General features: G+C 39.4%; 43 protein-coding genes and 1 tRNA gene (1 of these 44 only partly in view). 17 read left to right on the top strand and 27 right to left on the bottom strand.

All coding sequences use genetic code 11. The features are described 5' to 3' along the window. Positions 1–82 precede the first annotated feature (82 nt). The 8 genes from sov to SK086_RS03985 form a co-directional block, all read right to left on the bottom strand. Positions 83–7,357, bottom strand: a complete 7,275-nt coding sequence (gene sov, locus SK086_RS04020; RefSeq protein WP_456151910.1) for a T9SS outer membrane translocon Sov/SprA — start codon at positions 7,355–7,357, stop codon at positions 83–85. A gap of 3 nt (positions 7,358–7,360) precedes the next feature. Further along, entirely contained in the window at positions 7,361–7,942 is a 582-nt protein-coding gene (gene ruvA / locus SK086_RS04015; protein WP_290872587.1) for a Holliday junction branch migration protein RuvA, read from the bottom strand. Positions 7,943–8,023: 81 nt separating this feature from the next. Beyond that, positions 8,024–10,315 (bottom strand): NADP-dependent malic enzyme, encoded by a 2,292-nt coding sequence (locus SK086_RS04010; protein ID WP_290872584.1) that lies wholly within the window; start codon positions 10,313–10,315, stop codon positions 8,024–8,026. A gap of 156 nt (positions 10,316–10,471) precedes the next feature. Beyond that, positions 10,472–11,401, bottom strand: coding sequence for a carbohydrate kinase family protein (locus SK086_RS04005; protein ID WP_290872581.1), 930 nt, complete (start codon positions 11,399–11,401; stop codon positions 10,472–10,474). A gap of 1 nt (position 11,402) precedes the next feature. Then, positions 11,403–12,578, bottom strand: a complete 1,176-nt coding sequence (locus SK086_RS04000; protein WP_324689949.1) for a glycoside hydrolase 100 family protein — start codon at positions 12,576–12,578, stop codon at positions 11,403–11,405. After that, complete coding sequence (locus SK086_RS03995; protein WP_324689948.1) at positions 12,571–13,953, bottom strand: MFS transporter; 1,383 nt, start codon at positions 13,951–13,953, stop codon at positions 12,571–12,573. The genes SK086_RS04000 and SK086_RS03995 overlap by 8 nt, the downstream gene beginning before the upstream one ends. Before the next feature lie 3 nt (positions 13,954–13,956). Further along, positions 13,957–14,310: a glutaredoxin family protein gene (locus SK086_RS03990; RefSeq protein ID WP_324689946.1), complete on the bottom strand. Its 354-nt coding sequence runs from the start codon at positions 14,308–14,310 to the stop codon at positions 13,957–13,959. Between the two features lie 111 nt (positions 14,311–14,421). Then, positions 14,422–17,052 (bottom strand): TonB-dependent receptor, encoded by a 2,631-nt coding sequence (locus SK086_RS03985; protein ID WP_324689944.1) that lies wholly within the window; start codon positions 17,050–17,052, stop codon positions 14,422–14,424. 154 nt (positions 17,053–17,206) lie between these two features. Between SK086_RS03985 and SK086_RS03980 the strand changes: the two genes are divergently transcribed. Next, positions 17,207–18,232, top strand: coding sequence for a LacI family DNA-binding transcriptional regulator (locus SK086_RS03980; protein ID WP_324689942.1), 1,026 nt, complete (start codon positions 17,207–17,209; stop codon positions 18,230–18,232). Here SK086_RS03980 and queG read toward each other — a convergent pair. From queG to SK086_RS03930, 10 genes are all read right to left on the bottom strand, one after another. Continuing rightward, positions 18,216–19,139 (bottom strand): tRNA epoxyqueuosine(34) reductase QueG, encoded by a 924-nt coding sequence (gene queG, locus SK086_RS03975; protein WP_324689940.1) that lies wholly within the window; start codon positions 19,137–19,139, stop codon positions 18,216–18,218. The two genes, SK086_RS03980 and queG, sit on opposite strands and share 17 nt — an antisense overlap. Positions 19,140–19,258: 119 nt before the next feature. Continuing rightward, entirely contained in the window at positions 19,259–20,281 is a 1,023-nt protein-coding gene (gene ruvB / locus SK086_RS03970; RefSeq protein WP_290872562.1) for a Holliday junction branch migration DNA helicase RuvB, read from the bottom strand. An 80-nt stretch (positions 20,282–20,361) separates the two neighbouring features. Further along, positions 20,362–22,155: a cytochrome c oxidase subunit I gene (locus tag SK086_RS03965; protein WP_290872559.1), complete on the bottom strand. Its 1,794-nt coding sequence runs from the start codon at positions 22,153–22,155 to the stop codon at positions 20,362–20,364. A gap of 21 nt (positions 22,156–22,176) precedes the next feature. Further along, on the bottom strand, positions 22,177–23,367 hold the full coding sequence (locus SK086_RS03960; protein ID WP_324689936.1) for a cytochrome c oxidase subunit II: 1,191 nt from the start codon (positions 23,365–23,367) through the stop codon (positions 22,177–22,179). A 19-nt stretch (positions 23,368–23,386) separates the two neighbouring features. Continuing rightward, positions 23,387–24,721 (bottom strand): quinol:cytochrome C oxidoreductase, encoded by a 1,335-nt coding sequence (locus SK086_RS03955; RefSeq protein ID WP_324689934.1) that lies wholly within the window; start codon positions 24,719–24,721, stop codon positions 23,387–23,389. Between the two features lie 27 nt (positions 24,722–24,748). Further along, a complete protein-coding gene (locus SK086_RS03950) occupies positions 24,749–25,312 on the bottom strand; it encodes a c-type cytochrome (protein ID WP_324689932.1) in 564 nt (187 codons plus the stop codon). A gap of 9 nt (positions 25,313–25,321) precedes the next feature. Continuing rightward, on the bottom strand, positions 25,322–25,849 hold the full coding sequence (locus SK086_RS03945) for a DUF3341 domain-containing protein (protein ID WP_324689930.1): 528 nt from the start codon (positions 25,847–25,849) through the stop codon (positions 25,322–25,324). 8 nt (positions 25,850–25,857) lie between these two features. Further along, complete coding sequence (gene nrfD, locus SK086_RS03940; protein WP_324689928.1) at positions 25,858–27,267, bottom strand: NrfD/PsrC family molybdoenzyme membrane anchor subunit; 1,410 nt, start codon at positions 27,265–27,267, stop codon at positions 25,858–25,860. A 39-nt stretch (positions 27,268–27,306) separates the two neighbouring features. Beyond that, on the bottom strand, positions 27,307–30,369 hold the full coding sequence (locus SK086_RS03935) for a TAT-variant-translocated molybdopterin oxidoreductase (protein ID WP_324689927.1): 3,063 nt from the start codon (positions 30,367–30,369) through the stop codon (positions 27,307–27,309). 32 nt (positions 30,370–30,401) lie between these two features. Beyond that, positions 30,402–31,739 carry a c-type cytochrome gene (locus SK086_RS03930; protein WP_324689926.1) on the bottom strand — a complete coding sequence of 446 codons (1,338 nt, stop codon included), beginning with the start codon at positions 31,737–31,739 and terminating at the stop codon, positions 30,402–30,404. Positions 31,740–31,957: 218 nt separating this feature from the next. Here SK086_RS03930 and SK086_RS03925 point away from each other — a divergent pair, with 218 nt between their 5' ends. Next, positions 31,958–32,347, top strand: coding sequence for an SPOR domain-containing protein (locus SK086_RS03925; RefSeq protein ID WP_324689925.1), 390 nt, complete (start codon positions 31,958–31,960; stop codon positions 32,345–32,347). A 35-nt stretch (positions 32,348–32,382) separates the two neighbouring features. Here the strand turns inward: SK086_RS03925 and infB are convergent, their stop codons facing one another. From infB to rimP, 3 genes are read right to left on the bottom strand one after another with little or no spacing between them, the layout of a single operon-like run. After that, a complete protein-coding gene (gene infB, locus SK086_RS03920) occupies positions 32,383–35,121 on the bottom strand; it encodes a translation initiation factor IF-2 (protein WP_324689924.1) in 2,739 nt (912 codons plus the stop codon). Positions 35,122–35,163: 42 nt separating this feature from the next. Continuing rightward, the gene (nusA, locus tag SK086_RS03915) at positions 35,164–36,405 is read right to left on the bottom strand and encodes a transcription termination factor NusA (RefSeq protein WP_290875440.1); all 1,242 of its coding nucleotides are present in this window, start codon (positions 36,403–36,405) and stop codon (positions 35,164–35,166) included. 11 nt (positions 36,406–36,416) lie between these two features. Further along, on the bottom strand, positions 36,417–36,884 hold the full coding sequence (gene rimP, locus SK086_RS03910; RefSeq protein ID WP_324689921.1) for a ribosome assembly cofactor RimP: 468 nt from the start codon (positions 36,882–36,884) through the stop codon (positions 36,417–36,419). Between the two features lie 170 nt (positions 36,885–37,054). Between rimP and SK086_RS03905 the strand changes: the two genes are divergently transcribed. Beyond that, positions 37,055–37,879 (top strand): universal stress protein, encoded by an 825-nt coding sequence (locus SK086_RS03905; RefSeq protein ID WP_324689919.1) that lies wholly within the window; start codon positions 37,055–37,057, stop codon positions 37,877–37,879. Between the two features lie 93 nt (positions 37,880–37,972). Here SK086_RS03905 and SK086_RS03900 read toward each other — a convergent pair. Next, a tRNA-Gln gene (locus tag SK086_RS03900) sits at positions 37,973–38,043 on the bottom strand. Between the two features lie 224 nt (positions 38,044–38,267). On the opposite strand from SK086_RS03900, the gene SK086_RS03895 reads away from it, so the two are divergent. After that, positions 38,268–41,546, top strand: coding sequence for a glycosyltransferase family 117 protein (locus tag SK086_RS03895; protein WP_324689917.1), 3,279 nt, complete (start codon positions 38,268–38,270; stop codon positions 41,544–41,546). Between the two features lie 70 nt (positions 41,547–41,616). Further along, on the top strand, positions 41,617–42,258 hold the full coding sequence (locus SK086_RS03890; protein WP_324689915.1) for a polysaccharide deacetylase family protein: 642 nt from the start codon (positions 41,617–41,619) through the stop codon (positions 42,256–42,258). On the opposite strand, the gene SK086_RS03885 is transcribed toward SK086_RS03890, so the two are convergent. Next, positions 42,255–42,551 (bottom strand): thioredoxin family protein, encoded by a 297-nt coding sequence (locus tag SK086_RS03885; protein WP_290875450.1) that lies wholly within the window; start codon positions 42,549–42,551, stop codon positions 42,255–42,257. The two genes, SK086_RS03890 and SK086_RS03885, sit on opposite strands and share 4 nt — an antisense overlap. Before the next feature lie 74 nt (positions 42,552–42,625). Continuing rightward, positions 42,626–43,858, bottom strand: a complete 1,233-nt coding sequence (locus SK086_RS03880) for a metallophosphoesterase (protein ID WP_324689913.1) — start codon at positions 43,856–43,858, stop codon at positions 42,626–42,628. 135 nt (positions 43,859–43,993) lie between these two features. Here SK086_RS03880 and polA point away from each other — a divergent pair, with 135 nt between their 5' ends. Then, positions 43,994–46,852, top strand: coding sequence for a DNA polymerase I (gene polA, locus SK086_RS03875; RefSeq protein ID WP_324689911.1), 2,859 nt, complete (start codon positions 43,994–43,996; stop codon positions 46,850–46,852). Positions 46,853–46,876: 24 nt separating this feature from the next. Continuing rightward, complete coding sequence (locus tag SK086_RS03870) at positions 46,877–48,187, top strand: serine hydrolase domain-containing protein (protein WP_324689909.1); 1,311 nt, start codon at positions 46,877–46,879, stop codon at positions 48,185–48,187. 54 nt (positions 48,188–48,241) lie between these two features. Here the strand turns inward: SK086_RS03870 and SK086_RS03865 are convergent, their stop codons facing one another. Beyond that, the gene (locus tag SK086_RS03865; protein WP_324689907.1) at positions 48,242–49,003 is read right to left on the bottom strand and encodes a T9SS type A sorting domain-containing protein; all 762 of its coding nucleotides are present in this window, start codon (positions 49,001–49,003) and stop codon (positions 48,242–48,244) included. Positions 49,004–49,008: 5 nt separating this feature from the next. Next, on the bottom strand, positions 49,009–49,512 hold the full coding sequence (locus SK086_RS03860; RefSeq protein WP_324689905.1) for an ankyrin repeat domain-containing protein: 504 nt from the start codon (positions 49,510–49,512) through the stop codon (positions 49,009–49,011). A 192-nt stretch (positions 49,513–49,704) separates the two neighbouring features. On the opposite strand from SK086_RS03860, the gene ribA reads away from it, so the two are divergent. Further along, the gene (gene ribA / locus SK086_RS03855) at positions 49,705–50,292 is read left to right on the top strand and encodes a GTP cyclohydrolase II (RefSeq protein ID WP_324689903.1); all 588 of its coding nucleotides are present in this window, start codon (positions 49,705–49,707) and stop codon (positions 50,290–50,292) included. 36 nt (positions 50,293–50,328) lie between these two features. On the opposite strand, the gene SK086_RS03850 is transcribed toward ribA, so the two are convergent. After that, entirely contained in the window at positions 50,329–51,348 is a 1,020-nt protein-coding gene (locus SK086_RS03850) for a LacI family DNA-binding transcriptional regulator (RefSeq protein WP_324689901.1), read from the bottom strand. Between the two features lie 272 nt (positions 51,349–51,620). On the opposite strand from SK086_RS03850, the gene rplM reads away from it, so the two are divergent. The 9 genes from rplM to SK086_RS03805 form a co-directional block, all read left to right on the top strand. Continuing rightward, positions 51,621–52,076, top strand: a complete 456-nt coding sequence (rplM, locus tag SK086_RS03845; protein ID WP_290875465.1) for a 50S ribosomal protein L13 — start codon at positions 51,621–51,623, stop codon at positions 52,074–52,076. Continuing rightward, the gene (rpsI, locus tag SK086_RS03840) at positions 52,076–52,462 is read left to right on the top strand and encodes a 30S ribosomal protein S9 (RefSeq protein WP_290875467.1); all 387 of its coding nucleotides are present in this window, start codon (positions 52,076–52,078) and stop codon (positions 52,460–52,462) included. Before rplM ends, rpsI begins: the two co-directional genes overlap by 1 nt. A gap of 160 nt (positions 52,463–52,622) precedes the next feature. Continuing rightward, the gene (gene rpsB, locus SK086_RS03835) at positions 52,623–53,429 is read left to right on the top strand and encodes a 30S ribosomal protein S2 (RefSeq protein ID WP_324689898.1); all 807 of its coding nucleotides are present in this window, start codon (positions 52,623–52,625) and stop codon (positions 53,427–53,429) included. A 121-nt stretch (positions 53,430–53,550) separates the two neighbouring features. Next, positions 53,551–54,513 carry a translation elongation factor Ts gene (gene tsf / locus SK086_RS03830; protein WP_324689897.1) on the top strand — a complete coding sequence of 321 codons (963 nt, stop codon included), beginning with the start codon at positions 53,551–53,553 and terminating at the stop codon, positions 54,511–54,513. Between the two features lie 205 nt (positions 54,514–54,718). Next, positions 54,719–55,303 (top strand): porin family protein, encoded by a 585-nt coding sequence (locus SK086_RS03825; RefSeq protein ID WP_324689895.1) that lies wholly within the window; start codon positions 54,719–54,721, stop codon positions 55,301–55,303. Between the two features lie 20 nt (positions 55,304–55,323). Further along, a complete protein-coding gene (locus tag SK086_RS03820; RefSeq protein ID WP_324689893.1) occupies positions 55,324–56,541 on the top strand; it encodes a hypothetical protein in 1,218 nt (405 codons plus the stop codon). 19 nt (positions 56,542–56,560) lie between these two features. Next, on the top strand, positions 56,561–57,082 hold the full coding sequence (locus SK086_RS03815; protein ID WP_324689891.1) for a hypothetical protein: 522 nt from the start codon (positions 56,561–56,563) through the stop codon (positions 57,080–57,082). Positions 57,083–57,093: 11 nt separating this feature from the next. Continuing rightward, a complete protein-coding gene (locus SK086_RS03810; RefSeq protein WP_290874804.1) occupies positions 57,094–57,579 on the top strand; it encodes a hypothetical protein in 486 nt (161 codons plus the stop codon). Between the two features lie 2 nt (positions 57,580–57,581). After that, positions 57,582–57,671 carry the beginning of a DUF6175 family protein gene (locus SK086_RS03805; RefSeq protein ID WP_290874801.1) on the top strand. The gene runs 864 nt beyond the window's last position, so only the first 90 of its 954 coding nucleotides appear in the window; its start codon is at positions 57,582–57,584; its stop codon lies off the right edge, out of view.

The raw sequence follows: 57,671 nt of genomic DNA, 5'->3' as shown, positions 1-57,671 counted from the left end.
AGCTTGTTTAGTTGTTGTTTTAAAATTTCTTCAAAAGTATGATTTCTCAGCAGATAATTAAAATCTTTGGTTTAAAAGTTTCTTAATTTCCGAAATTATAACGCATCGTAAATCCGGTTCTGATATTCGTCATCGGGAACGATGTGGAAATTACCGGTTTAGAGAACGAATGATCATAGAAGAAAATAGCCGTCAGGTTTTTGCTGAATGAATAATCGGCGGTGACTTTAGCCGACCAAATGTTTTGACCACCACCCAATTGGTTATTATCGTAATCTAAATATCGTACTATGGTTTTGTTGTTTCGGTAGGAGAAATCGATTTTCACGTTGATATCACTTTTAATGATACCGGTTGGATTATCGGCCAATTGCGACGAAATGATGACATCTTTGAATCGGTATCCCAAACCAATGATATATTCTTTTCCTTGTACTTCAGTCAACAAGTTATTGTCGAAACTCATCGATAAGCTTCGGTCTTTTTTCATTTCGGCCAAAATCTTAAAGGAGTTTTTCATCTCGAAATCGATTCTCACCAAAGGATTGAATTGCTCTACCAAATTAATATTAGCAACAATCGTTTTATTGTAGAAGTTACCAAAACCACCATTGTCTTGTCCGCCCGGGTTTTGATCGTAATCAAAGTTAGAACGGAACGAGTTAATGGTATATGAAGCGCGATAAGCGTGTTGAATAGAGAAACGTTTGAATCGGTCTTTGAAGAATTTGTATCGCATCAAACCACTATATTTCATATTCCAGTTAGGAATAGGGAAACTGCGGAAAGTACTCAACGAAACACCATCAGCCGAAGCACCGGTGTAAGCTGCCAAGAAAGCCGGAATCAAAACCGCTTGGTTATTTCTACCAAAACCTATAGGGAAACCTTGGTTGGAAGTATAGAAATTATATCTCGGGTCGTTCACATCGGTTGGAATCGGGTTATTGGAGTCGCCGTATCTTGGGAAGTCCGTCGTACCATAAAACTGTGTAGCCAATCGGTCGGCAATAATCGAACGGTTATTTCGGAAATCGTCAAAAGCAGCCGAACCGGTCTCATCACTTTTGCTGAACGAAGTAGCCAACATAACAGTAGAAATTGAGAAATTACCAAAACTATAAGGCGAACGGGCGTTATACAAACCTGTAGTTTCATCCACGTCGTATTGTTCGGAGTAATTTTCCGCATAAGTTCGGTTAGCCGTTAAGTCGATTTTAAAATCAGGGAACAAATCCACGTTAGCCGTCATCTCCAAGGTTTTGGTAATGGCTTGGGTATAACTTTGGTTAAAATCAGGATAAGTAGTCAACCAACCTCTTTTGGCAGCTTCAAAACGAACGTCGTCTTGCATACCAAATACAAATCCTAAGGATGGCTTAGACGAACCAAAGAATCCTAAACTCGGCAAGAATCCCGGTAACAAAGTTCCTTCGTTTCGGGTATAGTTGATTTGAACATTTTTCACACTGGTCAATACTCCTTTCAATCCGTCCAAAAACACATTGGTATTACCGGCCGGTTGGGCTTTGGTATTGGTGATTTTTTCACCCGGTTTTGGTAAAGCAGCCGGTTTTGGTGCCGCAGCAGCCGGTTTTTTCCCTAAGCCGATATACTTGTAAAAAGACTCCATGTTAAACGCAGTATTCAATCGATGTGAACCGGCATTTTGAATAGTGTTTCCGAGGTTATAACCGTCCACTTCGGCTAAGGCCAAAGAGGCGCGTTGCCAACTGTAATCTCCGGTATACGAATAGGTCGATTTGACAAATGACAAGAACGGAATTTTGTTCACCGGCAATTCGTAATTCACCACCAACTGTTGGTTGTGTTGGTTAGGCGTACCTATGTTCCAGAAGTCAGTCCAAATGGTGTAGCTATTGTCCGGAATATTGTCTTCATTCAAATAAGAACGAACGATATTGTTGGACGCTGCTGTATAATTCACTTTAAGCGACTTGGTAATGTTGTAGTTGAAACCGTATTGGTAGTTGAACATGTAATTTCTGCGGTACAAAGGATCCAACGGAATACCATCAACATCTACTTGACGGAACTGTTGTCTGTTGTACTGGCGAATAATATTGCTACTAAACGAAATGCTGGCCGGTAAGAAATTAAAGTTGAAATCACTCAACAACTTCCAATAATCGCTTTTTTTGAAGAATTTACTTTTTTTGAACGGCTCAACCGATTTAGGTTTGAACGCATACGTATAATCTACCGAAGTGGTCACTTGTTGGTCGATGAAGTTTTCAATTTCGTAATTGTGTTTCAACACTTCATTATAAGAGTAAGAAAGCGTTAAGTTTTCCGGATCATAGATGCGTTGTTTTTGCTCCGGAGCGCGTTCTTTTTTCACACCGATAAAGTTGATGCTGGTGCGTTTGGTGTAATCAATAGCTCGGCTTTCGATATTCTCTCTTTCGGCAGCATCCGAAGTGTTAGACAACAATTGTTGCAAACGAATATCCTGATTGTACGGATCGTATTCCGGCGTAATGGTTTCTTCTCCAACAGCATAGTTGAAAGGCAAATTAATGCCCCATTTTTTCGGCAATAGTTTTCCTAAACTGAAATTGGTCACCAAGTTGTATTGTTGTACATCCTCGCGGCTTCTTTCATTCGGACCTTCTTCCAAAGCTCCGAAACCAATGGTGCTCATTCTTCCGGTAGCAGATACTGTGGCAAAATCGGCCATATTAGCATCCATATTCACTACAGCTGCCATACCTCCTTTATTGTTCATGTCGGCTATACGCAACTCGTTGAACCAAACTTCCCCACGAATCCTGTCGGTGTGATTATTTTTAATCCCTACCATTAAAGTTCTTACCAAACCGAAGTTTGGATTTCCTTTTATTCCCAAGCGCAATTTGACATCGCCATCACCATCCGGTAATGAAATGTCATCATCCGGATAGTAAATTCCCTCCAACGGTAAAGTTGACGGATCAATACTCATGGCCAGCACTTTCATTTTGGTTAGTAAGGACATGGCCACACTCAACTCGTTTTCTTCCGGCCAAATTTGCTCCGGTAAAGTTGCGCCTTCTGCGGTGACTTTTAACGGAATTTCTACTTGGTAAAAGTTATTGGTAAAGTCGTTTCCAAAACGAATAAAGGCAGTCATTTGATTGTCTAAAAGCGGTGTCGGATCGGTTGGAGCCGGCAAAGCTTCGGCGTGTAAGAACATTTTCAATTTGTTGAATTGACGCATGTCAACATTCACATTTTTGAATACCGCTCTGGAATCACCTACTTCTAAACCGTTTCCGGAAGCTCTTAAGGACAAGGATTGCTCATTTTGACTGATCACCTGATTACCGTTGCCAACTTCTTCACGGATAACGCCCGGAGGCAAAACATAAGGAATAGGCAAACGAGAAGCATTTTCCTGAAGGTTAACCGCCAATACATCAAAATTGGTGTTATCGTCATCAGGATCACTGTCGGTTGACTGGAAAGATTGGTCGTAACGTCGCCATTCACCGCGTACCAAATCTAAAGCTCCGAAACGAAGCGTGATTGGTTCTGAGAATCCGGTCATGAACATTCTCATAAAACGAATCGAACGGAAATCTGAAATACTTCCAACAGTTGTAGTTGGCTGTGTTACCGGAATTTTGAACTGATACCAACGCGCTCTGGTTGAGGAACTGTTAGGTAAATCCGGTATCAATGTTTCTCTAACATCTGTGATAAAGTTTTGTCCAACCTGCATATTAGGTTGGATATCAATTTTGTATTCGTAGTAAGCATTCACCGTGTTCATGGTATTGTCGCGGTTGATGTCTTCTACATCGGGCAAAGTAGTTGATCCCCTATTGGTATCGGTTACGGTAACCGGTGAGTTGCCTTGTAAGCCGTTGTAATTTTTGTAGCGTTCAAACACTGAAGAACCTGGCGCACTTAAGAAATATTGGTAGTTATCTGCCGCAGGGTCATCTAAAGTGGCGAATGCCCCAATGTTTGGCAAACTTCTCTCGGCATCGTCATCAATACCATCCAAACCAACGTCTTGTGAGGCACGGTTAGCGCCATCAACATCGAAGGCATAGATTAACGATTGAGAAGAAGGTACTCTACCCCAAACGGTTGGACTTACCAATGACGTACTGTTACTAGCCGGCAATCCGTTTTCGTATTGTTTGCGTTCGTCTTTTAGCACGTCTTCTGAAATTTCTCCTAAGTTGAAATACAAGCGACCCACATTGGTAGGGTTAGGTACAGCCGTTGGATTGGTTGGATCGTAATATGGATCCATGACCCAAAACTGGATATACTCAACATTACTTTGCTCAAAATTGGTAGAATTAATAGCTCTTGTAATACCTCCAAAGTTTTCTTGTGGCGCACTAAATCCGGACGGATTCAACGCTTCAGGATTATAGTTGTAAGGACCGCGTTCTCTAGGATAATAGGTTAAATCTAAAGTATTGATTACCGTTTGTTGTCCTACTTGTAATTCCAAATCCGGGAATAATTCACGGTTGAAAACACGTCTGGTACTGTTTAAGGAAATACCGTCTTGCCCTATATCACCCGGCGTTTGCACGTAAATGGTCGGATCAATGGTATACCAATTTAACTTGGCTCTTTTGTATCCGTAATCCAAGCCTACTAAAGCAGAACCAAAATCGTTGTAATCTGCACCGGCTTGCCATTTAGGCACACTGGATAAACTCCATGACAATGGCGCACGCATATCAATAGTAGTCTGAGAACCTTCAAAATCATCTACATATACAGTCGCCTCTCCTTGGAACTGATCAGCATTTGGCGTATCCGGTTTTAAGAAGGCTATTTCACCTCTAAGAGATACGTTAGAAGGAACATCAGTATCAATGTTTGGCAATTTATTGGCCAATCGGGTTAAGAAAGGTACTTCTGTTGAATAGTTGGCGTTGAATCCGAAAATAGTATTGTTTACTGATTCCTGTCCGTAATTGGATTTTTGGGTAAACGGTCTTTCCGTCATTTTAATCAACGTTCCGCCAACCACAAACTTATCGGAGAACTTGTGCTCCACATTGAATCCCATAAATCTTCGGGTTTGTTGGCCGAAGGTGGCATTATTCTCGACAGAAACTTGAATTGGCGTATTAGAAGCTTGTAGCGACGGATCCAGAATTTGTACTCTACCGGCTTGGTAATTTACACTATAATCAAGCCCTTCTTGCAACACTCTTCCTCCGGCGGTTACTACAACTGAACCTCTTGGTACGTTGTAAGCACCAATCGGAATTCCGTCGCCACCGGCCGATTTGAATCGTCCTTTTAATTGGAATTTATTTTTATCCGCGTCTTGTAAAGCGCCGGCTTGCGTGCTGGAATACATACTGCGGAAAACATATTTTTGTTGGTTGCCGTTGTAGGTATTGACATCGTTATAATCTTCAGCGCCTAATTTTAATTTGTCGAACATCAATTTCCCGAAAGGTTCAACGGTTGTGAATATGATGCGACCATTTTGTTGGTCAACGGTCAGGCCCGGCATAAAATCGAAGAAACCGTCACCTCCGGCTTGCGGATCGTTGTTAAAATTCAATCGGTCTACATTAAAGACTTTAATCAAAGGTGTTTCCGCAACCACCATATCTGGGTCGGTTGTTGGAGGGAATGGCACACCGTTCACCGGACTGATGTAGTTGATTGGCGATGGATCGGTGTATAAAATATTCAAACGAAAATCCTCTTGCTGCAACTGGAAAGCTCCCGGAATTTGGTAGATGTTTTTCATCATCAAATTCCAAATCGGTTTTTGCACATTGGTCAAGTTGCTTTTCAGCATTTTCAAAATCAAACTTTGAGAGGAAACAGTTGGGTTAGCAGCATCCGTGCCATCATACACCGTAGCATCAACACCGTCGGTTCCAAATTCACCAACTTGGTACACTTGATCACCTATGGTATACTGATAAGCTACTGCCAAAACCTCGTCATTGGCCAAACGTTGTTGCAAGGAGATGTAACCCAATTGCGGGTGAAAAGTATACTCGTTTGTCGCCAATTTTCGGGCATTCTCCAACTTAGAATAATCGGTGCCTTCGTCTACCGGCACTATATTATTAAAACCGGCACTCGACGTTACTATGTCTCTGATGTTGTTATTTAACAAACCTCCACCCGTATTAATTAAATCCGGATCGTACTTGTTGTTGCCGTTATCAGAAGGCGTATCAACCGAAGGATCCGGCGGCACGCTAAAGAAGTTATTACTCACATCTGTTGGGTTCAAAGCTACAATTTGACTATCGGATAAACCGGCCAATCGGGCTTCTCCTAAATCTTGCAAAGCAATAATATTTCTCAAGTTATTATTGGTTTGACTTACACGATTTTGTCGGTTGGTTACCCAAACTTCGATGCGGGTAATTTGCACACGACTATTGATAAACGGGTAATTCTTGAGCGCGTTGTCGTATTTATTTCTGAAGTATTGTGACAGAAAGAAGTGTCTGTCGGCGTCGTAATCCAAACCGAAAATTTCAAAATCTTGTATGGTTCCACCACCTTGCGCTGTAACCGATTTGGTTTGGGATTTTTGTTCCGAAAACACTCCGGTTACGGTAGTCTTACCAAATTGCAATTGGGCTTTAACCCCAAACAAACTTTGAGCACCTCGGATAAGAGAATTGGTCAAAGGCATGCTCACGTTACCAACTTCGATTTTCTGAATGATATCGTCTTCCGTTGGCGTGTATTCTAACTTAATTAAGTTTTGAAAAGCAAAAGTGGACTCGGTATCATAATTAGCCGTTACACTCAAGCGAGTTCCTACTTTTCCCATCAAACTCATGCTGATGCGTTGATCGAAATCGAAGGTAGTTTGCGCACGGTTTCTGGGTGAAAAAGCCGGATTGTCTTGTCTGGTGTATCGCACTCCTAAGTCCATTTCAACCGAACCTGTAGGCTTTACATCAATAGTATTCGAGCCAAAAATGCTTTCAAAGAAACCCGAATTAACGTAGTAACGCGGCAATAAATCTTTTTTGGCGGCTTCACTGCCTTCTTTTTTACCGTCGATGGCATCCGATTTTTTCTTGAAATAGTCGCGCATGGCCTCACGCATTACTAGTTCTTCGTATTCTTTCGGCGTTAAAATAATAGGATAATTGATATTGAAGCCTTCAAAGGTACTGGTATAAATATACCTGTTGGTCGCTGGGTCGTAAGTATAAGCATCCACTATACTTTTAGGATTCTTAATCTTTACCTTACCGGTATTGTAACCAGTACTGTCTTGCGGCGTGGGATTAACCTGTGAGAAAGCCGAAAATCCTGTGAACAACAAGATTCCGAAAAGAAAATTCCTCAAAGTAAAAAAGTTTGTAAATGCGTATATTGTTTTCAAGAATTATAAATTTTTTAAGGCTTGTTTGATGATGAATTCCACTGATGCCTCAGGGTTCTCTTTGAGAATTTTGTCTACCACTTTTTCGGCATTCTTTCTGACATAACCCAATACCTCCAAAGCAGATAACGATTCTTCTCGGTTAATATTGTGTTGGGCTACGGAAATTTCATCTAAGTCGTATATTTTTAACACTTTATCTCTCAAGTCCAAGATGACCCTTTGAGCCGTTTTGTTTCCGATTCCTTTGATAGACTGAACCGTTCCCACATCGCCGTTAGCGATAGCTTGAATGATTTGTTTCGGATCCAAAGAAGACAACATGGTTCGGGCTATTCCGGCACCTATTCCTGATACAGACAAGAGTAATTTAAAAAGTTCCCGTTCTGATTTTTCAACAAATCCGTAAAGCGAATGCGCATCTTCTTTGATTTGCAAATACGTGTACAACTTGATAAAATCTGTCTGCGGCAACAATGAAAAAGTATGCAATGAAATATTAACGTGATAGCCTACTCCGTTGCAATCAATCACCACATCTGTAGGTGTTTTTTCGACTAATTTCCCTTGAATATGTGCAATCATTACCGTTTAAATCTATTCCAAATATAACAAAATTCCTGAACTGACATCATTCAACTGCAATATCTGAACATTATTACCAAACTATTTTACAGTTCCTTTCTTTCTTTTTTCTTTTTCTTGAGCATCTACAACCGCTACGGCTACCATGTTCACCATTTCTTCTACGCTGGCACCCAATTGGAAAATATGAACCGCTTTCTCCATTCCCAACATAATCGGACCTATCGAATCCACTTTGTAAAGCTCTTTCAATAGTTTGTAATTGATGTTAGCCGCTTCTAAATTCGGGAATACCAAAGTATTGACTTTCTTTCCGGCCAACTTTGAAAACGGAAATTTGTTAGCCAGCATTTCCTGATTGAGCGCAAAATCGGTTTGGATTTCACCATCAACAATCAAATCCGGATAGTATTTGTGCAAATAAGCTACAGCCTCTCGTACTTTCGTGGCACTTTCATGGGATGAAGAACCGAAGTTTGAAAAAGAAACCATCGCGATTACCGGTTCCATACCAAACATACGAACGGTTTTGGCAGTCATCAAAGCAATTTTAGCTAACTCATCTGCGGTTGGATTTGGATTGATAGCGGTATCGGATAAAAACATTGGTCCGCGATTGGTCATCATCATATTAGTGGTGGCAATCAAGGTAATTCCCGGTGCTTTTCCTATCAATTGCATTAGGGGTTTTACGGTAGAAGGATAGCTTCTGGAATAACCGGAAACCATAGCATCCGCATCGCCTTCATTTACCATCATTGCTGCAAAATAATTGCGTTCGCGCATCCATTTTTGTGCATCCAACAACGAAATCCCTCGGCGTTGTCTCGACTTCCAATAAGTATCAGCATACTGCATTCGGCGGGCGTCTTCCTCTTTGGTTTTCGGATCAAAAATAGGCACATCGGCATCAAAGCCCAGTTCTTCTTTTAATTCTAAAATCAAATCTTTATTCCCCAACAAAATCGGATGAGCGATACCTTCTTCATAGGCAATTTGTGCTGCTTTCAAGACATCCAAATGATCGGCTTCAGCAAAAACCACGCGTTTCGGATCAGTTTTAGCACGGTTGGTTAACAAACGTACCATTTTGTTATCAGAACCCAATCGTTCTAACAACTCTTCTTCATATTTTTCCCAATCGGTAATCGGATTCAAAGCCACACCGGAATTCATAGCTGCTTTGGCTACGGCTGGTGCAACATGAGTGATTAATCTGGGATCAAAAGGTTTTGGGATAATATAATCTTTACCAAAATTCAAACGGGTTTCTCCGTAGGCAATATTTACTTGTTCCGGCACCGGTTCTTTGGCCAATTCAGCCAAGGCATGTACCGCTGCCATTTTCATTTCTTCATTAATTTTTGTCGCTCTCACATCTAAAGCGCCGCGGAAAATATATGGAAAACCTAAAACGTTATTCACCTGATTAGGATGATCCGAACGTCCGGTAGCCATGATGATGTCTTTGCGTGTGGCAATCGCTAAATCGTAATCGATTTCAGGAATTGGATTCGCCATAGCAAACACTATCGGATTTTTGGCCATGCCTAATAACATTTCAGGAGTCAAGATATTTCCGGCTGACAATCCCAAGAAAACATCGGCACCAACCAAAGCTTCCGCTAAGGTAATTCCGGCTTTACCATGGGTGTATCTTTTTTGCAAATCCGACAAATCGGTTCTTTCCGAAGAAAGCACACCATCTTTATCAAACATGATAATATTTTCGGGTTTTACGCCCAACAAAATGTATAAATTGGCACAAGCCAAAGCGGCAGAACCTGCTCCTGAAACCACTATTTTTACTTCGGTAGTTTTCTTTTTAGCCAACTCTAAAGCGTTCAATAAAGCGGCTGATGAAATAATGGCCGTTCCGTGTTGGTCGTCGTGCATCACCGGAATGTTGAGCTCTTCTACCAGGCGTCTTTCAATTTCAAAAGATTCCGGTGCTTTAATATCTTCAAGGTTGATTCCACCAAAAGTTGGCGCAATATTTTTAACGGTTTCGATAAAAGCATCGATGTCTTTGGTACCAACTTCAATATCGAACACATCGATTCCGGCAAAAATTTTGAACAACAATGCCTTGCCTTCCATAACCGGTTTTGAAGCTTCAGGACCAATATCTCCCAATCCTAAAACAGCGGTTCCATTACTGATTACGGCTACTAAATTTCCTTTGGCAGTATATTTATAAACGTTGTTTACGTCTTTGGCTATTTCCAAACAAGGCTCCGCTACTCCCGGAGAATAGGCTAACGATAAATCTCTTTGGGTGGCGTATTTTTTGGTAGGTACAACTTGAATTTTACCCGGCGTAGGTTTAGCATGGTACAATAGTGCTTCTCTTCGCTTGCTGTATTTGTTCATTGTAGAATCTTTTTATTCAGACTTACAAAGGTAGAAGTATCGGTGTAAAATGGAAATTTTTGACCATTTCTTTTTGCACAAACTCAAAAAGCAAAAAGCCGTATAAATACTACACGGCTTTTCCTCAGCATAACTAACTAAATTTGTGGTTGGCGTTTATTCTTCTATCAGTGCTTTGATGTTGATATTTTCCGGCAATCTGCCCACATTTTGCAGTTTGATGGCGGCTAATTTTTGCGCTACGGTTATGGTTTCTTCCAAAGAATTTTGGTGTAATTGGGCGTATAAAAATCCGGTCCAAAAGGCATCTCCGGCGCCCGTAGTATCTTTAACTTCCTCAATGGGAATGGCTTTTTGAAAAAACAGCCCTTGATTGATATCAGACACTACCACACCGTTTTTCCCTTTGGTTAAGCAAATGGTTGAAGCGCCTAAACTATGGAAATAATCGAAGATGTATTCTTCTGATTTTACAGCCGCAAAGAGGCGATAACAATCGTCTTCGCTTAACTTGACCAACGGATCATTGGCCAAATACTGCTTGAGTACACTTTTGGCTTCTTCCCTATCCGGCCAAATGCGTTCGGAGAAATTGATATCGATGCTCAACTGCAAACCTAACGCTTTGGCTTTTTGAGCGCGATTCAAAATGGTTTGTCTCGCCGGATTTTTACTCAACGCAAAACAAGTAGTGTGAAAAATTTTGGCTTGGGCAATCACGTTGTCCGGCAATTGACTTTCTGATATTTCGCAATCGGCTTGACGGTACGGGATAAAATCGGGTGTTTCGGTTGATTTAGAAACAAAAATCACCGAGGTTGGCACTGTTTCAGATTTTCCTATATGGTCTGTATTGACGTTGTTGGCTTTTAGTTTTCGAATCACGTAATCGCCCAATCCGTCTTGGCCGCACGAAGCCACCAACACGGCATTCAACCCCAATCGGGATGCATTCACCGCTACATTAGTAGGCGAACCGCCCAAAAAACGGTGGTAATCTTTGGTTCTGTTGATAGAAGTATTGACCTCATGACCGATAAAGTCAATCAGTACTTCGCCTATGCATATGATATCTATGGTTTTCAACTTAAACGAGTATTTTAAAATTTTGATGTATTGATTGATGGACTAAAATGGTGGCTGCAGCACTCCATGCACAAAAAGACACACCATTAGGTTCGGCCGTTTTGGTATTGAAATTCTCGTAAAACGAAAACTCCTCAAGGGCATTGGCTCGGTTTATTTTGTCGAGTATTGATGTGGCCTTTTTTTCCTCTCCTTTGGCGAGTAAAGCCAAACCGTAAAAACCATTTACCATAGGCCAACTTCCGCCGTTGTGGAATTCGTAAGGGTAATTTCGAAACTCATATCGGCAATTGTTTTTGAGCAAATGCCAATGTTCGTCGTTTTCAAATACCGGTGGCCAAAAAGCCGGCAACAACCCAAGTGTAGTTTCAGCAGCCAAGTTCTCGGTAAATTTCAAGAGTTGGCTGTGAAACGTTTTCGGACCAATATTTAATATAACCGCTAAGGAATTTGCAAAAGCATCGAATTGGGTTTTGTATCCTGAAGGCGAAAAAGAACATGGCATATAATCAGCAAACACTACTTCTTTATAGGCTCTTTCGTGGAATTTTTCTCCGGTACTTTCGGGCAAGAAGTTAATTTCTATTTGACTTGTAATGGCTTCTATTTTTTCCTGTATTACCTCGCTTTTGGCAAAATGATTGTAGCTTCTTAAGGCCCAAACTCTTAGCAGTTGGTCGTACAGCACATAGCCGTCGGTAATGTATTCATCGGCCCAATTCCCTGAAAGCGGCACATAAACCAAATGTTTGTTATTGAATTCCCAAGCGTTTAAAAGTTCTAATCCTTTTTCAATTTCGTAATGATAGCGAACCACAAACGCCGGATCACATTGGTGATGCGCATATTGACAAACGCCGATAATAAACCAAGTCACGGCATCCACTCGACCGGCCAATCCTCCATAGCTGACTTCTTTTTTATCGGCTGAAACCAATACATTAGACGGAATAGTACCTATATCGTGTTGGTTTTCCGCCAAGGTGTCCAAAGTGCTTTTGAACGTGGCAATCAACTTTTCGTCTCCCGAAGCCAAAGCGGCCAAACCGCAAATTACGCCATCTCGTGCCCAAACCCTTTTGTAATTGGTGGTATTTTCGGCACTGGCTAAAAATCCGTCAGGTGAAGCCACTTCATGGAGCAAACGAATCGCTTTATCGTATACTATTTTATTCACTTTGTACAATTTGATTTTTGTTCTTTACCGTAATAAAAAGTGTTAATAAACCGGCTATGATTAAAAATACTCCGGCTAATTTGATAACATTTATAGGGTTGTTTCCTAACCAATCATAAACAAAATACTGCATGGTTAGGATTTGAATGGCCATTGGAATAACAATGAACATATTAAAAATACCCATATATACTCCGGTCTTTTCTTTGGGAATAGATCCGGCTAACAATTGGTAAGGCATCGCCATAGTAGAAGCCCAAGAAATTCCCAAACCAAAAGAGTATAAGAAAATGGTAGTAACCGGAATGTTATTGCCAAAAGGATTGTGCAGGGTAAAAAGCACATCGGTGTTGTTTAAAAAAGGGATTAGTAGCAATCCGATTCCTCCTAAGGACAGCGCTATAAAGTGTACGCCTTTAGCACCTATTTTTAAGGCTATCGGCACTAACAAAAAGGCGACCATAAAACAGATAATATTGTAAGTTCCGTTCAAACTACCGGTAAGTAGTTGTGCTTTTGAAAATCCTTCTGAAGCTTGATCTGTGGTACCAAATAACGACAAGGACAATGAAGACGTGATGTATTGCCAATAACAAAACATAGCATACCAAGTAAAGAATTTTACCGGGATGAGTTGCTTCATGGTGAGTGGCATGGTTCTGAAGGCTTCGGCGATATCCTTGGCCACCGTTTTAAAAAGATTTTCTTTTTTCTTTTCCTGAATCACCAATAATTCTTCAGCCGTTGGCGGAAATTCTTTGGTGGTCATAACCGATAACAATACTGAGGCTATAGAAGCAAAAGCTCCGATAAAAAACGCCCAATAGGTATAAACCGGAATGCCGTTTTCCATTTTATCGGTGATGGCCAAAAATCCGAGTGAGACTAAAATGGCCGGGGTAAAATTGGCCAATGTAATCCCGAAGCCGGTAAAAAAGCTCTGCATGAGGAAACCAAGAGACATTTGCTTTTCGTTGAGTTTATCGGCTACAAAGGCACGATACGGCTCCATAGCTACATTGTTGGCTGCATCTAAAATCCACAACAAACTGGCCGCCATAAAAAGCGTATTGGAATAAGGCATCAGCAATAAAGCAATGCTGGAAATCAGGGCACCAATAAGGAAAAATGGTTTTCGGCGACCGAATTTAGGAGACCAAGTTCCATCGCTTATCGCTCCGACTATAGGCTGAACAATCAAGCCTGTAATGGGGCCGGCAAGCCACAACATAGGTAAACTTCCTTCATCGGCACCTAAGTATTTGTAAATGGCGCTCATATTGCTTTGCTGCAAACCAAAACTGAATTGGATTCCGAAAAACCCGAAGTTCATGTTCCAAATTTGCCAAAAGCTTAAGTTTGTTTTTGGGTTCATAGATTAGTTCAATTTCTTGAGAAAAGCCTCAAACGGGATATCATTGGTGAAAATTACGCCTTGCTTATCAATCACCGGAATTGATAAATTGTTCAGACTGATGTTGGCCTTTTTGAGTTTGAACAGCATTTCCTTTAACGCTTCTTGGTTCTTATCGATGTCGTAAAAAACAAACTCGATATTGTTTTCTTTGAGGTATTTTTTGGTGTCGGTGCAATGGTGACATTCGTCGCTACCATAGACTATCATTACCTTTTTTTCGGAAGCTGGAGTCGTTTTAGATTGGTTCTGTTGTGCCGACAACTGTTGCCCTAAGCAAAGCATCAAAAACAATATAATAGCCGTTGATTTTTTCATAAGATTCCTTTTTAGCGATAATTAAAGATAACTATTCTTAGTTAAAAATAATTCCCATACCATAAATCTATGGTATAGGAATTACTCAAACTAAACATGAAATAGGTTGTTTTAGAACTTGTAAGTCAATGCCATAGAAAGTGATCTTCCCGGCAAAGGTCTTGCTCTAACAATATTAGTGGTATTGGCTGTAATGCTACCTTCTTCCGCTTCAGTGATGGCCAAAGTGTTGAATAAGTTATTTCCGGCTAAGTTTAATGATAAACCTTTGGTAATGCCTAATTCTACAAATCCGTTAACGATTACGAAACCGTTCATCACTAACTCATTGCTGTCTTGTGCATACGCTTTGGTTTGTCCGATGAAGCTCAATCCGAAAACATTGTTGGCTTTTCCGAATTTGTAAGTCGGAATAAAGTTATACATCATTTTTGGTTGTCTTCTTGGTTCGTTACCGTCATTAGCACCTGAAGTAATCTCCGCTTTAGTATAGGTAAATCCACCGCGTAAGTTGAAGTCGTTGTTTACTTTGTAAGACGATTCCACTTCAAGACCCATAGAACGGTAATCGTTTTCGATGATACTGTTTGATGTTGCTTCGAATCCGCCTTCTTCAGTAGTAGTAGAAGTGAAGAATGTAGCATATACATACCCTTTGCTGAATTTTCTCTTATAGCCTAACTCAGCTTGAGCCAAGTAATCCAATGAGTTGATTTTATCTCCGTCAAGATAATTCAAGCCCGAGAATAAGATACGATCCGCTTTAGCAGAAGCACCTTTACTGTAACGAGCGAAAACAGATTGGTTGGCATCGATTAAATAATTAGCTCCTAAAGAGTAAGACACATAATCGTAATCGTAATCAACTGCAGTTGTATTGGCAGTATTGATGGCCGAAACACTGCTTTCAGGAGCAGAAATTACGTTGTCATTATTGATATCGTATACCGTTTGAGAAGAACCGGCGAATGAACCGTTAACCTGACCCATATCGAAACGGATACCTCCTTCTAAAGACAATTTATCGGTAGCATCGAAAGACACGTTAGCGTATGGAGCCGATACATTGTATTGCGTATCATAGTTACGTGTACAACAGTTCCCCCAAGCCGGTACACCGTAAGCGTACAAACCGTTGGTTGAAAGTAAATTTCCACCTGCATCTGTTACATTAATTAAGCGTGGATTGTTATCCGATACTTCTTGTAAGTAAGAATTCCACAACCAAGACATAGAGATGTTTTGAATCGATTTGAAGTAACCGGCGGTTAAACCGAATTTGTCAAATTTCTTAGTGATTCTCAAGTCGTTCATGAAGTTATTGAAGTTGTTCAACTCTACATCAAACATATGAATTCTTGATACTAAACCGTTAGGGTTGTTGAAAGCCGTTCCGTCGTTAGCGTAAGTTAAGGTTGATCCGGCACCGAAAGAGTTAGCAATGGTAGCTGCTGAAGCCACTTCGGCCGGGAATGGTGTAATGAATTGTCCACTGTTAGAAGAGAAACGACCATTGTTAGTTAATTTCCATCCATCAGCCAATTCGAAATTGATTGACGCACCTAATGTTTTAGACACCGGATGCATACCATCGGCTACGTTACCTCTTCTCACGTTACCGTTACCGTCTAAGCCAACATTGTGCATTAGATAAGGTGATTGTTGCGTGCCTGAAGTAGCGTCATAACCGCTAATGCTTTCCCAGTTAGGATTGGAATTGCTACCGGTCACTTTGATTGGCATTGGCATGAATGCTGCTGCTCTATCGTTTAAGAATTTGGCATAAACCGTAACCGAACCGTTTTCGAATTCTTTGGTTACGTTCATTTTGAATTGACCGCCGTTATTAGCTGTAAAGCCCGGACTTCTTACACCTTCACCGGTTCTGTAAAAACCACCAGCGTGGAAGTACAATCCGTCTCCGATACGTGCTCCGTATTCGATATCAGTTCTGAAATCATTGTAATCTAAACCAAAGCTGGTTACCATACTTCCGCCTTCGGTTTTACCGGTTTTGCTGATAAAGTTGATGATACCACCCGGAGAGTTAGAAGACAAAGTTGACGCTGAACCTCCGCGGATCGCTTCGATTTTAGCAATGTTTCTGTCAAATCTGGTAAAGATATCTGCAGTAGCAAAAGCGATGTCACCGTACAATAATACCGGCAAACCATCTTCTTGGATTTGCAAATATTTAGAACCTCCCGAAGAAATAGGCACCCCACGTACAGAGATGTTAGCATTCCCTTCACCTCCTGATGATTCTGAACGAATACCCGGAATGGTTCTGAAGATTTCAGCGGTTGATCTTGGCGCTGATTGTTCCACTTGTTTTACATCTAAAGTAGTGATGGAAACACTGGATTTAATTTTGGCTCTCGGATTTACCACACCGGTAACCACTACTTCTTCTAATACTTTAGAATCGTCTTGTAGTTGGAAATCCATTGTAGTGTTTCCTTGTACGGCTACGGTTTTCTTTTCGGTAGCAAAACCGATGTAAGACACTGTTACGGTAACTGAACCGTCAGCCAATCCTGTGAAAGAATACATTCCTTCAGCATTGGTTGAAGCAGATTTGGAACCGCTACTCAATACCACGTTAGCGCCTACTACGGCATCTCCTTTGGCATCGGTAACTTTCCCTGATAAGCTACTGCTTTGTGAAAAAGAAAGATTGAATAGCAGCAAAGCCACTACAAACAACATCTTTTTCAAAAATAAAGTACTTTTTTTCATCATTTGTAATTTGTTTGATTAGTAAATTTTGTTGGTTTATTTTCCGAAATTATATTTTTAATTAACAGTTAATTATGAAATCGTTATCGAAAACGTTTTCGAAATTACCGAAAACGTTTTCGATTGCAAATTGAGTTTTTTTTAAGATATTTGTTAAATGAGAGACATAACTTTAAAACAAATCGCCGAAACCTTAGGAATATCCATTACTACGGTTTCTAAGGCGTTAAAAGGCTATCCTGATGTGAGTCCGAAGACGCGCAAAGCCGTTTTAGAATTAGCGCAATCTCTCAGCTACACGCCCAACAGTTTTGCGGTTAACCTTCGAACCAAAGAGTCGCGCACCATTGGATTGATTATACCTGAAGTAGTCCATCATTTTTTCTCCAATGTCATCAACGGAATCATTGATGAAGCAGAGAAAAATGGGTATTTGGTGATTATTTTACAGTCGAATGAATCTTTGGAATTGGAGAAAAAGCAGGTGGAACTTTTGATGCAGAAACGCGTGGATGGCATTATTATGTCGCTCTCGAATGAATCCAACGATGACGAACATATCCGCGATATTTTGCGCAAGGAAGTTCCATTTGTGATGTTTGATAAAATATCGAAGCTGATTCCTTGTTCTAAAGTAATCATCAACGACCAAAAAGCGGCATTCAATGCGGTGCAGCATTTGATACAAAAAGGGTGTAAAAAAATTGCCCACATACGAGGTCCGGTCAATCCTCAAAATGCCATTGACCGATTTTTGGGTTACAAGAAAGCCTTAGAACAAAATGGCATTCCTTTCGATTCAAAATTGGTTTACACTTGTAAAAATGTAACTTTTGAAGAAGGTTTGGCGTTTGGAAAACAAATTGCAATTGAACATCCGGATGTAGACGGTATCTTTGTCATCACTGATTTGGTAGCCGTGGGTGTTTTGGCCCATTTTAATGAAATTGGCCTTAAGGTTCCGGAGCAAGTGAAAGTAATCGGATTTAGCAATTGGTTCATGTCGCAAGTAATTACGCCTAAATTAAGCACAGTTGACCAGCCGAGTTTTGAAATGGGCGTGCAATCTTTCAAACTCCTATTGGAAGAGATTAATACTAAAAAAGAATTACATCCGTTTCAGCCCAGAACCATTGAATTGGAAACTTCGGTAATTGAACGAGACTCTACTTCAAAAAATTAATGTTTTTTTTGATGCCTTCCCATTGTGCTCTTTTGAGTGGTGAATTGGGGAAAACTTTGGCAAAGGTCTCTTCAGTGATTTCTTCCCAGTCTTTTTTAGAGTAATACAACAGTTCGGGATACGCTTTGAATGCCGGTTCTTGGTGTGGTTTTGAAAATTTATTCCACGGACAAACATCTTGACAAACATCACAACCGAACATCCAATCGTCGTATTTCCCTTTTACGTCTGAAGGAATGTTTTCTTTGAGTTCGATAGTATAATAGGATATACATTTGCTGCCGTCAACTATATAAGGCGAGACTATGGCTTGCGTTGGACAAGCGTCTATACAAGCGGTACATGTGCCACAATGGTCTGTAGTAGGTCCATCGTATTCCAATTCTAAGTCGACTACTAATTGTGCAATAAAATAGAAGGAGCCGACTTTCTGCGTAATTAAATTGCTGTTTTTACCCATCCAACCCAAACCGCTTTTGGCAGCCCAAGCTTTGTCCATTATGGGTGCCATATCGACAAAAGCCCTACCGTGCACCTCGCCTATTTCCCTTTTTATGGATTTTAAAATCTTGACCACTTTCTTCTTGATTACGTTGTGGTAATCTTTGCCGTAAGCGTATTTGGATATTTTATAGGTATCAGGATTTTGAAACTCGGAAGGATAATAATTGACCAAGAGTGAAATCACACTTTTGGAATCAGGAACCAATAAGGTCGGGTCTAAGCGTTTGTCGAAATACTCCTCCATATAGTCCATTTGGCCGTGGTAATTTTGGTTTAACCAACGCTCTAAACGAGGGGCTTCTTCCTCTAAAAATCCGGCTTTGGAAATCCCGCAAGCCATAAAACCGAGGCGTTTGGCTTCGGCTTTGATGAATTGGGTATATTTTTCTTTACTGGAGTTCATGGTGCATTAGGGGTTGGAGCGATTGTTTGAGCTCTTTTTTGTGCAACAAAAAAAGCGAGTGCGGAAGACCCGACCCGAAGGGACACGAGGCGAAGGCCGACTGCCCGAAGGGAAATGCCCTAAAACAATCCGCCTTGAATATTCGGGTTGATCTTACCAAGGTGCTTGTATGCTTTCTCGGTGACTTCACGACCACGAGGTGTTCTGACGATAAAACCTTCTTGGATTAAAAAAGGTTCGTATACTTCTTCGATGGTTTCTCCGCTTTCGGAAACAGCTGTAGCTAAAGTTGACAAACCTACCGGACCGCCTTTGAATTTTTCGATGATGGTAGTTAGAATTTTGTTGTCCATCTCGTCTAAACCATGAGCGTCAACATTCAATGCTCTAAGTGAAAAACGGGCAATTTCGATATCAATTTTACCATTTCCTTTGATTTGAGCGAAGTCACGTACCCGTCGCAACAGTGCATTGGCAATACGGGGTGTTCCTCTACTACGCCCGGCAATTTCGATTGCAGCTTCCATGGTAATTGGCATTTTGAGTATACTAGAACTGCGTTGGACTATGGTTGTCAGTAATTCGGTATTATAATATTGTAATCGACTTTGGATACCGAAACGAGCACGCATCGGAGCAGTTAACAAGCCCGAACGCGTAGTTGCTCCAACCAACGTAAAAGGATTGAGGTTGATTTGAACCGTTCTGGCGTTGGGTCCGGATTCAATCATGATGTCGATTTTGAAATCCTCCATAGCAGAATACAAATATTCCTCTACAACCGGACTTAGACGATGGATTTCATCAATGAATAAAACGTCTCTTTCCTCAAGATTGGTTAATAAACCGGCCAAATCTCCAGGTTTGTCTAACACCGGTCCGGAGGTTATTTTAATACCTACTCCCAACTCATTCGCCAAAATGTTGGCCAATGTAGTTTTCCCTAAACCCGGAGGTCCATGGAAAAGTGTATGGTCTAGCGCTTCCTGACGCAAGTTAGCGGCTTCTACAAAGACTTTCAGATTGTCCAAGACTTGTTCTTGTCCGGTGAAATCGTCAAAGCTGAGCGGCCTTAACTTTTTCTCCAAATCGAGTTCTTCAGGATTGAAGTGATGGTTGGTTGGGTCTAGATTTTCATTCATCTCACAAATATATAACAAAGTTAGTTGCCAATAAAAAAGCCTTTCGGTTAGGAAAGGCTTTTTTATATGGTATGTAAGAATTAGTGATGTAATACTTCTTCTCCCGGTTTCATAGGTACGTTTTGCGGTACAAAATCGTCATCATGACCCGGTTTACTGTAATCGTAAGGCCATCTGTGAACTTCAGGTAGATCGCCTGGCCAGTTTCCGTGCATGTGCTCAACAGGAGCTGTCCACTCAAGTGTATTCGATTTCCAAGGGTTTTGAACAGATTTCTTTCCGTAGAAGATACTGTGGAAGAAGTTCCACAAGAATACCAACTGGAAAGCACCTCCAACTAAAGCGAAAGTTGTAATGATAACGTTTACGTTTTGTAAATCGTCGAATAACGGGAAGTTGGTATTGGTGTAATATCTTCTTGGTAAACCGGCCATACCGATAAAGTGCATTGGGAAGAATACTCCGTAAGCACATACAGCAGTCACCCAGAAGTGAACATAGCCTAAGTTTTTATTTAACATTCTTCCGAACATTCTAGGGAACCAGTGATAGATTCCGGCGAACATTCCGTAAAGAGCAGAAATACCCATTACTAAGTGGAAGTGAGCCACTACGAAATAAGTATCGTGTACGTTAATATCCAAAGTACTATCTCCTAAAATAATCCCTGTTAAACCTCCGGTGATAAAGGTTGATACCAACCCGATAGAGAACAACATAGCAGGATTTAATTGTAAGTTACCTTTCCATAAAGTAGTAATGTAGTTGAACGCTTTTACAGCTGATGGAATTGCAATCAACAAAGTAGTAAACGTAAATACAGAACCTAAGAAAGGATTCATTCCAGAAATGAACATGTGGTGACCCCAAACGATGGTTGACAAGAATGCAATGGCTATAATAGACATAATCATCGCTCTGTAACCGAAGATTGGTTTACGTGAGTTAGTGGCAATAATTTCAGAGGTAATACCTAAAGCAGGTAACAATACGATGTATACCTCAGGGTGTCCTAAGAACCAGAATAAGTGTTCGAACAATACCGGAGAACCTCCTTGGTAATGAAGTACCTCACCGGCAATATAGATGTCAGACAAGAAGAAAGAAGTACCAAAGCTTCTATCCATGATTAACATCAAGGCTGCAGATAATAATACCGGGAAAGATATAACACCAATAATGGCAGTAATAAAGAAAGCCCAAACGGTAAGTGGCAATCTTGTCATTGACATTCCTTTAGTTCTAAGGTTGATTACGGTAACAATGTAGTTCAATGACCCTAACAATGAAGAAGCAATGAAGATAGCCATAGATACCAACCATAAAGTCATTCCTGTACCTGAACCTGACATGGCTTGAGGCAATGCACTCAATGGCGGATAGATTGTCCATCCTGCTGAAGCCGGTCCTGATTCCACAAATAAGGAGATTACCATCACAACACTGGAAAGGAAAAACAACCAGTAGGATACCATGTTAAGGAATCCCGATGCCATATCTCTTGCTCCAATTTGCAATGGAATTAATAAATTACTGAATGTACCGCTTAGACCGGCAGTCAACACGAAGAATACCATGATGGTACCGTGAATCGTCACCAAAGCTAAATACGTTTCATTGTTCATTACGCCTCCCGGAGCCATACGCTCACCTAGGAAAAAGCTGAAAATTTTAAAAGATTCTTCAGGCCATGCCAATTGCATTCTGAAAAGCATTGACATACCAACACCTATAATACCCATGATGATACCTGTAATCAAATATTGTTTTGATATCATCTTGTGATCAATACTAAATATGTATTTAGTAATGAACGTGTCTTTATGGTGGTGTTCGTGTGCGTCGTGACCGTGATCTTGGTTGTGAGCTGACATATTATAAACTTTTAAATTTTATTAATGTTTTGGTTCTGCTTGGGCAACTACGGTAGTGTCTTTGCCGGCGGTTGAAGATGTATCTTTAGAAGTAGCGGCCGGAGTTTCTGAAGCTTTGTCTTCTTCGGCAGCAGTTTTTACAGCTTGAACGATGGTTTTAGCTGAATTCTCTTTTAACCATGCGGCATACTCTTCCGGAGTATCCACAACAATCTTCATTTGCATATTATAGTGAGAGGCACCACAAATTTTGTTACACAATAATAAATAGTCGAAAGTGTAAGGATCTAAAGCGGTTTGACCATCTGCAACTAGTTTTTCACTTTTCTTAGCTCTGATTGCATTGATATTGGCAACCTTAGCAATCATAGACGGTTTTTCTCTCATTTCTGCTGTAGTCATAGTAGGCACAAAAGAGAAACTAGTTACCATACCCGGAACGCAGTTCATTTGCGCTCTGAAGTGTGGCATATAAGCTGAGTGCAAAACGTCTTGAGAACGCATTTTGAACACTACTCTTTTTCCTTTAGGGATGTGTAATTCTGGAGCGGTGAAATCGTCTTGAGCATTAGGATCAGATAAGTCAACCCCTAAATTGTTTACGCCTTCAATATATCTTACATTGGCTTTACCAAGAACATTATCGGCACCGGCATAACGAGCTTCCCATTTGAATTGTTGGGCATACAACTCGATAACAATCGCATCTTGCTCATCTTTTTCATCTACGAACATGATATTTGTCCAAGCGTACAAACCGTACAAAATTAAACCAGCCAAAACGATAGCAGGGATAATACTCCAAATAAACTCTAATTTATTGTTATCAGCGAAGTAAAGGGCTTTTTGACCTTGTCTCCCTCTGTATTTGAAAGCAAAATAATGAAGTAATGCTTGTGTAATCGTTTGAACGATGAAAATAAGCACTAAAGAGATGACCATCAAATTATCTACTTGAGGACCATGTTCTGAAGCAGCATCTCCGATAAGAGGCAAATCACTATAATTCAATAAACATAAAATAGTAGTTAGATAGATGAATCCTAAAAAGGCAAACATCAAATATCCGTTTACTTTATTGTCATTATCATTTGCAATTTGAGTGTCATTAACATTTCCACCACCAACTTGAGTTAAGTCGAATATTTTAGTTAACTGCCATAGGGCAACCGCCAATAAGACTACAACTGTAAGTATCAAAAAAGTTGTCATTTGTAATTTACTTTAAATATTAATAATGAAAATGTTTACTTTCTTCAATAAACGGATTACGTTTCGGCACCAAAGGCGCTTTAGTTAACGCATTGAATACCACAAAAATGAATAAACCTAAGAAGAACAAGATAGAAGAAATCTCAGGAATACCAATAAACCATTGGTCACCTACTGTTGAAGGCATAATCATGTTGAAGAAATCAACATAGTGACCAAATAAAATAACTATACCTGCCATAACAATGATCCAAGTAATACGTTTGAAATCGGTGTTGATTAATACCAAGAATGGGAAGATGAAATTCAATACTACAGCACCAAAGAACGGCAAGTTGAAATGCTCTATTCTCGTTTTGAAATAAGTTACCTCTTCCGGTATGTTAGAATACCAAATCAACATGAATTGAGAGAACCATAAGTAAGTCCAGAATACACTAATACCAAACATGAATTTTGATAAATCGTGGATGTGGCTTGAATTTACGTTTTCTAAATAACCTTTAGATTTAAGGTATAAAGTTACCATTGAAATAGTAGTAATACCACTTACGAAAAAGCTGGCGAAAACATACCATCCAAACAATGTACTGAACCAATGCGGATCAACCGACATAATCCAATCCCATGCCATGATAGACTCAGAAACAATAAAGAACACTAAGAATGCCGCAGACATTTTGAAATTCTTTTTGTAGAAAGTATTGTCAGTAGCTTCGTCTTGAGCCAAACAATTCTTTCTTGATAAATGTCTGTACAAGTTCCACCCGAAGATGAACACAGCCGCTCTGATGATCCAGAATGGGAAGTTCAAATAACCGGCTTTACCTTGAATCAATTCGTCAGTAGCTCTCACTTCTTCATCCATCCAAATGAATAAATGATTGATGTGGAAACCAGATAAAAGTAACAAAACAAAGAAGATAATTGAACCCGGTAATAAATAAGCCGTGATACCTTGCATAACGCGGAATAATACTGGAGACCAACCGGCTTGTGCTACTTGTTGGATAGCGTAAAATGCCAAAGCTCCTAAGGCAATCAACATAAAGAACAGACATGCTACATACAAGGCTGCCCAAGGTTTGTTTTGTAATTGGTGTAGAACGTGCTCTAAATGCTCGTTGTGCTCGGCAGAAGCTGCTTTTGCATCATGACCTGTAGTTTCACCGTGAGCATCGTGGGTAGCTGCAGTGTCGTGAGCATTAGAATGTCCGTGACTATCAGATGCCAAAATGGTCTCAACATCTTGAATAGTTTTTGGTGCAGTTAAAAAACCATAACCAATCCCAAGAACACCAACGATCATTAGGACAAAAGAAAAGGTTTTTAGTTTACTTGAAAATGTATACATATCTATAACAATCTGTTTGTTCTACAATTATAATTTGCTTTTAAGTTGCATTACATAAGCGGCAACTAACCAACGCTCTGTTTGACTCAACTGATTAGCGTGCGAACCCATTGAGTTCAATCCGTAAGTAACCACGTGGAAGATACTGGCCTCATTGATTACCCTGTCGGCATAACTTGGTACCCCTAAGAATTTTTCTTGTGTAACCAATTTCCCTTTACCGTTACCTTCAGTTCCGTGACAAATAGCACAATAAACATTGAAAAGCTCTTCTCCTTTTTTCATATCTACTTGAGTAGAATCAAGAGGCGACTTTGGATTGGTTGCTTTAAGCATGGCTAAAGCTTCAGGGGTATTTGGAACTTCATAAGGAACAAAACCTCTTTTGATAGAACCTTCAGCAGGTGACTGTCCTTCTTTACCTTTTTCACCTGTAGGAGAATTGAAAGCATCAGATTCTGAATAGGTTTCATAGGCTACTGATTCGTACATATTAGGCATGTATTGATAGTTCGGTTTCAAATCGCTTTTACACGATGACACAGCAACCATGATGCCTAATACAAATGCTGTTTTAAATAAACTCTTCATAGCTAATTATTAATGCTTATCAATTACTTTCACTTCAACTGCTCCGGTACCTTCGAAGAATTTAACCAATTCTGCTTCATTGTCATGAACAGCCACTTCCATTAAAAAGTGATCATCAGTTGTTCTGACATCCGGATTCTCTGCTTGCTTAAAAGGCCATAATTTACTTCTCATATAGAAAGTAATTACCATTAAGTGGGCAGCGAAGAAAACCGTCATCTCAAACATTACCGGTACAAAAGCAGGCATGTTTTGGATATAACTAAAACTTGGTTTTCCTCCGATATCTTGCGGCCAATCAGAAATCATAATATAATTCATCATGGTAGTGGCTACTGTTAAACCAATACATCCGTAGATAAAAGCACAGATGGCTAATCTTGTTGGAGCCAATCCCATAGCTTTGTCTAATCCGTGTACAGGAAAAGGAGTATAAACTTCCTCAATGTGATGATGAGCTGCTCTGGTTTCGTGAACCGCGTGCATTAATACATCGTCATCGTTGTATATTGCGTGTATAACTTTATTACTACTCATAGCAATTCTTAATGTTTATCTGAATGATTATGACCTTCTAATTCTCTTTGTCTTTTGTAATTTTCACCAGAAGATTTCAAGATGGTTTTTACCTCTGCTTGTGCAATTACCGGGAAGGTTCTGGCATACAAAAGGAATAACACAAAGAAGAAACCGATAGTTCCGATAAAAATTCCAATATCAACAAATGTCGGTTGGAACATTGTCCATGATGATGGTAAGTAGTCTCTGTGTAATGAAGTAACGATAATTACGAAACGCTCAAACCACATACCGATGTTTACAACAATAGAGATAACGAAAGAGAACATGATACTGGTTCTTAATTTTTTGAACCACATGAACTGTGGAGAGAAAACGTTACAAGTCATCATCGCCCAGTAAGCCCAAGCGTAAGGACCAGTCGCTCTGTTCAAGAACGCGTATTGTTCGTACTCTACTCCTGAATACCAAGCTACAAATAACTCGGTGATATAAGCCACACCTACAATAGAACCGGTAATCATGATTACGATGTTCATTAATTCGATGTGTTGAATGGTGATATAAGCCTCAAGGTTAGATACTTTTCTCATGATGATCAACAAAGTGTTAACCATTGCAAATCCTGAGAATACTGCTCCCGCAACGAAATACGGAGGGAAGATGGTAGTATGCCATCCAGGAATTACCGAAGTAGCAAAGTCAAAGGATACAATTGTGTGTACAGAAAGTACTAACGGAGTTGCCAAACCTGCCAAAACTAAAGATACTTCTTCAAATCGTTGCCAGTCTTTAGCTCTACCACTCCATCCGAAAGAAAGAATGGTATAAATCTTTTTAGCAAAAGGAGTTACGGCTCTGTCTCTCAACATAGCGAAATCCGGTAATAAACCTGTCCACCAGAATACTAAGGATACAGATAAATAAGTCGAGATTGCGAATACGTCCCAAAGTAGCGGAGAGTTGAAGTTAACCCACAATGAACCAAATTGGTTTGGAATCGGCACAACCCAATAAGCTAACCAAGGACGTCCCATGTGAATGATTGGGAACAAACCTGCTTGAATTACCGAGAAGATAGTCATCGCCTCAGCTGAACGGTTAATGGCCATTCTCCATCTTTGACGGAATAATAATAATACAGCAGAGATAAGAGTACCGGCGTGACCGATACCTACCCACCAAACGAAGTTGGTGATATCCCAAGCCCAACCAACGGTTTTATTTAATCCCCATGTACCGATTCCTGTAGAGATGGTGTAAATGATACAACCAATCCCCCAAAGGAAAGCGGCTAATGCGATAGAAAATACAGTCCACCACTGTTTATTGGCTCTTCCTTCCACCGGAGCGGCTACATCTACAGTTACATCGTGATAAGTTTTATCACCTATAACTAAAGGTTTTCTAATGGGTGCTTCGTAATGAGACGACATAATCCTTTATATTGTTTCTTAATTAATTACTTATTGATACTAGGTATTTCTAACTTTTACGTGGTAGAAAACATTTGGTTTAGTTCCAACACTTTCTAACAAATGGTACATTCTCTTGTCTTCGGCTAGTTTAGCAACTTTACTTTCTTTATTGTTCACATCACCAAATACCATAGCACCTGTAGTACAAGCAGAAGAACAAGCGGTTTGGAATTCATCCACAGCAACCTCTCTACCTTCACGCTTAGCAGTTAAAATGGTCAACTGTGTTTTTTGGATACACATTGAACATTTTTCCATAACTCCACGAGAACGAACGTTTACATCAGGGTTTACTACCATACGACCTAAGTCATCATTCATATGGAAATCAAACTCATTGTTTTTGCTGTATAAGAACCAGTTGAAACGACGTACTTTGTACGGACAGTTGTTAGCACAGTAACGAGTACCAACACAACGGTTATAAGCCATTTGGTTTTGACCTTGACGACCGTGAGAAGTAGCAGCCACAGGACATACTGTTTCACATGGTGCGTGGTTACAGTGTTGACACATTACCGGTTGGAACACCACTTGTGGGTTGTCGCTTGGATTTTCCATTTGACCGAATCCACCCAATGAACCTTTTTCTCCGAATAAACCGTCGAACTCTTCTTTTTTCTTGTTATCACCTTCGAAAGTCTCTTCTGAAGAGTAGTATCTGTCGATACGCAGCCAGTGCATATCACGACTTCTTCTAACTTCAGATTTACCAACAACAGGTACGTTGTTTTCAGCATGACAAGCAATCACACAAGCACCACAACCGGTACAAGCGTTCAAATCGATTGACAAGTTAAAGTGATGTCCTACTGAACGATCAAACGATTCCCATAAGTCTACAGAAGTTGCAGCAACTTCTTTGTGATCTAAAGAAACCATTGGAGTAGGATTCCAAACTTCCGGTTCATCAAATTTAGCCGTGAAAACAGTTAAGGTAGTTTCTTTGATAATATCACCTCTACCCATTAAAGTTTTTTGTGATTGAACACATGCAAACTCATGAGTGCCATCAGCTTTATCAACTGAAGCGGATTGAACATTATCAAAATTGTTATATAAAGCGTAGGCGTTAACACCTACTTGCATTTCTTCTTTTAAAGCCGCTGTTTTACCATACCCTAAAGCCAAACCGATAGTTCCAACGGCTTGTCCAGGTTGTACAATTACCGGGGCAGTGATTGAAGTAGCTCCCACTTTTACAGTAGCATAACTTCCGTCTAAACCACCATTGGCAACGATTTCATTTTTCAAGCCTAACTTCTCAGCATCCGCTTTTGACACTGTTAAGTAGTTATCCCAAGAAACTCTCGTAATTGGATCAGGAAACTCTTGTAACCATGGATTATTAGCTTGTTGACCGTCACCCATACCGGTTTTAGTATACAATACCAACTCGAAATTAGCTAACGGTTTTGATTGCGCTAAAGCTGAAGCAGCTGCACTGAAATCAGCAGAACCTGCTGAAGCAGCAGAAGCTACACCGGCAACTACACCATCGTGTACGGCTTTGTTCCAAGTTAAACCATTCAAGTAAGCACCAGAATTGGCTTTGATATAATCGTAATAAGAAGCAGCGTTACCTGTCCAAGACAACAATCCTTCTTGGAATTGTTTAGAACTGAATAACGGACGAATAGTAGGCTGAACAATAGAATAAGTTCCTTTGGTCAGCATTAAATCGTTCCAAGACTCTAAGTAATGAGGCGCAGGAACAGCTATGTTAGTTACAGAAGCTGTTTCATCTTCTTTCAAAGAAAAAGCTACTGATAATTTTACTTTTTTCAACCCTTGAGCAAACGCTTTACCGTTAGCCAAAGTGTAAACCGGATTAACACCACTCATAATAAGCGTGTGTACACTACCCGCGTTAATATCTGCTAACAATTGAGTTACTTTAGCATCAGAACCTTTTCTGATTTGACGCGTTCCCACTGTAGAGAATGCCTCACTTGCCAGAGCTTGGTTGATCGCTAAAACCAATAATTGTGCATTTTTATCTTGAATTCCAGACACTAAAAGACCTTTAGCTCCGGCAGCTTTTAATTGTTGAGCGGCTTTAACCACTACATCTTCATTAGCTAGCTTTCCTACAGATACAGCTGAACCAGTAATTATACTGTAGATTTTAACCAAAGCTAATTTTTGATCGGCAACTTTCATCGGCACTCTCTTATCTGCAGCCGCACCTGACAAGGTCATATTGGCTTCAAATTGGTAGTGCTTAGACATTTTTCCTTTTTGCGGAATTCTGCCTTGAGCATATCCTGAATCGTATCCACCACCTTGCCAATCACCTAAGAAATCAGCTCCGACAGACACTATAGTGTTGGCTTTTGAAAAATCATAATCAACCAAAGCTCTTTCTCCGTAAACTGCTTCAAAAGCATCTAAAGCTGATGACTCAGATACAGCATCATACACTACATGCTTAGCGTTTGGATTTTGAGCGATAAAATCAGCAATCAACTTTTCAGTTGAAGGACTAGCTAAAGTATTGGTTAACAAAACCACTTGTCCGCCTTTTGCTTTGGCATCAGCCAAACTGGCTTTGATTTTCATGTCAGCAGCAGCCCAAGTAGCATCTTTCTGATCTACCTTGGTTACTTTTAGACGAGTATTATCGTACAATGACAAAACCGAAGCATGAACTCTGGCATTGGCAGTGAACTTAGCACCGGCTATGGTATTGTTTTCAATTTTAATCGGACGACCTTCACGTGACTTTACCAATAGATTGGCAAAATCAAAACCATCAAACATTGAAGTCGCAAAATAATCTGCCACTCCCGGAATAATTTGTTCCGGCTGTAAAACGTAAGGAATTGATTTGTGCACAGGACCTTCACAAGCTGCTAAAGTAGCCGCTGCTGTACTGAATCCAACGTATTTCAAGAAATCACGACGAGTTGTTGAAGAAGAAGATAAGGATTCTTTATCAGACAAAAACTCATCCGTTGGGATTGGTTCTGAGAATTCATTATTTCTAAGCGTCTCAACAATAGAACTATTTTCGTTTAGTTCCTCAACACTTTTCCAGTATTTTTTGTTCGATGACATCGTATATAAATATTAGCTTCTTAATAATTTGATTAATAGTGGCACTTACCACATTCTAAACCTCCCATTTGTGCTGCAGTCAATTTGTCTACACCATATTTCTTGGAAAGTTCTTCGTGAATTTTTGTATAGTAGGCATTACCTTCCATTTTCACATCAGTTTCACGGTGACACTTGATACACCAACCCATGGTTAATGGCGCAAATTGTTTTTGGATTTCATATTCCTGAACCGGACCGTGACATTTTTGACATTCAATTCCGGCCACCGTTACGTGCTGAGAGTGGTTGAAGTAAGCAAAATCAGGCAAGTTGTGAATACGAACCCATTTAACCGGCTTGGTTTTACCAGTATATTTTTGAGTGGCTTTATCCCAACCCACTGCATCGTATAATTTTTGAATCTCACCATCATAGAATGCTTTGCTGTATTCCGGAGTTGCTGTAGTATCTGCTACTTCAGCGATGTTTTTGTGACAGTTCATACAAACATTCAACGAAGGAATCCCTGCGTTTTTACTAACTCTAGCTGCAGAGTGACAGTATTTACAATCAATACCATTGCTACCGGCGTGGATTCTGTGTGAATAGTGGATTGGTTGAATTGGAGCATAATCCTGATCAACACCCACTTGCATCATCCATCCGTAAACGAAGTAGCCACTTGACAACAATAAGAAGATAGAAGCCACCAATACCAAGAACTGGTTTTTAGCAAAAGCTTGCCATAATGAAACTCCTTGTTTAGCAGGCACTTCAATATTGTTAGACTTAGCAACTTTGGTAAGCACATTGTTTACAAAGAACAACATAACTACCAACATCAACATCACCAATGCCAAAGCACCTAATATAACGTCGTTTGAAATTCCGCCTTGATCAGCATCAGCTCCCTTACCAGGCAATGCAGCTACTGCAGCAGCAGGCTCCGCTTTTTTCTCGTCGGTATAAGCTATGATGTTGTCAATATCTGTTGTTGACAATTGTGGAAAAGCAGTCATCACTGACTTGTTAAACTCTTCAAAAATCTTGATAGCCTTAGCATCTCCGGATTTGATGAGAGCAGAACTGTTGTTTACCCATTTGTAAATCCACTCCTTGTCATACTTTGCAGAAACACCTCTTAAAGCAGGCCCTGTCATCTTTTTGTCAAGATTGTGACAAGCTGCACAGTTGGCGTTGAACAATGCTTTTCCGGCTACAGGATCTCCACCGGTCGCAGCTGCAGGAGCAGCAGAAGCAGCAGCTGGATCAGCAGCGGCCGCAGGAGGAGTTTCTTGTGAAAATGAGGTGAAGGAGAACGTTAGCATTAAAGCTAAACTAAAGACTATTTTCCTTGAAATCGAATTATGGTTACCCATTTTTTTCATATAATAAATGATTATCGACTAATGTTGGCATGATTCTTTCTGAAGGTTTTTCAGTGAAAAAATCGACGCTTTCTTTAAAACTTGCACAAAAATACGACTTATGAACTATTCTCAAAACCTTAAATATATCATAAATATCAATTTATATTAATTCTAAATAACAAATCGTCTTTTGTTTAATTTATTAAGTTTTACATTTGTATAAAAATCAAATCATTATGAAATTTTTAACCAAAACAAATGCCGCTTTTTGCTGCGCAATCGTTTTCTTTATTTGCCAAAAAACCTACTCTCAGGATGGAAAAGTAACCGTTGATCAGGATGTTAAATTTGAACAATTGCTAAATGAGAAAAGAAAAATTAACAGTTCAATTACTATTAATGACCGCTATAAAATTCAGATATTCAATGGTGATACTGAAAACTCCAAAAAAACATTAATCGACTTCAAAAAAGAATTTAAAAATTTAGACGCCACCATAGTATTCAGCACTCCTTTGTATAAAGTTTGGGTAGGCAATTTTAAAACCCGAATTGAAGCTGAAAAGAATTTACAATTACTAAAGAAAAGATACCCAACTGCCTTTTTAATCAAACCAAACAAATAAAAAAAGCCCCGAAATTCGGGGCTTTTTTTGAAGTATTATTTCAACTTTTTCTTCACTTCCACTTCTTGGAAAGCTTCAATGGTATCGTATTCACGAATATCGTTGTAATTCTTAATTTGCATACCGCAATCGTATCCTTTAGAAACCTCTTTTACATCATCTTTAAAACGTTTTAAGGTAGCCAATTCTCCAGTGTAAATGACCACACCTTCGCGGATCAAGCGGATTTTAGAGTTGCGGAAGATTTTACCATCTGTAACCATACATCCGGCAATAGTTCCAACTTTAGAAACTTTAAACAACTCACGGATTTCTGCAGTACCGGTAATTTCTTCTTTCATCTCCGGCGACAACATACCTTCCATCGCATCTTTTAAGTCGTCGATAGCGTCGTAAATGATAGAATAGTTTCTGATATCGATTTCTTCTTTATCTGCCAATTGCTTAGCATTTCCGGAAGGACGAACGTTAAATCCGATAATGATCGCATCGGAAGCCGAAGCCAACAATACATCAGACTCAGTAATCGCACCAACACCTTTATGGATGATTCGGATTTGAATTTCTTCAGTAGATAATTTCGAGAAGGAATCAGACAACGCTTCTACCGAACCGTCAACATCTCCTTTTAAGATGATATTCAATTCTTTGAACTGTCCTAAAGCGATACGACGACCAATCTCTGCCAAAGTAATGTGCTTTTGCGTACGAACCGATTGCTCACGCAATAATTGGGTACGTTTGGCTGCGATTTGTTTGGCTTCTCTTTCATCTTCAAACACGTTGAATTTGTCACCGGCTGTTGGCGCACCATCCAATCCTAAAACAGAAATTGGTGTTGATGGTCCGGCCACTAAAATATTGTGCCCTCTTTCATCGTGCATGGCTTTTACCTTACCATGATTTTTACCGGCCAGTACATAATCGCCTACCTTTAAGGTTCCGGCTTGCACTAATACAGTAGACACGTAACCGCGTCCTTTATCTAAGAAAGCTTCTACTACTGTACCTACAGCAGGTTTGTTTGGATTCGCTTTCAAATCCAACAATTCAGCTTCTAACAATACTTTTTCCAATAAATCTTTAACCCCCGTTCCGGCTTTAGCCGAGATGTCGTGTGATTGGTATTTTCCACCCCAGTCTTCAACCAACAAATTCATTCCTGCCAATTGCTCTTTAATCTTTTCAGGATTAGCAGCCGGTTTGTCCACTTTATTGATAGCGAAAATCATAGGAACGCCTGCCGCCTGAGCGTGACTGATGGCTTCTTTGGTTTGAGGCATGATATCGTCGTCCGCTGCAATTACAATGATGGCAATATCGGTAACTTGAGCACCACGAGCACGCATAGCGGTAAACGCTTCGTGACCCGGTGTATCTAAGAAAGTAATTTTTTGACCGTTCTCTAATACCACTCCGTAAGCACCGATGTGCTGTGTAATACCTCCGGACTCACCGGCAATTACGTTGGTTTTACGGATGTAATCCAATAACGAAGTTTTACCGTGATCTACGTGACCCATCACAGTTACGATAGGGGCGCGATGTACTAAATCTTCAGGTTTATCTTCGATTACCTCTAAATTTTCCTCGATATCAGTGGTGATAAACTCTACTTGATAACCAAACTCATCAGCCACAATAGAAAGGGTTTCAGCATCCAATCTTTGGTTCATGGTTACCATGATTCCCAAGGTCATACACGTTCCGATTACTTTAGTAATAGGCACATCCATCATGGTTGCAATTTCACCTACGGTAACAAACTCGGTTACTTTCAGGATTTTGCTTCCTTCTTCCATCGCTTGCATCTCATCTTCTGAACGTTGACGGTGCGTATCACGCTTGTCTCTACGGTATTTGGCCGCTTTGGATTTATTCCCTTTCCCTTGTAAACGCTCTAACGTTTCCTTGATTTGGTTTTTAACTTCTTCTTCTGTCGGCTCTACTTTTTGAACAATGGCCGGACGGTTTCCTTTTTGGAAGCCCGGTTTGTTGCCAAATTTAGCAGGTCCGCCTTGAGCGTTATTGCCTCCGGTAATGGCTGGTTTATCACCTGGTTTCGGGGCAATTCTTTTGCGTTTATTCTTGTTGGCATTCTGACTTGCATTGGCATTTTGTCCGTTAGCAGCAGCCGGTTTACCATTGTCTTTCTTGAATTCTTCTTTTTTCTTTTTCGGCTTGTTAAATTGAGACAAATCAATCACTTGACCGGTCAAAGTAGCACCGGACAATTTTTGGTATTGCGTCGTAATAGTCTCGTCTGCAGTAGTGTCCGCCGGTTTTGATTCGGCTTCTTTAACTACTTCTTTTTTAGGCTCGGCTACCGGCGCAGGAGCTTCACTTTTCGCCACAACAGGCTCTGATTTTTCTGCTGAAATTTTCGGGGCTTCTGAAGGAGCAACTGCAGCTTTAGGCTCTAAATCGATTTTTCCGACTTGCTTAGGACCGCTGATTACAGCTTTGGCCTTGATTAACTCCAAACGTTGGCGTTCCTCTTCTAGTTTGCGTTTGTCTTCAATTTCTTTTTCTCTTTCCAAACGAAGGGCTTCTTTTTCCTTTCTGATTTCTTCGCTTATTCCTTTTGAAGCTTCTTTGTTGCCTTTGTCGCCGGCAAATTGACCACAAAGAATATTGTATACATCATCGGAAATTTTTGTGTTAGGACTCGCTTCAATAGCAATTCCTTTATCCTTAAGATAATCCACAGCTCTTTCCAAAGAAATATTTAATTCCCTTAAAACTTTATTAATTCTAATATTTCCTTCAGACATAAAATCTAATTAATGTTAACTTATTGTTGTGTTGGCGAAAGCTTAGTCTTCAAACTCTTCTTTCAATATTTTGATTACCTCTAAGATAGTTTCTTCTTCCAAATCAGTTCTTCTTACCAAATCGGCTACATCTTGGTTCAGGATGCTGCGAGCGGTATCTAAACCGATTTTAGCAAACTCGTCGATTACCCAACCGTCGATTTCGTCTGAGAACTCTGTTAATTCAACGTCATCTTCTTCAATGGCGCTGCCTTCACGGATTACATCTAACTCATAACCGGTTAATAATCCGGCCAATTTGATGTTATGACCACCACGTCCGATGGCTTTGGAAACTTCTTCTAATTTTAAAAATACTTCGGCCCTTTTTTTCTCTTCGTCGATTTTAACAGAAGATACTTTAGCCGGACTTAAAGCTCTGGTGATGTACAACGGCAAGTTGCTGGTAAAGTTGATTACATCAATGTTTTCGTTGCCCAACTCACGAACAATACCGTGAATACGAGAACCTTTCATTCCCACACAAGCACCCACCGGATCAATTCTGTCGTCATAAGAATCTACAGCTACTTTCGCTTTTTCACCCGGAATTCTCACTACCTTTTTAATCATAATCAAACCGTCAAATACTTCCGGAATTTCTTGTTCAAATAGTTTTTCTAAGAATTTATCCGCTGTTCTCGACATGATGATTTGCGGCTTGTTTCCTTTCAACTCAACACTTTCAATGATTCCGCGCACGTTATCTCCTTTGCGGAAAAAGTCGGACGGAATTTGTTTTTCTTTCGGCAATACAATTTCGTTGCCTTCATCATCCACCAAAATTACAACTCTTGGACGAACATGGTGTACTTCGGCAGTATAAATTTCACCGATTAAATCTTTGAATTGCTTGTAAAGATTGGTGTTATCGTGTTCATGAATTTTAGAAATCAGGTTTTGACGCAATGCCAAAATAGCTCTTCTTCCTAAATCGATTAATTTTACTTCTTCTGATACATCTTCACCAACCTCAAAATCAGGCTCGATTTTTCTCGCTTCGGACAAAGCAATCTCTTGGTTTTCGTCTTCCACTTCTCCATCAGCTACTACCACGCGATTTCTCCAAATCTCCATATCTCCTTTGTCAGGATTGATAATGATATCAAAGTTATCATCAGAACCGTATTTCTTTTTTAATGCGTTTCTAAATACATCTTCCAAAATCGCCATAAGCGTTACTCGATCAATAAGTTTATCGTCTTTAAACTCTGAAAATGATTCGATTAATGCAATATTTTCCATGCCTGTTTTAATTAAAATATTATTGTAACAATTGCTTCTTTTATTTCTGAATAAGGAATTTCACGTTGGTGTGTTACCGTTTCTTTTCCTTTTCCTATTTTTTTTGGTTCTCTCGCTGTCCAAGTCAGCGTAATTTTATCATCATCAGCCGCTTCTAACTTGGCTTCGATGGTTTCCGATGTGGTGGTTTTAACCTTTAGGTTTCGACCAATATTTTTCTTGTACTGTCTTACCAGTTTTAGGGGCGACGAAACGCCTGCAGAAGCCACTTCCAATGAGAAATCTTGTTCTTCGCGATCCAAGTTGTTTTCTATAGCACGACTTACATCTATACAATCCTGCAAAGTTATGCCATTATCGCCATCCAAAGTTACGGTAATTTTATAACTCTCTGAAATACTTAAATCTACCAAAAACAAGGAGGAATTGTTTTCCAATTCTTCCGCTATTAAATTTGAAACTTTGTCTTTAAATGTCATTGTTGTATAAAAAGAGGGAAGCACTGCTTCCCTCATTATTTAATTTGTATGGTAAATAACGGTGCAAATATAGTTATTTTTTTATAAATTAAAAATTCCTTGCCAAATCAAAAAAATTGAATACCTTTATTGTGTTAAAATATCCTATCCAAAAATTACGTTTTTATATTATGAAAAAAATCTTAGTCCCAACAGACTTCTCTGAACATGCCAAATATGCCTTGAAAGTTGCGGCGCAAATTGCGAGAAAAAACAACGGCGAAATTTTTTTACTTCACATGTTAGAATTGCCTAGCGAAGCTGGAGATGCTATTGGTAGCGGTCATGAATTGCCTGAAATCATGCTATTCAAAAATGCTGCGATCAATCGTTTAGAAGACTTAATGGACGACCCGAGTTTAGAAGGTGTAAAAGTTTCTGAAATCATTCAGTTTGAATTGGCTTTCGACGGAATTATGAATATCAGCAAGAAAAATGAAGTTGACTTAATCGTTATGGGTTCACATGGCGCGAGCGGCTTCAAAGAAATGTTTATTGGTTCTAATGCCGAGAAAGTGGTGCGCAACTCTGAAATCCCTGTACTAATCATCAAAAAAGAAGCCGGAGATTTCGAAGTGAAAAAATTCGTTTTCGCCTCTGATTTTGCCGACGAAATCAAAAAGCCTTTTGCCAAAGTAGTAGAATTTGCTAATAAATTTGACGCCGAATTACATTTGGTTATGATCAATACACCAAGCAGCTTTAAACCAACTCACATTGCTAACGAAATCATGAGTTCTTTTATTGCAGGTTTCAACATCAACAAATTAGCTACCCACATTTACAACGATGTAAATGTAGAAAGCGGCGTCTTAAATTTCACCAACAGTATTGATGCTGATTTAATCGGCATGAGCACTCACGGAAGAAAAGGCTTAGCACACTTCTTTAACGGCAGTATCAGTGAAGACTTAGTAAACCATGCTGTTAAACCGGTTGTTACTTTTAAAATTTAATTTTGAAGATACAAAATCAAAAAGCCGCTTAACAGCGGCTTTTTTTACGAATGGAATAAAAACAAAAAATCCCGCTTGAGGCGGGATTTATCGTTGGTCTACTAGGACTCGAACCTAGAAAGACGGCACCAAAAACCGTAGTGTTACCATTACACCATAGACCAATTGGCTTATTGCGAGTGCAAATTTATAACAAATTTTATTTTACACAAACAATTATCTAAAAAAATTAGGTGTTTTTTGTTTTGCTTTCTTCGTCAAACCCATAATAAACTTGAAATTAATCCGTTAACTGTTTTATAAATTTTTATTAAAGCGGGTTAAATCACGTTAAAAAAAATAGTTTCTTTGTAAGCGTAAAAATAAACCTATCTCATATCCTATTTCTATGATGAATTTTAACTTCAACAAGTGGAATACCCTTTTAGGATGGACAGCCTTTGTCATCGCCTTAATCACTTATTCATTAACTGTTGAACCCACCATGAGTTTTTGGGATTGTGGCGAATACATTTCCACAGCAGCCAAATTGGAAGTAGGACATCCTCCCGGAGCACCTTTGTTCCAAATTATAGGTGCGTTTTTCTCAATGTTCGCCTTCAGCAAAGAAAACATTGCCTTGATGGTCAACATGACCTCGGTATTTTCGAGTGCCTTTACCATATTGTTTATGTTTTGGTCATCTTCTATATTATTGAGAAAGATAGTATCATCCTACACCGAATTCGACAAAAACAAAGCCATTGTAGTATTGGGAAGTTCTATGGTAGGTTCGCTTGCCTTTACTTTTTCTGATAGTTTTTGGGCCAGCGCCGTTGAAGCTGAAGTATATGCGATGGCTTCCTTGTTCATTGCCTTATTGTTTTGGTTGGCTTTGCGCTGGGAAGAAGACATGCATACGCCTCGAGGAAATCGTTGGTTGTTGCTGATTTCATTGCTAATCGGTCTTTCTTTTGGAGTGCACTTTATGGCATTATTAACCATCCCTTCAATCGGATTCTTATATTACTTTAAAAATTACAAAAAAATAACCCTGCTGAGTTTCGTCGTAGCCAATGTTATCATTGTAGCCGTCTTGTTATTCATTTTCAAACTTTTGCTTCCTTACACCTTGGCTTTCTTTGGTAAGATGGAAATTTTCATGGTTAACAGCATTGGTTTGCCTTTTAATTCCGGTACCATCATAGCCGCGCTGTTGGTGATTGCCTTTTTCTATTTCGGATTGAAGTACACCCGTGAAAAAGGACATCCTTTTTACAATACGGCATTGCTTTGTATACTGTTTGTATTAATCGGTTTCTCAACTTGGATGATGTTACCGATCCGTGCCAACGCTAATGTGGTCATCAACGAAAACAAACCTTCGGATGCTGCAGAGGTATTAGCCTACTACAACCGTGAGCAATACGGAGTGAATCCCTTGTTTTACGGTCCGCAATACACCGATACTTTTGCCGGATTGGATGAAGACCAACCCTATTTAGACAAAGCACCTAACTACGAAAGAGATTATAAAACCGGTAAATATGTAATCGTAAACAACTACAAAAACGCCGAACAAAACACCGACGACAACCACAAAGCAATCTTGCCTCGTATGTGGAGCACGGATCATATCGAAAACTATATCCAATTCACAGGGCCACCGAAATTCACTTTAAACCACAACTACCCTTACGAGGAAGATTTGGCGCAATACGGCGTAAATTTAGACAGCTTAAGCGATGAACAAATAATGCAAGCCGTAGGTCAGTTGAAAGATGAAATGCAAAAAAATATTAACGATTTTAAAACGGCTTATGCCCAAAAGCAAATCGACAATGAAGACTATGTAAATTTCCTGAAAAAATACAGCGACTATTTGGTTGTAGAAAAACCGTCAACAGCTGATAACTTATTGTTCATGGGCGAATACCAATTCGGCTATATGTACGGTCGCTATTTGTTATGGAATTTCGTAGGAAGACAAAACGACATCCAAGGGAAATACGACAACTTAGATGGTAATTGGATCAGCGGCATCAAGTTTGTCGATGAAGTTCATTTAGGCAAAGGCTCTCAGGAAAATCTTCCGGATGATGCCATCAACAACAAAGGTAGAAACGTATATTACTTCTTACCTTTCATCTTAGGATTAATTGGTTTAATGTACCATGCGCAAAGAGACCTTAAAAGTTTCTACGTGTTATTGGTTTTATTCCTTTTCACCAGCATAGCTCTAAAAGTTTTCCTTAACGAAAGACCTTTCGAACCGAGAGAACGCGATTACGCTTTGGTAGGTTCGTTCTATGTATTTGCGATTTGGCTGGGCTTTGGTGTATATGCAATTTATGAAATTATCACCGATTATATAAAATCGAAATTAGTCGGACCAATTGTCATCGCCGCTTCACTTTTAGCCGCTCCGGTGCTAATGGCAAGTCAAAATTGGGACGATCACGACCGCTCCAACCGATACACCGCCATCGCCATGGCCAAAAACTATCTCAACTCATGTGATCCGAATGCAATCTTGTTTACCATTGGAGATAACGACACCTTCCCGCTTTGGTATGCCCAAGAAATTGAAGGTATCCGAACCGACATCAAAATTGTAAACACCAGTTTATTCATGACGGATTGGTACATAGACCAAATGAAATTCAAAACTTACGAGGCAGAAGGTTTGCCCATTTCATTTGATCACAGCGAGTATGTTGGTGACAAGTTAGACTATGTTGCCCATATCCCGAAAACCGATGCGCGTTGGGATGTGAAGGACTTAATCAAGTTCATCAAAAATCCGCAATCGACTATTGATTTACAAAACGGACAAACCATTCATTTTTATCCGACCAATAAAATCAGAATTCCGGTAGACAAAAATACAATTATCAAAAACAAAGTGGTTAATCCGGCGTTGAACGATTCTATTGTTCCTTTCATTGATTTAGACATCAAAGGAAGTGCGCTATATAAAAACCGATTGATGATGTTGGACATTTTGGCCAATAACAATTGGAAAAGACCGGTGTATTTTACCGGCGGTAGTTTTGGTGACGACGACTATTTGTGGATGAAAGATTACCTGCAACTCGATGGCTTGGTTTACAAGTTAGTTCCGATTAAAACGCCTATCGACAAAGAAAACCCATACGACATGGGGCAAATTGACAGCGATAAAATGTACAATTTGGTAACCCAATGGCAATGGGGCAACGGCGAATTGACTTCGATTTACCACGATCCTGAAACCCGTAAGAACAGTATTTCGTACCGAACCAATATGGCGCGTTTAACCCAACAGCTAATCAATGAGGGAAAAACAGACAAAGCCAAAAAAATTATCGAATTGGCGATGACTAAAATGCCAATGGATTACTACGGCTATTACACCATGTTGGAACCCTTTGCCGCTGCTTATTACGAAGTAGGCGAAAAAGCCAAAGCAAGAGCATTGCTCGATAAATTAACAAACAAATACAAACAAAACTTAACGTATTACGCCGGTATCCAACCGTCTATTCAAAACGGAATTGCCACCGACATCGTTACCGATATTGAGCGCTACAGAAGCTTGCTATTGGTAATGAAAAACCGTAACGATTTGGAATACTACAACAAAAACAAACCGGTGTTCAACTCTTTTGTACAACGCTTTACCCGTTTCGGAAGAGATTTGGAATAATCTGCTTATTAATTTCTAAAAAAGTGCCGATAAGAATCAATCCTATCGGCACTTTTTTTACTTTTATGGTATGAGTTTATGGGTTAAGACAAATCGGTTTATCAAAACAATATTCCCGAAATATGTTTGGGACATTCCGAACAATGAAAAAAAAGTATACCTCACTTTTGACGACGGACCAATTCCGGAAATAACCGAATGGGTTTTAGACCAATTAACCCAATACGATGCTAAGGCTACTTTCTTTTGCATAGGCGATAACATTCGGAAACATCCTCACATTTTTAATAAGATAATCGAAAACAATCACAGCATCGGAAACCATACTTTCAACCATTTAAAAGGCTGGGAAACTACTTTGGAACGGTATCTCGAAAACACGGAAAAATGTGCCGAGATTATGGTGAATTTCAAACTCCAAACTACCAATCCTAAACTATTTCGCCCACCTTATGGGAAAATCAAGCCTTCGCAAGCCAAAGCCTTACGCAAAGCGGGTTATACAATTGTTATGTGGGATGTGATTAGCATGGACTTCGACGCCAATGTCAGTCAGGAGGAATGCTTACAAAACGTAATAAGCCATATCGAAAGCGGAAGTATTATCGTATTTCACGACAGCAATAAAGCTTGGCAAAACTTACAATATGTATTGCCTAAAACTTTAGAATTCCTAAAGAGAAATGAATTTGTTTGTGAAAAGATGGACTAAAGTTGCTCTTGTACTAAAGCGATAATGGTATTGGCATCTAATTCCCCCGATTGTCTCCAAACCATTTGACCGTCTTTGTAAATCATCAAGGTTGGCAATCCTTTAATGCGCAATGCCTCGGCCAACTCCTGATTTTTATCTACATCAATTTTGATCACTTTTGCCTTGTCACCAAGCGCTGCAGCTACATCTCTGATTACAGGATGCATGGACACTGAAGATTCGTTCCATTCTGTGTAAAAATCAATTAACACAGGCACTTGAGCGTTGATTAATTCTCCAAATTTTGACATAAAACCAAAATATTTTTGTTTCTTTTACCTTGGAAAAAGAACTATTAAACCACAAATGTAGCATTTTTAACTAATTATGCTACTTTTTCCCCTTTTTTTAGTTCAAAAACCGTGATTTCAGGCCAAATACCAACACGACCGGGATAAGCATGAAACCCAAAGCCACGATTTACATAAATATAACGCCCTACATTTTCATACAAACCTGCCCATTGCTTATAAACGTATTGCACCGGACTCCATTGAATGATACCGGGAATTTCAATCCCAAACTGCAAACCGTGTGTATGACCGGAAAGCGTTAAATGGTAATGCTTTTCATCGTGTTTCACTTCATACTCCCAGTGGCTCGGATCGTGACTCATCAAAATCTTAAAATCATCTTTGGTCAAGCCTTCAGATGCTTTTTTCAAATCGCCGGCTTGTTTGAAATTCTTACCCCAATTTTCAACACCAACCAACGCCAATTCGCCGTTTCCTTTTTTGATTTTAGTATGTTCATTCAACAACAGGTTAAACCCAATTTGACGGTGTAAATCTTTAATATCTTCAAAATTTTGACGTTTCGCGGCATCACTCGGCCATTCAATGTACTCACCGTAATCGTGATTCCCTAAAACCGAAAACTTCCCAAATGCATGAGGCTGAATGCGATTAAAAATGTCAATCCAAGGATGCATTTCTGTAGCATGCGTATTGACTATATCTCCGGTAAACAAAATCATATCGGCATTTTGATCGTTGATCATGTCGATGGCATAATTGATTTTTTCAGGATCATCAAAACTACCGCTATGGACGTCAGAAATTTGCGTAATGGTAAAACCGTCAAAATCTTCAGGTAAGTCGGGAAAGAAAAGGGTTTGCTTAATAACTCTGAAATTGTATTTCCCTTTGGTCATTCCGTACAAAAGCGAGGAAAAAGGGATGGCTGCCATCGCCAAAGCCACCTGGCTCACAAAACGCCTTCTTTCCGGCAAAAAACTACCGCGGTCGTTGTCTCCCAAAAAATGGGTGATCGTCCCCGAAAAAACACGGAAAACATCCTCTAACAACATGATGCTCGTTAAGATTAACTTTGGAATAAAAACCAACAACAACAACCCAAAAGTAATCAGGGTTTTGCTGTTTTGCCCAACTCTGCGGTCAAATTGTGTGAATTGATACACTATATACAAAACGGCCAATAATGAGATGACTTGGTATGACACCAAAATCCACTTGGTTTTGGTTATGGTTTTAAGCGCCTGAAAAGCATAAACCTCAACTATGGCTACAAAAAGAAAAAAGAAAATCCAACGCAACATCTTTCGCAAATTTTAGGCAAATTAACAAAGAAAGAAAGCATTGTTATCCCCGATTTAACTATTTTTAACTAAAATATTTCTGCCTGTGAAAAGGCAAAGTTTAGTTACCTTTACGCTTTATAATTTTTTACAGCAATGTCACAACAAAAACGCCTGTTCCTACTAGACGCCTACGCCTTAATTTTTCGCGGCTATTACGCTTTTATCAAAAACCCGAGAATCAATTCTAAAGGCATGGACACCTCTGCCATTATGGGTTTTATGAATTCTTTGATGGATGTTATTAAGCGCGAAAAACCCGACCATTTGGCGGTGGCTTTTGACAAAGGCGGCAGCGATTACCGTTACGAGATGTACCAAGAGTACAAAGCGCATCGCGATGAAACTCCGGAAGCCATTAAAATTGCCGTACCATACATTCAGGAATTATTACGAGCTATGCATATTCCGATCATGGAAAAAGCAGGCTACGAAGCCGACGATTTAATCGGAACGCTAGCCAAACAGGCTGAAAAAGAAGGTTATAAAGTATTCATGGTTACTCCCGATAAGGATTTTGCCCAATTGGTTTCCGAAAATATTTTTATGTACAAACCGGCTCGTATGGGTAACGACATTGAAATTTGGGGCGTACCGGAAGTTTTAGAAAAATTTGAAATTGAAAGACCGGAACAAGTCATTGACTTTTTAGGCATGATGGGCGATTCTGCCGATAATATTCCCGGATTTCCGGGAGTTGGCGAAGTGACCGCCAAAAAATTGCTGAAGGAATTCGGCTCGATGGAAAATCTATTGGAAAACACCGATAAGCTCAAAGGCGCGCTCAAAGATAAAATCGAAAAAAACAAAGAGCTTGGTATATTGTCAAAAAAGCTAGCCCGCATTTTATTGGATTGTCCGGTAACTTTTGACGCTACCGATTTCGAATTGTCCAAACCCGATGTGGAGAAAACCGATGCGTTGTTCCAAGAACTCGAGTTCCGACAAATGAAAGCGCAGTTCGACAAACTCTTCGGTACCGGAAAAGAATACGACGAGATTGAAGCCAATGGCGATGACAACGGTGAGGCTCCAAAAATGGCCAAAAAACCCGTGGCCAAAAAATCCAACGAAGAGCAATTTGACTTATTTGGTTTTTCGGATGAAGAAACCGGCGAACCAACGCAACATGCGTATTACGCAACGCTTGAAAACACCCAACACAACTATATGATTATTCAAGGTGATTTGGGTGTGAAATTGTTTTTGCAGAATTTAATGAACCAATCATCCGTATGTTTTGACACCGAGACTACCGGAATTGATGCTTTAAATGCCGAACTGGTAGGCATGTCATTCTCTTGGGCCAAAGGCGAAGCATTTTACGTTCCTTTCCCGGAAAATCAAGAAGAAGCCAAACTGCTGGCCGATAAATTCAAGCCGTTTTTCGAAAATGAAACTATCGAAAAAATTGGGCAAAACATGAAATACGACCTTAAAGTCTTAGCCAAATACGACATTCAAATCAAAGGACCGCTTTTCGATACGATGATTGCACATTACCTCATCAATCCGGATATGCGTCACAATATGGATGTGTTGAGCGAAACCTATTTGAAATATTCCCCTAAATCCATAGAGACACTCATTGGTAAAAAAGGTAAAAACCAATTATCGATGCGTGATGTTCCGTTAGAAGACATCAAAGAATACGCGGCTGAAGACGCCGATGTAACGCTGCAACTCAAAGAACATTTCCAACCGATATTGGAGAAAGTCGGTACCAAGAAACTATTCGATGAAATAGAAATTCCGCTCGTTCCGGTGCTCGCAGCTATGGAAGCCGAAGGCATTCGCTTAGACGTAAACTTCCTCAAAACTATGGCGAGTGATATGCAAAAGGAAATCGTCGATTTTGAGCAAAAAATTTATGAAACGGCCGGTGAAAAATTCAATTTGGCTTCCCCTAAACAATTGGGCGATATACTATTTGACAAACTCAAAATCGGCGGCGCCAAACAAAAGAAAACCAAAACCGGGCAATACGCTACCGGCGAAGAAGTATTAAGTTATTTGGCCAATGAACATCAAATCGTTAGGGATATTTTGGAATGGCGACAAATGGTCAAACTCCAAAGTACGTATATTGAGGCCTTGCCGAATCAAGTCGACCCGAAAACCCAGCGCGTCCACACCGATTATATGCAAACCGTAGCGGCAACAGGTCGATTGAGTTCCAACAACCCGAACTTGCAAAACATTCCGATTCGCACTGAAAGAGGCAAATTAATTCGAAAAGCCTTTATCTCCAGAGACGAAAACTACAGTTTGCTTTCGGCGGATTACTCTCAGATAGAATTGCGCATTATTGCCGCATTATCCGGAGAAGAAAACATGATCAAAGCCTTTCAAAACAACGAAGACATTCACCGAAGCACCGCCGCCAAAGTATTCAACGTAGCTTTAGAAAACGTAACTAAAGAGCAACGAAGCAATGCCAAAACGGTAAACTTCGGAATTATTTACGGGGTTTCTGCTTTTGGATTGAGTAACCAAACATCGCTTTCCCGCAGCGAAAGCGCCGCCTTAATTGAAGCCTATTACAAAACCTATCCTAAACTGAAATCTTATATGTCAGACCAAGTCGATTTTGCCCGTCAACATGGTTATGTGCAAACGGTTTTAGGTCGCCGTCGTTATTTAAAAGACATCAATTCGGCCAACGCTGTAGTACGCGGAGCTGCCGAACGCAATGCAGTTAACGCGCCTATCCAAGGAAGCGCCGCCGACATCATCAAATTGGCCATGATTAACATCCACCGAAAACTGACCTCTGAAAACTGGAAATCTAAAATGCTGTTGCAGGTTCATGACGAATTGGTGTTTGACGTTCACCACTCGGAATTGGAAAAAATTAAGCCTATGATTAAACATGAAATGGAAAATGCCTTTACGATGTCGGTTCCATTAGAAGTGGAAATGGGCGTAGGCCAAAATTGGCTGGAAGCGCATTAATCATCAACATAAACCAATGTAAACATGAAAAAATTGCTCTTATTATTTTTATTCGGATTATCATCGGTATTTGCCCAAACCGATAAATTTCAGAAAATTGACAGCTTACTAAACTTTTTATATACCAATAACAAGTTTATGGGTTCGCTTTCTATATTGGAAAAAGATAAAATTGTCTTCTCCAAAGCTTATGGCTTGGCGGAACTATCGAGTGGGAAAAAATTAAATCCGGCAACCAAACTCAAAATCGGCTCGATTACCAAAACCTTTACGGCAACGATGATTATGCAATTGGTAGATGAGAAAAAGCTATCACTCGACACCAAATTATCGCAGTTTTATCCGAAAGTGGCTAACGCCGATAAAATCACGATAGCCATGCTATTGCATCACAGAACAGGCATTCCCGATTTCCTGAACGATGATCCAACGGTAGCGCAATACATTTACATCGAAAACAAAAAAGCCGATTTGCTCAAACGCATCGAAGGCTATACCTCGGCATTTGAACCCGATTCGCAATTCAAATACAGCAATTCGAACTACAATTTGTTAGGCTATATTTTAGAAGACATTACTAAAAAATCCTATGCCGAGAATTTACATACTCGCATTGTAAAGAAATTAGGCTTAAAAAACACTTTACTTCCGCTAAAGATTGAGCCAACGCAAAACGAAGGCTATTCATTCACCTTTAACGGAAATACTTGGGAACAAACACCGGAATGGCATAACAGCTTAGCCTTTGCAGCCGGCGCCATTGCGTCAACTTCGGACGATTTGAATTTGTTTTTAAGCGGACTTTTTAATGGCAAACTCGTTTCTCCCGCTGCTTTGGAACAAATGAAAACCATGAGAGATAATTATGGTAAAGGCTTGATCATTGCCCCTTTTGACAAGCGAAAATTCTACGGTCATACCGGAGGTATTGAAAACTTCAGAGCTGCAGCAGGATATAATATGGAAGAAAAAACCGGTTTTGCGATAGTGGTTAACGGAGACAATTTCAATCGCAATGAGATTATGATTGGAGTGTTGAGTTTGTTTTACGGAAACGATTACCAATTCCCTGATGTAAAAGGATTTACCGTTTCAGAAACCCTGCGTACTAAATATGTAGGCACTTACAGTTCTAAAAGTTTGCCCATAAAAATCACCATAGCCGAAAACAATGGCGCCTTGACCGCTCAAGCCACCGGACAAAGTTCTTTTCCGCTTACGGCCAAAAGTGAAACCGAGTTTGTTTTTGACACCGCCGGAATTCAAATGATTTTCGGTGATCAAAAAATGGTGCTCAAACAAGGCGGAATGGAGTTTGAGTTTACTAAAGAATAATAAAAAAAGCCGAAGTCAAAAACTTCGGCTTTTTTACTAAAATTATAAACCAACTTATTTTACAATAACTTTTTTCCAAGCCTTATCCGTAGTATCGTTGACCAATTCTAACAAATAAACACCTGTCGACAATCCTTTTACAGTAACCGCAGCGCTATCGGCGTCATCTACTGTAATGGTCTTGACAAACGCCCCTGTTTGAGTATAAATATTAACCTGCGTCAACGTAGTTTTGGATTGAACGGTAAAATCTCCGGTAGTCGGATTGGGATAAATTTGAGCGGCGTTCAGCGAAAAATCTGCAACACCTAAATTAGTAAAAGGCACTGCGGTGTTCACAATTCTATTGGTTGCTCCATGATAGGCCAAACTAAACGAAGCCGAATTTCCTTGCGCCAAAGCAATACCTATAGTCGTATCGTTATAATCGAATTTATAATCGGTAGCGTCCGGAGAATCAAATAGTCGCGTAGCCACTATGGTTCTGACGCCGGAAGTAACCGTATTCGAGCTAACGGTCCAATTGTTTTGAGCATCGGCACTTGGCGCTATACCAATTCCGTTATGTTTTGCATCTACTAAAATAGTACCGTTGTAGTATACAACATCACTATCAGCTTCCATTCCGCCAGAGAAAGAACCGAATTGAGCGGCCAACCAACGATCAGACGGACCGATTAAGGTTAACGTAGCTGTTTGAGTAGTATTATTGAGCAAAATAGTAACATTACTATTGGAAACCGAAACGGTATTGGACACTTTGGATTGTGAAAATCCTAAAAATGGTAATAAGAGTAAGAGTGTAATTTTTTTCATATTGGTTATTTTAACAGGTTGATTATTGCTTCATCGGCGGAAAAAACAGCATATTCAAAGGCCGTCTTCCCTTTGTTGTCCTTCAAATCCTTATTGGCATGGTGCACCAACAACAATTGTATGATTTCTTTATTTTTAAATTGAACCGCATACATGAGTGCTGTTGTGCCTTGGTTGTCGGTTATGTTTAAATCGGCTTTGTTAGTTATTAAAAGTTGTGCAATTTCATTATTGCCTTTCACTATGCAAGCCATCAAGGCCGACCCCATATCGCTTTTAGCATTGATATCTACACCTTGAGCAATTATAAATTTGGCTATTTCATTATTCCCCCGGTAACAAGCTAAGATTAACGGAGAAAATCCATTTTCGTTAATTACGTTAAAAGCTTTGGGATTCGTTTTCACAATAGCTTCGGCTTGGCTGACAGTGCCTTTGCGAGCGACTTCAAATACATCCGTAACTTGTTGCCCGGCGGACAAAATTGGCATACTAATGACCAAAATCAAAAAAAATAATTTTATAAATCTCATAAAAACACCCCATTAACCATTTAAAGATACTAAAATCAAGAATAGGTTGCGCCGGGATACTGTAATATTTTCCTGCTCAATCAACAACGTATTTCCAACTTTCTCATTAATAAACCAAGCATTCCAACATTTTAGCTAATTTTGTGGTGCTGGAAAAAGAAAATTGTGATGTTACAAAATCAAGTTGAAACCATACTGCCAACCGATTGGGGAAATTTTAAAATCATCGCCTACTCTGAGGACGAAAACGATTGGATGCCGCACATCGTTTTGATACATGAAAAAACCAATTTCGACGCCACTATCCCAATTCGTTTCCACTCAGAATGCTTAACGGGCGATATTTTTCACTCTAAAAAGTGCGAGTGTGGGAAACAACTTCACAGTGCTATGGCGTATTTTGAAGAAAACGGTGGCATCTTGATTTATTTGCGACAAGAAGGTAGAAATATCGGCATCATCAATAAACTAAAGGCTTACAAGCTACAAGAAGAAGGTAAAGATACCGTAGAAGCCAATTTAGAGTTAGGCTTACCCGCTGATTCCCGATCGTTTGAAGACGCCTTAGCCATTTTATCTGACTTGAAAGTGAAGTCGGTTTATTTACTAACCAACAATCCTGAGAAAATAGCTGTTTTTGACAACTCGCCTATTGTTTTAAAAGGCCGAATTCCCATTGAAATTAAAGCATCTGAGGAAAGCAAAAAATACCTCGAAACCAAAAAGTCGTTTTTCAAACACTTCTTGGATTTATAGGAACTCTGCAATGTTCTTAAACCAACCGTAATTAGATTATTTTCGGGTTGAATCTCTTTGGCGCAACTCGGTTTTGATGGTGGTAGTAGTAAAAGTATAGGTGTCAGCTTCGCTTTCCAACTTGTCTATCAAGAGCTGGGCTGCTACTTCCCCAATCTCCGGCCCGTGCTGACTCACCGTAGACAAACTTGGCGTCATACGACGCGACCAAACGCCATCGGCAAAACCAATCAGCGACAACTCTTGCGGAATTTTGTAGCCATTTTGGATACCCAATTTCATAGCCGTCACCGAAGCGTGTTCGTCTAAAGCAAAAACGCCGTCGGGTTTATTTTTAATAAAAAAGCCGCCTATTTTATCGTTGAATTCTTCATTGTTATTGGTTAAGATAACCAAATTAGCATCGGCTTTCATTCCGTGATTTTCCAACGCTTTATAAAAACCTTTGGCTCTGAGTTTCCCAACACTCAAATTATCTATGGCCGAAAGCAAGGCAATTTTTTTACAGCCGGTTTTAATCAAATGTTCGGTAGCATTCACCGCTGATTCAAAATCGTCCACAATTACTTTATCGCAATTGACTTCATCGGCTATACGATCAAACATTACTATAGGCGTTCCTTCATTAATGATAGAAGTAAAATGACTGTATTGTTGCAACTTTTGAGATTCTTCGGCTATAGAAAGAATAAAACCATCAATAGTACCGTTGCTCAACATTTCGAGCGCATTGATTTCTTTCTCCAAAGATTCATTGGAAATACAAGTAATGACTTTATACCCTTTTTCGTCGGCCACTTTTTCAATGCCACTGAACACCTTGGCAAAAAACGAGTTTAAGATATTAGGAATAATAACGCCAATGGTTTTGGTGCGACGGTTTTTTAGATTCAAACCAATCACATTCGGCTTGTAGTTTTTTAACTTCGCATATTCCTGAACACGTTGTTTGGTAGGCTCGCTGATTTCCGGACTTCCGTTGAGTGCTTTGGAAACGGTGGAAACAGAAACACCTAACTCTTTGGCAATTTGTTTTAAGGTGGCTTTCGACTTCATTTTTTCTGGGTTAAAGTGTAAAAATAGTAAAATTTCTGCTGCAACCTCCAACTCGGTAATGAAAGTTCAACAATAAAAAGGTAAAATCGGCACTATTACTAGACCGATTCCAAATAAAGAAACAGCTCTTAAGTCCGTTCACTGCTAGGATTTTAGGTAAAAAGCAGTAGATTAGCAAAATATTTAAAAAAGGGTATTTGCTTTTATCATATTTAATTGTACTTTTGCAACCCCTTTATTGGGGATGGAATGTTTAATTAAAATAAATTATTGTGAACACATTAAGCTACAAGACAGTTTCAGTAAACAAGGCCAATGCCGATAAGCAATGGATTGTTGTAGACGCTGAAGGTCATAACTTAGGTCGTTTAGCTTCAAAAGTAGCGATGCTTTTGAGAGGTAAATACAAACCAAGTTATACACCGCACGTTGATTGTGGAGATAACGTAATTGTTATCAACGCAGAAAAAATCAACTTGACTGGTAACAAGTTAGATGACAAAACGTACATCAGACACACAGGTTACCCAGGAGGACAAAGAAGCTTGACTGCTAAAGTAATGCAACAAAAAAACCCTGCATTATTAGTGGAAAAAGCTGTAAAAGGAATGTTACCTAAAAACAAATTAGGTGCTGAATTATTCCGCAATTTGAATGTAAATGTTGGTCCAGAGCACAAGCATGCTGCTCAACAACCGAAAACCGTAAACCTTAACGACTTAAAGTAATGGGAGTTATTCACAAAATCGGTAGAAGAAAATGTGCTGTGGCACGTGTTTATGTTTCGGAAGGAACAGGAAAAATTACCGTTAACAAAAGAGAATTCAACAACTACTTCCCAACAGCTACTTTACAGTACAAAGTATTACAGCCAATGTCTATGACAAACAACGCTGACAACTTTGACGTAAAAGTAAATGTATATGGTGGTGGTACTACAGGACAAGCAGAAGCTGTAAGAATGGCTATCGCTCGCGCAATGTGCGAAGTAGAAGCTGAAAACAGAGCTATCCTAAAACCAGAAGGATTACTAACCAGAGATCCAAGAATGGTTGAACGTAAAAAATTCGGTCAGAAAAAAGCACGTAAGAGATTCCAATTCTCTAAACGTTAATCGATTAGAAGTTTTATTCGTTCATTTAGTATTGAAATTAAAAAACAAGTTGCCGATATTCTTTTTGTTGAAAAAGGAATTAGTTTAGCATCTAAATTTTCAAGACCATCGCAAGAGCTACTTGAAAATTGCTAACCAACGGAACGTAAACTATTACACAATGGCAAACAAAATTGAAGTTAAAGAATTATTAGAAGCCGGTGTTCACTTCGGACACATGACTCGTAAATGGGATCCAAACATGGCTCCTTACATTTATATGGAGCGTAATGGTATTCACATCATTAACCTATATAAAACTGCAGCTAAAATTGAAGAAGCTAACGAAGCTTTGAAAAAAATCGCTGCTTCCGGTAGAAAAATACTTTTCGTAGCTACCAAAAAACAAGCAAAAGATATCGTATCTGAAAAAGCACTAGCATGCAACATGCCTTACATCACTGAAAGATGGCCAGGTGGTATGTTGACTAATTTCGTTACTATCCGTAAAGCCGTTAAAAAAATGGCTTCTATTGATAAAATGAAAAAAGACGGTACTTTCATGACTTTGTCTAAAAAAGAAAGATTACAAGTTGATCGTTTACGTGCTAAGTTAGAGAAGAACTTAGGTTCTATCGCTGACATGTCTAGATTACCTGCTGCCTTATTCGTAGTAGATATCAAAGCTGAACATATCGCAATAAAAGAAGCACAAAAATTAAACATTCCAGTTTTCGCAATGGTTGATACTAACTCTGATCCACGTGAAGTAGATTACGTTATCCCGGCCAATGATGATGCTTCAAAATCAATTGATAAAATTTTATCTTTAGTAACTGACGCTGTAAAAGACGGATTAGCCAACAGAACTGCTGACGCTGCTCCTGAAACTGACGCTGAAGAAACTGTAGAAGTAGCTGTGGCTCCGGCTCCGGCTGTTGAAGCAGCTCCTGAAGTAGAAGCTACAGAAAACAGTACTGAAGAGTAAAACAAAATAATTACGAATTATGAATTAAGAATTACGGATTATGATGACTCGTAATTTGAAATTCGTAATTCGTAATTTACTTTTAAAAGAGTTTTCAATTTAAAAAACAAATAAAAATATTATGTCAACAATTACTGCTGCAGACGTAAATAAATTAAGACAAACTACAGGTGCCGGAATGATGGACTGTAAAAAAGCGCTAGTTGAAGCGGAAGGCGATTTCGATAAAGCGATTCAAATCCTTAGAGAAAAAGGACAAAAAGTAGCTGCTAACCGTTCTGACCGTGAGTCTTCTGAAGGAGCTGCTGTTTCTTTTATCAATGCTGACAATACTAAAGGAGCTATCCTTACCTTAAACTGCGAAACTGATTTCGTAGGTAAAAATGAAGCTTTCGTAACTTTGGCTAAAGAATTAGTTGAAAAAGCGATCAACTTCTCTTCTTTAGAAGAATTCTTAGCTTCAGATTTCAATGGAATCACTGTAGCTGAAAAATTAATTGAGCAAACCGGTGTTATCGGTGAAAAAATCGAAATCGGTGGTTTCGAAATCTTAGAAGGCGCTTTCGTTGGCTCTTATGTTCACGTGAACAAAATTGCTGCATTAACTGCTATTTCTGCTCCAATTGCTAACGCTGATGTTTTAACCAAAGATATCTCTATGCAAGTAGCTTCTATGGGTGCTGAAACCTTATCTTATAAAGATTTTGATCCTGCTTTCGTTGCTTCTGAATTGGCTGCTCGTATTGCTGTAATCGAAAAAGAAAATGAAGAAGCAAAACGTTTAGGGAAAACTTTGAAAAACGTTCCTAAATACATCTCTTTCTCTCAATTAACGGAAGAAGTATTAAAACAAGCGGAAGAAGATGCTAAAGCGGAATTAAAAGCAGAAGGCAAACCGGAACAAATTTGGGATAAAATTATTCCTGGTAAAGTACAACGTTTTATCTCTGACAATACTACTTTAGACCAAGAGAAAGCTTTATTGGACCAAAACTTCATTAAAGATGACAGCAAAAAAGTAGGTGATTATGTTAAAGGTTTCAACGTTGAAATTACAGGTTTCAAAAGAGTTTCTTTAGGATAATCCTAATGAATTAAAATTATTAATTCACCATATTAAAACCTCGATTCATTCGTGAATCGGGGTTTTTTGTTATCAAATAAAATAACCCCCTGTTTTTCAGACCAAAAAAATCATAGACAATCTTCATCAGAACAATTGTTTCTGGCAATCTGACTTGTGAATCGTAAAAAAAAATGTATTATTGCATAAATTTTAAGACTATATTATGAAAAAAATTATTACTATTTTACTATTGACTTGTAGTGTGATTACCATTCATGCTCAAAAATCAAAAAGAGAAGAAGGTATCAAATTAGGAATTAAAGGTGGCCTTAATGTAACCAACCTTATGGGAGATGTAGAAGAATTAAGCATCAGAACCAGTGTTCATCTTGGATTTTTAGCCGAAATCATTGTAAGCGATAATTTCTCTATCCAACCAGAATTATTATATTCCGGACAAGGTGCTACTGTTGACGCAACCGGAGGTGGAAGAATCAAATTGAATTATGTTACTTTACCGGTATTAGCCAAATTTCCGGTAGTTAAAGGATTAAGTTTAGAAGCCGGTCCACAAGTTGGATTTTTGGTAAATTCTAAGTTTAAAACCAACACTACTAACGACAGCATCGACGGTGTTAAGACTATGGATTTTTCTGTTGCCGCCGGATTAGAATATGAACTCAAAAACGGAGTTATTTTTCAAGGAAGATACACTTTAGGACTAACTAATGTTGGAGGAACTTTAGTCCCTGAAAACGATAGAGCATTCAATACGGCTATACAATTCTCCGTAGGTTATTTATTCTAATATACACTCAATTCAAACAAATGAAAAAAACAATTACCCTATTACTGACCCTGTTCGTAACCATACCCTATACATACGCACAAACCCAAGCTGTAAATCCCGAAGTTAAATACCGCAGAAGTTCTCTTTATACTTTAATGATTCATGATGAAACCAGACCTTATGCTGAAGTCATCAGAGCTTCTTTTGAAAAAGGTCCGATTCCGGAAAAATTCAACAACCACAACCTTGGAAATCGAGTAATTCCAACTTCAAACGCCAAAGATGAATCTCAAAACATTACTGCCTTTTTAAATGAAAATAATGTAGCCAGAGATATCGTTGCCAAATGGTTTAACAGAAGTGCGAAAGGCGGATTCAACATGGATATGATAGCCGAAAGAGGAAAATACGATGCCAATGCCTTGGACATCGCGAAAGCTAAAGCCAGCCAACGTGGTTTGGAAACATTAGCCGATGCCGGTGAAGAGCTCATCAGAAATACTTTTATTTTAGTAAATGATTACAACTATGTTTCTAAAGAAGAAGTAGCTAAAAAAGCAAGCGGTTGGTTAAATACTATTGGTTCTGTAGCTTCATATGCAGGTCTTGGTGATGTGAGCACAACAACAACGATCACTTCTGCTGCTGTAACAGTTGCCGGAAAAGGATATGTGGTTAAAACAACTGCGCATCTATACCGCTTAGTTTGGGATGAAGAAACAGCTGCCATTTTTTACAACGATTACTGGGCTGATGACAAAACCATTACTCCAGAAAAGAAAAAAGCTTTCGAAGAATCTACAATCTTCAAATTAGAATATATTGGTTCAGACACGTCTTGGGCTGACGTTCAATCTTCAGTATTTACCAAAAAAACAGAAGAAGAACTCATCGAAAAAGCTACTGTTAAAGCGGTTGACGCCGTAATTGTTAAACTTCAAAAGAACCATGAAGAATTCAAAACCAAAACACCTTTGTTTTCAGGCGAACCAATCTCTGCTAAAATCGGTTTAAAAGAAGGCTTGACAGAAAAATCCAAATTCGATGTTCTTGAGCAAGTAGTCAACAAAGAAGGAAAAACAGAATATGTTGTTGTAGGAACAATTAAAGTAGACGACAAACTACCAATATGGGATAACCGATATGGTGCCGACGAAGAAAACCCGAACAGCACTGAAGACAGAACTTACTTTAAAAAGATAAGCGGTAAAGATTTTTACCCTGGAATGTTAATCGTTCAAAAGAAAGGAAAATAATAACTAAAACAAAAGACGTATGAAAACAAAAGCATGGATAATGCTGGTCTTACTAACCATCACCTCATTAAGTTACGGGCAATCTGCCAGAAAACAAAGAAAAGCCGACGAAGCTACTAAAGCTTGGCGTTATGAAATAGAATGTGTCGGCATCGGAAAAGACGGAACCTATTTAATTAAAGTTTGGTCATACTCTAAAAATCCAACTATAGCTACCACACAAGCCAAAAAAAATGCAGTGCATGGTATCATTTTTAAAGGATTTTCCGGTGGTGGACAAGGTTGTACTCCGCAACGCCCGTTAGCCTCTAATCCGAATTTAGAAGATGAAAAAGCCGATTTCTTTGAACCATTTTTTGAAGAAGGCGGGCGTTATATGAAATTTGTTTCTGAATCATCAGACGGAAATGTTGACGCTTCTGACCGTGTAAAAGTAGGCAAAGAATACAAAATCGGAGTGGTAGTTTCTGTACACAAAGACGCTCTTAGAAAAGATCTTGAAGCTGCCGGTATTATTCGTGGGTTATCATCAGGATTCTAAAACAAAGCACTATGAAAACAAAAATATCACTATTGATCATCTTACTCTCTACTTGCTTTGGTTTTTCTCAAAAAAACATAGCGGGTAATTATGGGTATAAAACAGAATGTTTAGGTGTAGAGCTTGATGGCTCCGAAACCGTAAAAGCTTGGGGTAACGGCCGTAATCGTTCTGATGCTGTGGAACAAGCCAAAAAGAATGCTTTGCGTGATGTTATTTTCTTCGGTTTAGTTGAAGGAAAACAAGACTGCAAACAAAAACCCTTAATTTTAGAAGTCAACGCACTCGAAAAATACGAAGACTACTTCAATAAATTTTTTGCCGACGGAGGAGAATTCAAAAATTACATTTCTTTAAGAGATGAGCGAATCTTCGACAAAGTTAGTCGCGACCGCAAAAAAGCCAGAGAAAGTGTAACTAACGGATTAATTTTACGTGTTCTTCGTTCAGAACTCAAACAAAAACTTATTGCCGACGGCATTATCAAACAACAATAATTATGAAACATTTATCTATAAAAGCGGTTTTGGTTTTAGCATTACTGAGTGTTACATTCTCGTTTGCTCAAGCAAAAAAACCAACCATCATG

This window comes from Flavobacterium cheonhonense, from assembly GCF_035671315.1.
GTDB lineage: Bacteria > Bacteroidota > Bacteroidia > Flavobacteriales > Flavobacteriaceae > Flavobacterium > Flavobacterium cheonhonense.
This window is presented reverse-complemented; position numbering and strand designations above follow the sequence as displayed.

Excerpts from the sequence above, each read along its gene's own strand:
- SK086_RS03870 (WP_324689909.1), top strand. The coding sequence starts at position 46,877 with ATGAAAAAATTGCTCTTATTATTTTTATTCGGATTATCATCGGTATTT.
- SK086_RS03965 (WP_290872559.1), bottom strand. The coding sequence starts at position 22,155 with ATGTCAGCTCACAACCAAGATCACGGTCACGACGCACACGAACACCAC.
- SK086_RS03995 (WP_324689948.1), bottom strand. The coding sequence starts at position 13,953 with ATGAACCCAAAAACAAACTTAAGCTTTTGGCAAATTTGGAACATGAAC.
- tsf (WP_324689897.1), top strand. The coding sequence starts at position 53,551 with ATGTCAACAATTACTGCTGCAGACGTAAATAAATTAAGACAAACTACA.
- ribA (WP_324689903.1), top strand. The coding sequence starts at position 49,705 with ATGTTACAAAATCAAGTTGAAACCATACTGCCAACCGATTGGGGAAAT.
- SK086_RS03985 (WP_324689944.1), bottom strand. The coding sequence starts at position 17,052 with ATGATGAAAAAAAGTACTTTATTTTTGAAAAAGATGTTGTTTGTAGTG.
- rimP (WP_324689921.1), bottom strand. The coding sequence starts at position 36,884 with ATGACATTTAAAGACAAAGTTTCAAATTTAATAGCGGAAGAATTGGAA.
- polA (WP_324689911.1), top strand. The coding sequence starts at position 43,994 with ATGTCACAACAAAAACGCCTGTTCCTACTAGACGCCTACGCCTTAATT.
- SK086_RS03825 (WP_324689895.1), top strand. The coding sequence starts at position 54,719 with ATGAAAAAAATTATTACTATTTTACTATTGACTTGTAGTGTGATTACC.
- ruvA (WP_290872587.1), bottom strand. The coding sequence starts at position 7,942 with ATGATTGCACATATTCAAGGGAAATTAGTCGAAAAAACACCTACAGAT.
- SK086_RS03850 (WP_324689901.1), bottom strand. The coding sequence starts at position 51,348 with ATGAAGTCGAAAGCCACCTTAAAACAAATTGCCAAAGAGTTAGGTGTT.
- SK086_RS03880 (WP_324689913.1), bottom strand. The coding sequence starts at position 43,858 with ATGTTGCGTTGGATTTTCTTTTTTCTTTTTGTAGCCATAGTTGAGGTT.
- SK086_RS03865 (WP_324689907.1), bottom strand. The coding sequence starts at position 49,003 with ATGAAAAAAATTACACTCTTACTCTTATTACCATTTTTAGGATTTTCA.
- SK086_RS03820 (WP_324689893.1), top strand. The coding sequence starts at position 55,324 with ATGAAAAAAACAATTACCCTATTACTGACCCTGTTCGTAACCATACCC.
- ruvB (WP_290872562.1), bottom strand. The coding sequence starts at position 20,281 with ATGAATGAAAATCTAGACCCAACCAACCATCACTTCAATCCTGAAGAA.
- SK086_RS03810 (WP_290874804.1), top strand. The coding sequence starts at position 57,094 with ATGAAAACAAAAATATCACTATTGATCATCTTACTCTCTACTTGCTTT.
- SK086_RS03930 (WP_324689926.1), bottom strand. The coding sequence starts at position 31,739 with ATGAAAAAAATGGGTAACCATAATTCGATTTCAAGGAAAATAGTCTTT.
- nusA (WP_290875440.1), bottom strand. The coding sequence starts at position 36,405 with ATGGAAAATATTGCATTAATCGAATCATTTTCAGAGTTTAAAGACGAT.
- SK086_RS04010 (WP_290872584.1), bottom strand. The coding sequence starts at position 10,315 with ATGAACAAATACAGCAAGCGAAGAGAAGCACTATTGTACCATGCTAAA.
- SK086_RS03815 (WP_324689891.1), top strand. The coding sequence starts at position 56,561 with ATGAAAACAAAAGCATGGATAATGCTGGTCTTACTAACCATCACCTCA.
- SK086_RS03960 (WP_324689936.1), bottom strand. The coding sequence starts at position 23,367 with ATGACAACTTTTTTGATACTTACAGTTGTAGTCTTATTGGCGGTTGCC.
- infB (WP_324689924.1), bottom strand. The coding sequence starts at position 35,121 with ATGTCTGAAGGAAATATTAGAATTAATAAAGTTTTAAGGGAATTAAAT.
- SK086_RS03950 (WP_324689932.1), bottom strand. The coding sequence starts at position 25,312 with ATGAAGAGTTTATTTAAAACAGCATTTGTATTAGGCATCATGGTTGCT.
- SK086_RS03955 (WP_324689934.1), bottom strand. The coding sequence starts at position 24,721 with ATGTATACATTTTCAAGTAAACTAAAAACCTTTTCTTTTGTCCTAATG.
- queG (WP_324689940.1), bottom strand. The coding sequence starts at position 19,139 with ATGAACTCCAGTAAAGAAAAATATACCCAATTCATCAAAGCCGAAGCC.
- nrfD (WP_324689928.1), bottom strand. The coding sequence starts at position 27,267 with ATGTCGTCTCATTACGAAGCACCCATTAGAAAACCTTTAGTTATAGGT.
- SK086_RS03990 (WP_324689946.1), bottom strand. The coding sequence starts at position 14,310 with ATGAAAAAATCAACGGCTATTATATTGTTTTTGATGCTTTGCTTAGGG.
- SK086_RS03925 (WP_324689925.1), top strand. The coding sequence starts at position 31,958 with ATGAAATTTTTAACCAAAACAAATGCCGCTTTTTGCTGCGCAATCGTT.
- rpsB (WP_324689898.1), top strand. The coding sequence starts at position 52,623 with ATGGCAAACAAAATTGAAGTTAAAGAATTATTAGAAGCCGGTGTTCAC.
- SK086_RS03980 (WP_324689942.1), top strand. The coding sequence starts at position 17,207 with ATGAGAGACATAACTTTAAAACAAATCGCCGAAACCTTAGGAATATCC.
- SK086_RS03935 (WP_324689927.1), bottom strand. The coding sequence starts at position 30,369 with ATGTCATCGAACAAAAAATACTGGAAAAGTGTTGAGGAACTAAACGAA.
- SK086_RS03895 (WP_324689917.1), top strand. The coding sequence starts at position 38,268 with ATGATGAATTTTAACTTCAACAAGTGGAATACCCTTTTAGGATGGACA.
- SK086_RS03905 (WP_324689919.1), top strand. The coding sequence starts at position 37,055 with ATGAAAAAAATCTTAGTCCCAACAGACTTCTCTGAACATGCCAAATAT.
- SK086_RS03945 (WP_324689930.1), bottom strand. The coding sequence starts at position 25,849 with ATGAGTAGTAATAAAGTTATACACGCAATATACAACGATGACGATGTA.
- rpsI (WP_290875467.1), top strand. The coding sequence starts at position 52,076 with ATGGGAGTTATTCACAAAATCGGTAGAAGAAAATGTGCTGTGGCACGT.
- SK086_RS03885 (WP_290875450.1), bottom strand. The coding sequence starts at position 42,551 with ATGTCAAAATTTGGAGAATTAATCAACGCTCAAGTGCCTGTGTTAATT.
- SK086_RS03890 (WP_324689915.1), top strand. The coding sequence starts at position 41,617 with ATGAGTTTATGGGTTAAGACAAATCGGTTTATCAAAACAATATTCCCG.